Source organism: Streptomonospora arabica (assembly GCF_039531585.1).
GTDB classification, from domain to species: Bacteria; Actinomycetota; Actinomycetes; order Streptosporangiales; family Streptosporangiaceae; genus Streptomonospora; species Streptomonospora halophila.
In genome coordinates, this window is the sequence record NZ_BAAAQI010000001.1 from 684,892 (window position 1) to 736,343 (window position 51,452).

Below are 51,452 nucleotides of genomic sequence, written 5' to 3' on the forward strand. Positions count from 1 at the left end.
CAGTGTCCCGGGCCGCTCGGGAGCGGGGCCGACGGCGCGGGACACTGCACGTCGGTTTCAGCCTTCCCCCGGGAAGCGGGTTGTACGACACTCGCTGGACATTCCACCGGATTTCGCTGCATACGCCGCCGTGGCCGCCGTCTTCCGGCCGCCGCCGCGCCCCGGCCGAACGGGTGCGGCGGCGGCCGGCGCAGGGCCCGCGGCGAAGCCCGAGCCGCGTGCGCGGCGGGCTCAGGGCCGCGCCAGCAGCACCGCGAAGTCCCCCTCGGGATCGGTCCACCAGGCGTCGAGCGAGAACCCGGCGGCCGCGAGCTCGCCGGCGACCCCCTCGCGGCGGAACTTCGCGGAGATCTCGGTGCGCATCTCCTCGCCGGCGGCGAACTCCGCGGTGAGGTCGAGCGCCGCGACCGGCACCCGCTGAGCGGCGCGGGAACGCAGCCGCATCTCGACCCACTCGGCCTCGGCGTCCCAGACGGCGACGTGGTCGAAGGCCCGGGGGTCGAACTCCGCGCCGAGCTCGCGGTCGAGCACAGCCAGCACGTTGCGGTTGAACTCGGCGGTGACCCCGCGCGCGTCGTCGTAGGCGGCGACCAGGCGCCGGGGGTCCTTGACCAGGTCCACGCCCAGCAGGAGGCTGTCGCCCTCGGTGCAGCCGCTGTGCAGGTCGCTCAGGAAGGAGACCCGTTCGGCGGGCGGCTGGTTGCCCAGCGTCGAGCCGAGCACGGCCACCAGCCGCCGCCCCCCGCCGGGCAGCAGGTGCAGGTGGCGCTCGAAGTCGGCGACGACCGCGTGCACCTCCAGCCCGGGGTAGGCGTCGCCGATGGCCGCGGCCGCCTCGCTCAGGAAGCCGCCGCTGACGTCGACGGGCACGAACCGGCGCAGCGTCCCCGCGCCGCCGAGGGCGTCCAGCAGCAGCCGGGTCTTCTCCCCCGACCCCGCGCCCAGCTCCACGAGCGTGTCGGCCCCGGCGGCGGCCGCGATCTCCGGGGCGCGCTCGCGCAGGATCCGCCGCTCGGCGCGCGTCGGGTAGTACTCCTCCAGGCGGGTGATCTCTTCGAACAGCTCGCTCCCGCGCTCGTCGTAGAACCACTTGGGCGGCAGCGACTTGGGGCGGGACGCCAGTCCCTCCACCACGTCGCTGCGCAGCGCCTTGGCCAGGTCGTCGTCGGTCAGGTGGCGGTCGATGCGCAGCATGGGCACTCCGTCCTCAGGTGGCCGCGGAGAGCGGGCCGATGTGCAGGCCGTCCCGGTCGGCGGTGACCAGGCAGCCGTCGGGTACCGCCTGCCAGGCGGGGTCGTCGTCGAGCGGTTCGGACGCCAGCCACACACCGTGCGGCCCGCTGCGGGCGTAGAGCGTGTCGCCGTCGGCGGTGGCGGCCAGGCGGGAGCCGTCGGAGGCGAGCAGGTTGTAGCGGCCGGGCGAGCAGGCGCGGGCTTCGGCGGCGACCCGGGCCAGGGCCTCGCCCAGGCCGGCGCCCGAGCGCCACAGCCGCAGCGCGGCGGCGAACAGCGGCGCGGAGTCGACCGGCGTGCGGGCGTCGAGGGCGCCCGGCGGCGCGGGCGTCCCCAGGCGCGCGGCCAGTGTCTCGTCGTCCTTGGCCGCGCCGTTGTGCGAGAACAGCCAGGCGTCCGCGCGGAACGGCTGGGCGCAGGACTCGTCGGTGCCGAAGCCGGGGGTGGCGTCGCGCACCGCCGCGACCGCGCAGGTCGCGGTGATCGCGCGGGCGGCGTCGGCGAAGGAGGAGTCGGCCCAGATCGGCATGGCGCGGCGGTAGCGCAGCGGTTCGGACCGCCGCCCGTCGTACCAGCCCGCGCCGAAGCCGTCGGCGTTGACGGTGCCGTGGCGCTGCTCGCGCGGCGCGTAGGACTGGGTGTGCAGCGAGTAGGGGGCGGCGTAGAGCAGGTCGTGCAGGGTGCGGGGCGCACCGAGGTAGGCCACGTGGCGGCACATCAGCGCACCGCCTCCCGCACCGCGCCCGCCGCGGCCCGGCTCACCGCCGGCCCCCGGCCCCGTCGGCGCCTTCGGCGTCGCGTGCGCAGCGGAACCCGCTGAAGATCTGCCGGCGTATGGGGTGGTCCCAGTTGCGGAAGGTGGCCCGCACCGCTGTGGAGTGGGTGGCCCAGGAGCCGCCGCGCAGCACCTTGTAGTCGCCGCCGAAGAACACCTCGGAGTACTCCCGGTAGGGGAACGCCGCGAACCCCGGGTAGCCGTGGAAGTCCGAGGAGGTCCACTCCCAGACGTCGCCGAGCATCTGCAGCGCGCCGCTGGGGGCTGCGCCAGCCGGGTAGGTCCCGGCGGCCGCGGGCCGCAGCAGGCGCTGGCCCAGGTTGGCGTGCGCTTCGCCGGGCTCGGCGGAGCCCCAGGGGAAGCGCAGGCTCTGCTTGGTCGCGGGGTCGTAGCGGGCCGCCTTCTCCCACTCGGCCTCGGTGGGCAGCCGCTTTCCGGCCCAGCGGGCGTAGGCCTCGGCCTCGTGGAAGGACACGTGCTGGACGGGTTCGTCCATGGGCAGCGGCTCGACCCGGCCCAGGCGCCGCCGCAGCACGCCGCCGGCGCCGTCGTCGGCCCAGAAGGCGGGACCGCGCTTGCCCGATGCGGTGCGCCAGTCCCAGCCGCGCGGGCTCCACCAGCGGGGGTCGTCGTAACCGCCGTCGGCGACGAACTCCAGGTACCGGGCGTTGGTGACGGCCCGGGTGTCGATCCAGAACGCGGGCACCTCGACGGTGTGGGCGGGGCGCTCGTTGTCGTAGGCCCACGGGTCGGCGGTGGTGCCCATGGTGAAGGGGCCCGCCTCGACCAGCACCTCGTCGGGGCCGGCGAACGCGCCCGGCGGCGGCGGTGCGGGCGGGTCGGCCAGCACCGGGTCGCCGCGGCGCAGCTGGTGGGTGGCGAGCATCGTCTCGTCGTGCTGGTGCTCGTGCTGGATGACCATGTGGTAGACGAACCCGCCGTCGAGCAGCGGGGTCCCGGCGTCGAAGGCGGCCCTGTCCAGGGAGTCCAGCACCCGGTCGCGGACGCGGGCGTTGTAGTCCTCGGCCTCGCGCGGCGAGAGCAGCGGCAGGCCGACGCGTTCGGCGCGCGGGTTCTCGAAGGCGTCGTAGAGGACGTCGATGTCGGGGCGCAGCGCCTCGCCGCCCGCGGCGGTGCGCAGCAGCCACTGCTCCTCGTAGTTGCCGACGTGGGCGAGGTCCCACACCAGCGGGGACATCAGGGGCGAGTGCTGGGCGAGGAGCTCGGTCTCGTCGAGGGACTCCAGGGTCAGGCCGACGCTGCGCGCCCGGCCGGTGTCGAGTTCGGCGGCGATGCGCGCGCGCAGGTTCTCGGCGGCGGCGCGCTCGCCCGTGGCGTGTTCGGTCATGGCGTGTCTCTCTCCTCGCTCGCGCGTGCGGACGCGCCCGGGTGCGCGGGGCGCGGTGCGGGATGCGGCGCAGGGCCGGATGGGGCGGCGGGCTAGGCCGCCACGTCCAGGCGTTGCAGGTCGGCGGGGCAGCGCCCGCGCTCGACGAAGTGCTCGCGGTAGTCGTCGACGACGCCGGCCAGCTCGGCGGAGTCCATGCGGCCCAGCGCCCCGGCGGCGGCGCCGAAGCAGGTGCGCGCGCATTCGGCCAGGGCGGGGTCGGTCAGTGCGGCGCGTGCGGCGCGGGCCCACAGCGGGCGGTCCGGGTCGGCGCCGCGGCAGAGCCGGTCGACGGCTTCGGCGGCGGTCTGCGCCGCGGCCGGGTCGTCCAGCAGGGCCGCCGCGACCGCGATGGGTACCGGCCACCAGCGCTCGGGCAGCGCGTCGATCATCCGCAGCTCCAGCCATCCCCGCGGCCGCACCGGCGGGAACAGGGTGCTGAGGTGGTAGACGAGGTCGTCGCGGGTGGGCGGGCGCGGCCTGCCTTCGGCGATCCACTCGCCGAAGGCGATCCCGGGGTCGACCACCCAGGGCAGCGCGTCGTCGCGAATGGTCATCAGCCGGGCGCGCAGCGCGTAGCCGGTCCAGGCGGTGACGGGGTCGCCGCAGGCGACCGGCCGGGTGCGGGTGGGATCGATGGCGTCCCAGATGGCCCAGCGCGTGGAGCGCCAACCGGTGCTGCGCCCCCGGTGGATGGGCGAGTTGGCGAAGGCGGCGACGAAGAGCGGGCCCAGCCGGTTGGCCAGGCGCCAGCGGTTGGCGGCGTCGGCGGTGTCGGCGCCGATGTCCAGGCATACCTGGAGCGAGGCGGTGCTGCACATCATCAGCGGTCCGGTGGAGCAACCGGCGGAGTGGAAGTAGTCCGCCATCGCGGCGTAGCGCGGGAGCGTGAGCTGGCGGACCGGTGGGCGCCGCGGGTCGAGGCCGTTCCCGTCGAGGACCAGGCCGGCGGCGTGCAGGCGGTCGCGGATGAGGTCGAGGTCTCGCGCCAGGGCGGCGTGGGCGGCCCCGGGGCCGGAAAGGGGCGGCGAGCTGAGCTCGAGCTGCCCTCCGGGTTCGAAGGTGACGGTGCTGTTTCCGGGAAGCGGTCCGATCTCGGCGACGAGGGCCGAGAGGCGGCCGAGTGGGACGGGCTCGCGGGGGCGCAGCGGGTCGCGCACCAGCCATTCCGTCTCGGCGCCCACGCGGCCGGGAGGTCCGGTCTTGAAGCAGATGCCGTTGATGTAGTCCTGCACGTCGTTCTCGGTGAGGTAAGCCACGACTCATCCTCCGTGTAGCGGACGTAGCACTATCTCTGCCCCGGGTGCACCCGTTTGCAACATCGCCGGCCCGAGGCGCGGCCGAAGTCCGCGCAAACCGCAGTCGACGCCGGCGCGAACGGCCGGTGAGCCGGGGCGGGCGGGTGCGGGCCGCAGGTCAGCCCAGGGGGGCCTGGTAGCTCTCGGAGGCCAGCGCCAGTCCCGAGCGCCACAGGAACGCCTGCTTGGGCGAGTCGTGGCCGCCGGCCTCGACGACCATGCGCACCGCGCCCAGCGCGCTCAGCCGGGGGCGGGCCTGCTCCAGCAGCGCCGAGCCCGAGCCCCACCAGTCGGCGGGGTCGGCGACCCAGAAGTCGTCGATGTAGGCGAGGTGCCCGCCGGGAGCGTAGACGTCGGGGGCCGGGCCCAGCACCGCCAGCAGGCACCCGCTGACCGCGGGCCCGCGCCCGGCCACCAGGGCGAGCCCGCTGCTGTGGTCGGCGACGATCCTGCTCACACGGGCGCGGTGGCGTTCGCGCGCGTCGGGTGCGGGGTCCCAGAAGCCGGGGGCGTGGTCGCGGTAGTCGGTGCGCCGCCGGTGCGCGAGCTCGACGATCGCCTCGATGTGCGAGGGGCCGGCCGCCGCCACCTCCGGCCGCTGGTCGGGTCTCATCCGCCGTCCTCCCGTCCACCGCCGCCCGTGACCGGTGCGCCGCGCCGTCGGCCCCGCTCCCGAGCGGCCCGGGACACTGCACGTCGGTTTCAGCCTTCCCCCGGGAAGCGGGTTGTACGACACTCGCTGGACATTCCACCGGATTTCGCTGCATACGCCGCCGTGGCCGCCGTCTTCCGGCCGCCGCCGCCCGCCGCACCCCGGCGCGCGGCGGCGCGGAGTGGTACGACGGTGCATGAGGCCCGAGCGGGTCCGGCACGGTCCGGCCCGGCCGCTGAAGGGGGAACCCATGACCGAAGCCGACGTCCGCCCCGCCTACCCGCCGGAGCTGCGCACGCTGCTGGACGGCCGCTGGCGCCGCGTCCGCGAGCTCGCGCGCGAGCACCTGCGCGGGGAGCGGTTCCGCCCCGTCGCGGGCCTGGGTGCGGAGGAGCACCGCGAGCGCGTGTTCGAGCAGCTCAAGGAGATCGCCGCCACCGACATGTCCGCCTACGGGTTCGCCACCGAGTACGGCGGCGAGGACGACGTGGGCGCCTCGGTGGTCGCCTTCGAGTCGCTGGTGTGCGACCTGTCGCTGATGGTCAAGGTGGGCGTGCAGTGGGGCCTGTTCGGCGGCGCGATCCAGGCGCTGGGCACCGACCGCCACCACGCCGCCTACCTGCCGCGGGTGATCTCGCTGGAGCTGCCCGGGTGCTTCGCGATGACCGAGACCGGCCACGGCTCCGACGTGCAGCGGCTGCGCACCCGGGCGGCGTACGACCCGGCGACCGAGGAGTTCGTCGTCACCACCCCCGACGACGCCGCCCGCAAGGACTACATCGGCAACGCCGCCCGCGACGGGCGCATGGCGGTCGTCTTCGCCCAGCTGGCCACCCCGGGCGGCGAGCACGGCGTGCACGCGCTGCTGGTGCCGATCCGCGACGCCGACGGCAGCCCGATGCCGGGCGTGCGCATCGCCGACTGCGGACCCAAGGCCGGCCTCAACGGGGTGGACAACGGCCGGCTGTGGTTCGACTCGGTGCGGGTGCCCCGCGAGGCGCTGCTCAACCGCTACGGCGACGTCGCGCCCGACGGCACCTACTCCAGCCCCATCGACAGCGACAACCGCCGGTTCTTCACCATGCTCGGCACCCTGGTGCGCGGCCGCATCAGCGTCGCCGGCGGCGCGGGCGGCGCCACCAAGGCGGCGCTGGCCATCGCCGTCAAGTACGCCGGAGTCCGCCGCCAGTTCGACCGGCCCGGCACCGGCGAGGAGGTCGTGCTGCTGGACTACCGCGCCCACCAGCGCCGGCTGCTGCCGGCCCTGGCCCGGACCTACGCGCTGCACTTCGCCCAGGAGGAGCTGGTCACGGCGCTGCACGAGCGCCACAGCGGCGAAGGCGAGCGCACCCGCGACGAGCGCGGCCAGCGCGAGCTGGAGGCGCGCGCCGCCGGGATCAAGGCGCTGGCCACCTGGCACGCCACCCGCACGATCCAGACCTGCCGGGAGGCCTGCGGCGGCGCCGGCTACCTGCAGGAGAACCGGCTTCCCCAGCTCAAGGCCGACACCGACGTCTTCACCACCTTCGAGGGCGACAACACCGTCCTGCTGCAGCTGGTGGCCAAGGGCCTGCTGACCGACTACCGCCAGGAGTTCGGAGACCTGGACCCACTGGGCATGGCGCGCTTCGCCGCCGGGCAGTTCCTCGGCGCGGTGATCGAGCGCACCGCCGCGCGCTCGCTGATCGAACGGCTGGTCAGCGCAGCGCCGGGCCGCGGCGACACCTCCGACCTCTACGACCGCGGCTGGCAGCTCGGCCTGTTCGAGGACCGGGAGAAGCACGTCCTCGACGGGCTCGCGCGGCGGCTGCGCCGGGCGGGCTCCTCAGGCGCCGACGCCTTCGAGGTGTTCAACGAGGCCCAGGACCACGTGCTGGCGGCTGCGCGGGCGCACATGGAGCGCGTCGTGCTGGAGGCGTTCGTCGCCGCGATCGACCGCTGCGGCGACGCCGAGGCGCGGGACCTCCTCGACCGGGTGTGCGATCTGTTCGTGCTGTCGGCGGTGGAGGAGGACCGCGCCTGGTTCCTGGAGCACGAGCGGTTGACCGCGACCCGCGCCAAGTCGGTGACCCAGGAGGTGAACCGGTTGTGCGCGCGGCTGCGCCCGCACGCCGAGGCGCTGGTCGACGCGTTCGGCATGCCCGACGAGTGGCTGGCGGCGCCCATCGCGCTGGGTGCCGAGGAGCGCCGCCGGCAGGGGCGGGGCGCGGCCCCGGGCCGCTGAACCGCGGCGCCCGCGCCGCTCCCGCGGAGCCGGCCGCGCAGCCGGGACGCCGGTGCGCCGCGTTCGGAAGGCGGCACAGCGCCAGTAGGTTGGCGGCAATGAACACGCCATCGAGCAGCGACGACCGGCCCAGCGGGCCGGAACCCACTGACCGCGAGGCCGAGCCGGCTTCCGAGGCCGGCGAGGACGCCCGGGAGCACGGCGGGGCCGCCGCGGCGGCTCCGCCCGAGGAGGGCGACCGGTTCGACCCCTTCATCGCCGACGACACCGACGAGGCCGAGGACGAGGAGCTCGCCGGGCCCGACGACTATGCAGCGACCGCGCGGCCGGCTCCCGGGGGCGGCCTTCTGGGAGCCGAGACGTTCTCCCTCGCGGCGGTGCTCGCCGTCGGGGGCGCGCTGGTGGGGCCCCGGCTGGTGCAGATGCTGTCCAGCGTGACCGCCCAGGACCAGGTCTCGGCCGTCTCCGGAACCATCCTCGGAGACGCCGTGGTGGCGCTGATCGGCGTGGCGCTCGGCCTCGTCGGCGCGGGGCTGGCCAACGAGGGCAGCCGCCCGTGGGTGCGCTGGGCCGCGGGCGCGGCCGTGCTCATCGGGCTGCTGTTCGCCGTCGGCTCGGTGGTGGCCTATCTGCTGGTCCCGGCACCGGCGCCCGTGGGCCCCCCGATGTAGCCGGATGCCCCCGGCCGCCGGCCCCTCCCTCCGGCGCAGAACGCCGCACACGCCGCGGTCCTGTCCGCACAGCGACGGGGCCGCGGCCGCCTGGGGACGACCGGTTCCGGGGACGTGTGCCCCCGTGGCCACACACCGCGGGGCGGTGTGTGGCCACCTCACCACCGGCGTCGGCACCGCCGTAGCGCTCCCGCGCGCTACCGGGCACCGGGAAGGGACTTCCCGCCATCCGGGGCAGACGGATTCCGGCAGCCGGGGTGTTCCGGCCGCCGACCGTATGCGGCGCCCGGCGGCCCGCTGGGCAAAGCGCACGCTTGGGGCCTACGAGAGCCGTCGGGCAGCCCTCACTCGGCGGGCTTGACCACCGGGCGGTGCACCACCTCGTCGATGACCGTGAGGGTCTGGGTGGCGGTGACGCCCGGCAGGGCCTGCAGCCGGGTGAGGATCAGGTCGCGCAGCTGGTTGGTGTCGGCCACCCGCACCAGCAGCACGATGTCGGCCGAGCCCACGACGTACCAGCAGTACTCGATCTCGGGGTAGGAGGAGAGCACCTCGCGGTTGGCCCGCCAGTCGGGCTGGCTGCCCGAGATGAGCACCAGGGCGGTGACGCCCAGCCCCATCCGGGCGTGGTCGGCCACCACGGAGTAGCCCCGGATGACGCCGTCGTCGGTGAGCCGCTTGATGCGGTTGTAGGCGGTCGCGCGGGACACGTTGGCCATGGCCGCGATCTCGGTGATGCCGGTCCGCGCGTCGTCGGCGAGCGCCCCGATGATGATCTCATCGGTGGCGTCGGGCAGCCGCGCGTCGCGCCGCCGGCTCCGATCGGCCTCCTCGCCCGCCGGTGCGGGCCGGAGGGGCTTTCGGCGTTCGGATTCCGCGGTCTGCCGCGCGCGCCCGTGGTCCTGCTGCTGGCCGTCGGCCATTCCCTGACTCCTGGGGGTTCGCCTTGAGCGACGGCCGGGCGGGCGACCATCGGCATTTGGTCATTCCGGTCAATTATCGAGAGCGCGGGCGGCCTTTGGCCACCCGCGCCGCGGAATCGGCACCCCATGGGCAGAGGCGGCCGATCTAACATGTTGCCAGGACGCGCGGCGTACGCGTGCGGTGACCGCAAGGAGGCGCCATGCCCATCTCCCCCGACGTCCGCGAACGTGCGCGGGGCTTCCTGCCGGCCCGAGTCGAGATCCGCTACATCTTCCCCGCCTCGTGGAACGAGTCCAGCTTCTTCGTGTTCGCCGTGACCGACGCGGCCGTCACCGTGCTCGTGAACCGGCTGCTGAGCCGCACCCGCCCCAAGAGCATCTGGGGCGTCTTCCCGCGTAACGTGCGCATCGGCCCGGTCGAGACCCACCTGATCCCCACCTTCCACTTCGGCGGCCACACCTTCGAGGTCGACGACGAGTACGTCTCGGTGATCAACGCCTGCGACGCCGAGCTCCAGGGCGCGGCGTCGCTGCCGCCCGACCCGCTCCCGGACCTCTGAGGGCCCCGGCCCGCACCGCGGAGGCCCGCCGGCACCCGCGCACCGTGTATCGGCAGCGACCTCCCATGACCACGTGAATTAGACGATTGCGGATCAGATTGCCAATCTCGTCCTCTGCTGTATGCACTTTTCGCCCATCTCTAGCGCAGGTGTCGATATCCGGCGCACAATCGAGATCGTCACCGCCGGGCGGCCCGACCGCCTACCGCACGCAGCAGAGGGAGGCTCCGCAATGCCGACCGGTGAGCAGCCGGAACCACAGGAGGAACCGGACCCCCCGCTGTCCGCCGAGCTGTCGCGCCGCCTGTACCGCACGATGCTCACCGCGCGGCTGCTGGACGCCGAGGCCGTGGCGCTGCAGCGCCAGGGCGTGTTCCCCGCCTACGTCTCCCTGCGCGGCCAGGAGGCCGCCCAGGTCGGCAGCGCCGCCGCCATGGACCGCGAGCGCGACTTCGCGTTCCCCACCTACCGCGAGATGGCCGTCGCGCTGACGCTGGGCGTGGATATGGTCGGCTACATGGCCAGCCACCGGGCCCTGTGGCACGGCGGGCTCTACGACCCCATCGCGTCGCGGTTCGCACCGGTCAACGCCGTGGTCGGCGGGCCGGTGCCGCACGCGGTGGGCTGGGCCCTTGGCGAGAAGCTCGCCGGGCGCACCGGCTGCGCCGTGTCCTATTTCGGCGACGGCGCCAGCTCCGAGGGCGACGTGCACGAGGCGATGAACCTGGCCGGTGTGCTCAGCGCGCCGGTGGTGTTCGTCTGCCAGAACAACGGCTGGGCGCTGTCGGTGCCCAACGAGGGCCAGGTGGCGGGCGGGTCGGTGGCCGCGCGCGCCGCCGGATACGGGATGCCCGGCACCGCCGTCGACGGCGATGACGCCGCGGCCGTCTACACCGCCGTCGGCGAGGCGCTGGCGCGCGCCCGCTCGGGGGGCGGGCCGAGCCTGGTCGAGGCGCTGACCTACCGCGCCGCGCCGCACTCCACCTCCGACGACACCTCGCGCTACCGCGACCCCGCCGAGGAGCGCGCCTGGGCCGAGCGGGACCCGCTGCCGCGGGCGCGCGCCGCGCTGGAGGCGGCCGGGCACGCCGACGCCGCGTTCTTCGAGCGCGCCGAGGCCGAGTGCCGCGCCGAGGCCGAGCGAATCCGCGACGGTGTCAGCGCCGCGCCCGAGCCGCCCGGTTCGGACCTGTTCACCCATGTCTTCCGCGAACCCACCGAGGAACTCGCCCGCCAGCGGCGGGTCTGGCAGGAGGAGGTCGGATGAGCCCGACTGCGACCGGCACGGCCGGCGGCGCCGCAGAGGCGCCCGCACCGCCGGCCACCATGCGCGAGGCGCTGAACCGCGCGCTGGACGAGGCCCTGGCCGAGGACCCGGCAACCCTGGTCTTCGGCGAGGACGTGGGCCGGCTGGGCGGCGTCTTCCGGGTCACCGACGGCCTGCAGCGGCGCCACGGCGAGCACCGCGTCTTCGACACTCCGCTGTCGGAGGCGGCCATCGCCGGGATGGCGGTGGGCCTGGCGATGAACGGCTGGCGCCCGGTTCCCGAGCTGCAGTTCGACGGGTTCGCGTATCCGGCCCTGGACCAGATCGTCAACCAGATCGCCCGGATGAACTACCGCTCGCGCGGCGCGGCCCCGATGCCCGTCACGGTGCGGGTGCCCAGCTTCGGCGGCATCCAGGCGCCCGAGCACCACGGCGAGAGTCTGGAGGCCGTCTTCGCCCACGTGCCGGGACTGAAGGTCGCCGCCCCCTCCGACGCCGCCGACGCCTACCGCCTGCTGCTGCAGTCGGTGCGCTCCGACGACCCGGTGGTCTTCATGGAGCCCAAGGCGCGCTACTGGGACCGCGTCGACTCCCCCGACGGCGCCGCGCCGGCCGGCGACCTGCCCGTGGGAGCGAGCCGCGTGGTGCGCCGCGGCCGCCACGCCACCCTGGTGGCCTGGGGCGCGATGGTCCACCGCTGCCTTCAGGCGGCCGAGTTCGCGGCCGAGGACGGCGTGCAGCTGGAGGTGCTGGACCTGCGCTGGCTCAAGCCGCTCGACTCCGCCGGCCTGGCCGAGTCGGTGCGGCGCACCCGGCGCGCCGTCGTCGTGCACGAGGCGCCGCTGACCGCCGGGCTCGGCGGCGAGGTCAGCGCGCTGATAACGGAGGGGGCGTTCTCGCGGCTCGCCGCTCCGGTGCAGCGGGTGGCGGGGTTCGACGTGCCCTACCCCGCGGGCCCGCTGGAGCCGCAGTACCTGCCCACCGTCGACCGCATCCTGTCCGCTGTGCAGCGGACGCTCGGCGCCTAGGAGGCCCACCGCAGATGACGCAGCCGAACGAGACGACGTTCCACCTGCCCGACCTGGGCGAGGGCCTGGTCGAGGCGACGGTGCTGGAGTGGCTGGTGCGCCCGGGCGAGCGGGTCGAGCGCAACGGGCCGCTGGTGGAGGTCGAGACCGACAAGTCCGCGGCCGAGATCCCGTCGCCGCACACCGGCGTGGTCGCCCGGTTGCACGCCGAGGAGGGGGACGCGGTCGCGGTGGGCGCGCCCCTGGTCACCTTCGAGGTCGCGGCGCAGGAAGCGGCGGGGATCGTGGGCACCGTCCCCGGTGGGGAGGCGCCGCGCCGCCGCGTCCGGCTCCGCCTGCCCGAAGAGGACCGGGATGGGCAGGACGAGCAGGACGAGGCCGACGACCGGGGCGAGCGCGACCGGTGAGCCCGCTGCTGCCGACCGAGAGAAGGGCCCCCGGCGCCGGGCGTGCGCGACGCGCCGGGGCGCCGCCCCGGATGCGAGGGGACCGCCGATGACCCGCTACACGCTCCCGGCCCCGGTGCCGCTGAGCCACACCGCGCCCGACCCCGCGGCCGCGGGGGTGCCGGTGCTGCTCGTCCACGGGTTCGGCTCGGACTACGAGCTGAACTGGGAGCGCACCGGCTGGACCCGGGCGCTCGCGGACCTGCCGGTCTTCGGCTGCGACCTGCGGGGACACGGCGCCAGCGGCAAGCCGCACGACTCCCGGGAGTACACGCCCGCGGCCTTCGTCGGCGACCTCGCCGCGGTGCTCGACGCGCTGGCGATCGAGCGCGCCGACGTGGTGGGCTACTCGCTGGGCGCGCGTCTGGCCTGGGAGCTGGCACTGGCCCACCCGCACCGTGTGCGCCGCGCGGTGCTGGCCGGGTTCGGTCCCCGCGACGCGTTCGCCGGCACCGACCTGGAAAATCTGGAGGGCGACGACTCGCCGTTCGGGCGGGTCTTCCGCTCCGCCGCCGCGCTCCCCGGAGGCGACCCCGCGGCGCTGGCGGCGTGCGCGCGGGGGCAGGCGGCCCACCCCTTCCGCGCCGAGCCCGCACCGGAGGGGACGCCGATGCTGCTGATGGCCGGCGAGCGCGACGAGCTGGCCGACGGCGTGGAGGACCTCGCCCGCGGGGTGGGCGGCGCGGTGCTGCGGGCCCCGGGGCGCGACCACCGCACGGCCGTCGCCGCCCGGTCGCTGAAGCGGGCCGCGGCCGAGTTCCTCACCGCGGAGGCGGACGCGCTGTCCCAGAGCTGACGCGGCGCCGCGCACACCGACGCGCCGTCACCCTCCGCTACCGAACGGCGCCTTCGGACGTGGGCGAGAATTGCCGTTGCGCACCGGCCGCCGGGCCTGGCGAGACGGGTGGGGACCAACGGCGGAACTGCGAATCGGTAACGTCCGTTTCGCTCCGCTCTCGCCTTCATAACAACCGTTCTCTGGTGATTGGTCGCTTTTCACGGAACGTATATCGTCCGGCAGCAGTACCCGGCGAGCCCACCCACAAGCGTGGGCCGCTTCAGGGCTGAAGGGGAGTGAAGAGTGAACATGCGAGCCGCCAAGCTCGCCGCCGCCACCGCGGCCGGCGTGCTGACCCTGGCCTTGACGGCCTGTGACAACCCGAACAGCGGGGGCTCCGAGGGCGACGGCGGAGGAGGAGGCGGCGACGAGATCCGCGTCGGCCTCGCCTACGACGTCGGCGGCCGGGGCGACAAGTCGTTCAACGACTCCGCCTACCGCGGGCTCCAGCGCGTCGAGGAGGAGCTGGGTATCAGCTCCGAGAACGTCCAGGACTTCGAGCCCAGCGAGGGCGAGTCGGACGTGGACAAGGAAGAGCGCCTCAAGAACATGGCCGACCAGGGCTTCGACGTGGTCATCGGGGTGGGCTTCGCCTACACCCAGCCGATGATCAACGTGGCCAGCGAGGAGGCCTACTCCGACGTCCACTTCGCCATCGTGGACTCCGAGATCACCGACCAGGAGAACGTCACCAGCCTCGTCTTCACCGAGGAGGAGGCGTCGTACCTGGCCGGCGCGGCGGCCGCGCTGAAGTCCGAGGAGGACCACATCGGCTTCGTCGGCGGCGTCGAGACCCCGCTGATCCACAAGTTCGAGGCCGGCTACGTGGCCGGGGCGAAGAAGATCAACCCCGACATCGAGATCGAGACGGCCTACCTCACCCAGCCGCCGGACATGAGCGGCTTCTCCGACCCCGCGACGGGGCGCAGCACCGCGCAGGGCCAGCTCGACAAGGGCGCCGATGTGATCTACCACGCCGCGGGCGCCTCGGGCAACGGTGTCCTGGAGGCCGTGGCCGACGCGGAGAAGCTGTTCATCGGCGTCGACAGCGACCAGTACAAGAGCGCGCCCGAGGACCAGAAGCAGTACGTGCTCACCTCGGCGATGAAGCGCGTGGACACCGCGGTCTTCGACTTCGTGAAGTCGGTGCAGGACGGCGAGGTGCAGACGGGCATCCAGCGCTTCGACCTGGCCAGCGGCGGTGTGGGCTACTCGAAGTCCAACGAGGAGGCGATCTCCGACATCGAGGACCGCCTGGACGAGCTGAAGCAGCAGATCATCGACGGCGAGATCGAGGTTCCGACCAAGCCCTAGCCGTCGGGCCACGCGGCCGGACCCGCGCCAGCGGGCCCGGCCGCGACATGATCGCCCCGGCACCGGGGCCGGGGAACGCGCCCCGGCCCCGGTGCCGCGGTCAGTCAGTACTCCCCCAGCTCCGCCGCCGGCGGCCGGCGCCGTTCCGGCGCCCGCTTCTGGCGGCCCAAGTCATCGCAAGAGGAGTCGGATGAGCAGCGAGCCGTCCGGCGGCGGGGAGGGGCCTCCCGCCGTCGAGCTGCGTGGGATAACCAAGAGGTTCCCGGGCGTCGTGGCCAACCACGACATCGACATCGCCGTCGAGGCCGGCACCGTCCACGCCATCGTGGGCGAGAACGGCGCCGGCAAGTCCACCCTGATGAAGACCCTCTACGGCATGCACCGGCCGGACGAGGGGACCATCTCCGTCAAGGGCCGGACCGTCCGACTCACCTCCCCCTCCGACGCCATCAAGCACGGGATCGGCATGGTGCACCAGCACTTCATGCTCGCCGACAACCTCACCGTGCTGGAGAACGTCGTGCTGGGCGCCGAGCGCCGCAACGGCATCGGCCGAACCGCGCGGGCGCGCATCGCCTCGCTGTCGGAGCAGTACGGGCTGGGCATCGAGCCCGACCGGCTGATGGAGGAGCTGGGGGTGGGCCGGCGCCAGCGGGTGGAGATCCTCAAGGTGCTCTACCGCGGCGCCGACATCGTCATCCTCGACGAGCCCACCGCGGTGCTGGTGCCCCAGGAGGTCGACGAGCTGTTCGACAACCTGCGCGAGCTCAAGCGCGAGGGCCTCACGGTCATCTTCATCTCCCACAAGCTCGACGAGGTGCTCTCGGTCGCCGACACCATCACCGTCATCCGCCGCGGCACCACGGTGGCCACGGTCGACCCGGAGGGCACCAGCGCGCGCGAGCTGGCCACGCTGATGGTCGGCGGCGAGCTGCCGGTGCCCGAGCTGCGCGAGTCCACGGTGACCGAGCAGCCGATGCTGGAGGTCGGCGGGCTGCGGGTGTCCGAGCCCGGCGGCCGGCACGTCGTCGACGACGTCTCGCTGACCATCCACCGGGGCGAGATCGTGGGCATCGCCGGGGTCGAGGGCAACGGCCAGTCGGAGCTGATCGAGGCCGTCATGGGCATGCGCCAGGTCGACGAGGGCACCGTGCGGCTGGACGGCGGCGACATCACCGGCTGGGGGACGCTGCGGATCCGCGAGGCCGGGGTCGGCTACATCCCCGAGGACCGCCACCGCCACGGCGTGCTGCTGGAGTCGCCGCTGTGGGAGAACCGCATCCTGGGCCACCAGGGCGAGCCGCCCAACGCCAGCGGCATCTGGATCGACAAGGCCGGCGCGCGCGCCGACACCGAGCGCATCGTGTCCGACTACGACGTGCGCACGCCCGGCATCGACGTGATCGCCGAGGCCCTCAGCGGCGGCAACCAGCAGAAGCTCATCGTGGGCCGGGAGATGAGCGGCCGCCCCAAGGTGCTGGTGGCCGCACACCCCACCCGCGGCGTGGACGTGGGCGCCCAGGCGGCGATCTGGGAGCACCTGCGCCGGGCGCGCGGCGAAGGGCTCGCCGTGCTGCTGGTCTCGGCCGACCTGGACGAGCTGATCGGGATGTCGGACACGCTGCACGTCATCCTGCGCGGCCGGCTGGTCGCCCAGGCCGACCCCATGACGGTGACTCCCGAGGAGCTCGGCGCCGCCATGACCGGCGCCGGCCTGCAGAACGGCGCCGCCGGCGGCGGCGAAGGCGAGGGCGGCCAATGAGAATCCCCATCCCCACACCGGCGGCGGCCGTGGCGGCCGCCGTGGTCGGCGCCGCCGTCACCGCGGGCGCCGACATGGGGCTGCTCGCGCCCGCGGCGGCGGCGCTGGGCACCGCGGCGGCGTTCGGCGTGGTGCTGGTCTCCACCGCCCCCACCACCGACGACGCCGACACGCGCGTCCACCGGCTGCTGGTGACCCCCATCGCGCTGGTGCTGTCGGTGGTCGCCGCGCTGCTGGTGGGCGGGATCGTCGACTGGTGGCTGATCGAGCCGGTGGCCTACGTCCTGGGCGCGGCGGTCGGCGCGGCGGCGGCGTTCTGGCTCTACCGCCGGCTGGCCACCACCCTGGCGCTCTCCTTCGGCGCGGTCGTGGCGGCCGGTGTGCTCGCCCTGGCGGTGACCTCGCTGGTGCTGTGGCTCAGCGGCGTCGCGCCCTTCCACGCCTTCGGCCGGATGCTGGAGTTCGGGCTCCAGCCCGACAGCCTGGTCATCATGGTCAACTCCGGCACCACCTTCTACCTTTCGGCGGTGGCGGTGGCGATCGGCTTCAAGATGAAGCTGTTCAACATCGGCGTGGACGGCCAGTACCGGCTGGCGGCGCTGATGGCCGCGGCCGTGGGCGGGGCATGGGTGCTGCCGCCGGTCGTCCACCAGGTGGTCGTGATCTCCGTCGCGGTCGCCGTCGGCGGCGTCTGGGCGGGCATCGCGGGCTATCTGAAGGTGGCGCGCGGGGTCTCCGAGGTGATCTCCACGATCATGCTGAACTCGGTGGCCACCGGTATCACCGCCTACCTGCTCAACACCGACCGGCTCGCGGTCCAGATCAGCACGAACAACATCGGCACCCCCGAGATCGCCGAGTCGGGGTGGGTGCCGGGCATCCCCGCCGGGTTCATGGGCGCCGACCGCGAGATCTTCGGCCTGGTGGTGCTGGCGATCGCGGTGGGCGTGGGCTACTGGACGATGCTCAACCGCACCAGGTTCGGCTTCGACCTGCGCGCCACGGGCCAGTCGCCCACGGCGGCGCGGGCCAGCGGCATCGACATCAAGCGGATGGTGCTGCTGTCGATGGTCATCTCCGGGATGGTCGCGGGCCTGGTGGGCATGCCGCAGCTGCTCGGGCAGTCCCACTACTACGCGCTGGACTTTCCCACCGGCCTCGGGTTCACCGGCATCGCGATCGCGCTGCTGGGGCGCAACCACCCGGTCGGCATCGGTTTCGCCGCCCTGTTCTGGGCGTTTCTGGACCAGTCCAGCCAGATCCTGGACTTCGAAGGCATTCCCAAGGAGATCGCCGTGGTCACCCAGGCCACCATCGTGCTGACCGTGGTCGTGGTGTACGAGGTCGTACACCGCTGGGGTCTGCGCTACCAGCAGCAGCAGGTGGGCCGCGAACTGGCCCGCGGCGACCGTGAGGGGGCGGCGGCGTCATGAGCCAGGACCTGTCGGTCTCCGAGGCACCGGCCGCTCCGGCTCCCGCGCGGTCGGGTGCCCGTGCCCGGTGGCGGTTCGTCAGCATCGCCGTCGCGGCGTTCGTCGCGCTGGCGGGGGTGCGGGCCATCACCGGCCAACCGATGCTGACCAGCGCGGGCACCATCCAGGCGACGCTGGCGTTCGCCGTGCCGATCGGGCTGGCCGGGCTCGGCGGCGTGTGGGCCGAACGCGCCGGAATCATCAACATCGGCCTCGAAGGCATGATGGTACTGGGCACCTGGTTCGGCGCCTACTTCGCCTGGAGCTTCGACAACCCCTGGGTCGGGCTCGTCGCCGGCGTGCTGGGCGGCATGGCGGGCGGCCTCATCCACGCGGTGGCGACGGTGACCTTCGGCGTCGACCACATCGTCTCCGGCGTGGCGATCAACATCCTGGCGGTGGGCGCGATGCGCTACCTGTCGCTGCTGTTCTTCGTCGGCGCGCCGGGCGGCGGCGCCGCCCAGTCGCCGCAGCTTCCGGAGTTCCCGCAGGTGGGTCTGCCGTTTGTGGCCGACCTGCTGGCGCCGGCGCGCGACTCGGGGATCTTCCTGGTCTCCGACACCGCCTCGCTGGTCACCGGGCTGACGACCGGCATGTCGGTGGTGACGCTGCTGGCTATCCTGCTGGTGCCGCTGACGTTCGCGGTGCTGTGGCACACGCCGTTCGGGCTGCGGCTGCGCTCGTGCGGGGAGAACCCCGACGCGGCGGAGTCGCTGGGGGTGCCGGTCTACGCCTACAAGTTCACCGCGGTGGTGCTCTCCGGCGGGTTCGCCGGGATGGGCGGGGTCTTCCTGGCGATGGTGGCCTCCTCGGTCTACCAGGAGGGCCAGACCGGCGGGCGCGGCTACATCGGTCTGGCCGCGATGATCTTCGGCAACTGGCGGCCCGGCGGGCTGGCGATGGGCGCCGGACTGTTCGGGTTCACCGACGCGCTGCAGGTGCGCGGCGGCGGGGGCGCGGTGCACGCGCTGCTGCTGCTGATCGCGGGGGCGCTGCTTGTGGCGGCCGCGGTGGTACTGGCCGCGGCGCTGCGGCGCATGCGCTCGACGCCGTCCTTCGCCGGCATGGCGGCGCTGTGCGGCGTGTTCGCCGTCGGCACCGCGCTCGCCGCGGCCGGCGGTACCGCGGCTGCCACCGGCGGGCCCGCGTGGTGGTGGGCCGTCGCCGCACTGGGCGCGGCCGCGGGTGCGGTCGCAGCGGTGCGGGCGGTGCGCTCGTGGCCGGACGCGGGCGGGCGCCTTCCGGTGCCGGCCCTGGTCGCGGCTCCCGCGGGGGTGGTCGTGCTGGTGGTGTACTTCGCGACCGACTCGCTGCCGGGGCAGCTGGTGACCTACAGCCCGCACATCGCGACCCTGCTGGTGCTGGCGCTGGCCTCGCAGCGGCTGCGCCCGCCGGCGAGCGTGGGGCGCCAATGGCGCAAGGGAAGGGCGTGAGCCCGGTGGACGCGTCTCCGCCGCACGAGGGCACCGGCATCGACTGGTCCGGGCTGCGGGCCGAGGCCGCCCGGGCCCGCGACCGCGCGTACGCGCCCTACTCGGGGTTCCCCGTGGGCGCGGCCGCGCTGGTCGACGACGGCCGCACGGTGGCGGGCTGCAACGTGGAGAACGCCTCCTACGGGCTGGGGCTGTGCGCCGAGTGCGGCCTGGTCTCAGCGCTGTACGCCACGGGCGGCGGCAGGCTGCGCGCGTTCGCGTGCGTGGACCGCGCCGGGGACCCGCTGATGCCCTGCGGCCGGTGCCGCCAACTGCTCTACGAGCACGGCGGGGCCTCGCTCCTGGTCGACACCCCGGAGGGCGTCCTGCCGCTCGGCGACCTGCTGCCCCAGGCGTTCGGGCCCCAGGATCTGGGGCGCTGATGCGCGCCGGACAACCGGAGGCGGAGCGCTGACTCCGGGGCGCAGATATCGAGGCGCTGATACCGGGACTCCGGGACCGCAGCGCCGATTGCGGGGCGGTGGCGGGGCGGCCCCGTTACTGTGGGGGACCCCCCGATTCCATCATCGCCCGGGCGGGCCCGGCGCCGCCACCGGCGGCTTTGGGCTGTGGAAAAGCGTGGCGGAGCCACGCACCGGACCAGCTACTACAGGCCACGGGAGGCCCTGATGGAGGCCATCGACGTCATCACCGCCAAGCGCGACGGCGGCGAGCTCACCGGCGAGCAGATCAGGTGGGTCGTCGACGCCTACACCCGCGGGGCGGTGGCCGAGGAGCAGATGGCCGCGCTGAACATGGCCGTCGTGTGGCGCGGCATGACCCGCGCCGAAACCAGCGCGTGGACGCAGGCGATGCTGGACTCCGGCGAGCGGCTGGACTTCGGCGGCCTGGACCGGCCCACCACCGACAAGCACTCCACCGGGGGCGTCGGCGACAAGATCACCCTGCCGCTGACGCCGACCGTGGCCGCGTGCGGCGCGGCGGTGCCGCAGCTGTCGGGCCGCGGGCTCGGCCACACCGGCGGCACCCTGGACAAGCTGGAGTCCGTTCCGGGCTGGCGGGCCGACCTCTCGCCCGAGGCGATGCGCGTCCAGCTCGCCGAGGTCGGGTGCGCCGTGTGCGCCGCCGGACCCGGGCTGGCGCCGGCCGACCGCAAGCTCTACGCGCTGCGCGACGTCACCGGCACCGTGGAGTCGGTCCCGCTCATCGCCGCCTCGATCATGTCCAAGAAGCTCGCCGAAGGCACGGCCTCGCTGGTGCTCGACGTCAAGGTCGGCTCGGGCGCGTTCATGAAGGACGCCGCGTCGGCGCGGGAGCTGGCCGAGACGATGGTGGCGATCGGCACCGACCACGGTGTGCGCACCAGCGCACTGCTCACCGGGATGGACACCCCGCTGGGCCGCCGCGTGGGCAACGCGCTGGAGGTGGCCGAGGCCGTCGAGGTGCTCTCCGGCGGCGGGCCGTCCGACGTCGTCGAGCTGACGGTGGAGCTGGCCCGGGAGATGCTGCGGGCCGCCGGTCTGGACGGCGCGCGCGATCCCGCCGAGGCGCTGCGCGACGGTTCGGCCATGGACGCCTGGCGGCGGATGATCGCCGCCCAGGGCGGCGACCCCGACGCGCCGCTGCCGGCGGCCGCCGAGCGGCGCGACATCCTCGCTCCCGCGACCGGCACCCTGACCCGCTTGGACGCCTACGCGGTGGGCGTGGCGGCCCGGCGGCTGGGCGCGGGCCGGGCCCGCAAGGAGGACCCGGTATCGGCGGGCGCCGGGGTGGAGCTGCACGCCAAACCGGGCGAGGAGATCCGGGCCGGCCGCCCGCTGTTCACCCTGCACACCGACGACCCCGCCCGCTTCGACGGCGCGGCCGAGGCGCTCTCCGACTCTTTCGCGGTCGACGGCCCGGCCCGGAACCTGCCACTGGTCCTCGACCGGATCGGGTGAGGCGGCAAGGCCGCTCGAAAGGGGGGCCGCGCTTGCCGCCCCCGACACCGCCGCGACGGCGCGTCCGGGAATCCGCCGACGGCCGTCAGGCGGATCGGCCGGGCCGGGAGGAGTGGTCCCCCGAACCGCGGCGGGGGCCGCCACGACGGCCTCTTCCTTTTCCGACGTCCGGCCGCCGGATCGGAGGGAGCTCCTACTTCGGCTCCTCGGGGAAAAGGGCCCGGACCGCGTGGGAGAGCTCCGCGAGGTGGGATGCCGCCTCGGCGCGGGCCGCCGCGGCGTCGCCGTCGACCGGGAGGACGACCTCCAGGTAGGCCTTCAGCTTGGGCTCGGTGCCCGACGGGCGCAGCGTGAGGCGGCCGCGCGCGGGGCCGCCGAGGCGGTAGCGCAGGGCGTCGGTGGCGGGCAGGCCGTGCAGGCCCGGGGCGAAGTCCTCCACGGCCTCCACCTCCAGCGGCCCGAACGCGCGCGGCGGCCGGGTGCGCAGGGCGCGCATGGTCTCGGGGATCAGCGCGAGGTCGGTGACCCGCACCGACACCTGGTCCGTCGAGTGCAGGCCGTACCGGCGCGCCTGGTCGTCGAGGAGGTCGAGCAGGGTGCGCCCCTCGCGCTTGGCGCCGGCCGCGAGAGCGGCCATGACCAGCGCCGCGCCGATTCCGTCCTTGTCGGCCACCGGGCGGCCGCGGTCTCCGGCCAGGCAGTAGCCCAGCGCCTCCTCGTAGGCGAAGACGCACCGCTCCCCCGGCCCGGCGGCCCGCACCAGCCACTTGAAGCCGGTCAGGGTCTCGGCGCAGCGCACCCCGTGCGCCGCGGCGATCTTGGGCAGCAGTCCGGCCGAGACGACGGTGGTCGCCACCATCCGGTCCTCGCCCGAGGTGCGGCTCAGCACGTACTCGGCCAGCAGCCCGCCGACCTGGTCCCCGGTCAGCAGGCCGTGACCGGGCACGGCCACCGCCAGCCGGTCGGCGTCGGGGTCGTTGGCCAGGACGATGTCGGAGCCCGCCGCGCTTCCACCGATCAGCGCGAGGTCCATGGCTCCGGGCTCTTCGGGGTTGGGGAACCGCACCGTCGGGAAGTCGGGGTCGGGCTGCTGCTGCTCGGGCACGGGCCGGGGCGCAGGGAAGCCCGCCCAGGAGAACGCGGTCGCCAGCGTCTGGCCGCCCACACCGTGCATGGGGGTGTAGGTGGAGGTCACGTCCCGGTCGTCGCCCAGCGGCAGCGTGCACAGCGCGGACACGTAGCGCTCCACCGCCTCCTCACCGAGGACCCGCCAGTCCTCCGACAGCGGCAGCCGGTCGACCGGACCCGCCGCATCGATGGCCGCCGAGATCTCGGCGTCGGCCGGAGGGACGATCTGGCTCCCGGCATCGGCGCCCGCGCCGCCGGTATAGACCTTGTAGCCGTTGTCCTCGGGCGGGTTGTGGCTGGCGGTGACCATGATCCCGGCGTCGGCTCCCAGGTCGCGGACGTTGAAGGCCAGCACCGGCGTGGGGAGCGCGCGGGGCAGCAGCAGGGCGGTGCAGCCGGCGCCGGCCAGCACGGCGGCGGAGTCGCGGGCGAAGTCCGCCGAGCGGTGGCGGGCGTCGTAGCCGACGACCACGGTGGCTCCCGGGCCCGCCCACTGCGCCACGCCCGCGGCGGCGCGCATGACCGTCACCCGGTTCATCCGGTTGGGGCCGGCGCCGAGCCTGCCGCGCAGGCCGGCCGTGCCGAACTCCAGGCGGGAGCCGAACCTGTCGGCCAGGCCGTCCTCGTCGCCGGCTTCGAGCAGCCCGGCCAGCTCCGCGCGGGTCGCGGGGTCGGGGTCCTGCTCCAGCCAGGCCCGTGCCGCCGAGCGGTGGGGACCGTCGGAGTCGCCCATGGCCGGCGCCTCCCTCCGTGTCGTGCGTTTGGTGGTCGGGACAGAAGCGGCGCCGCCTCTCCGCCGGAGCCGCGGGCCGCGGCTCCGCGGCACGGCATGGCGTCCGGGACCCGTGCGGGCCCCGCACGGGCGGCGCCTCCCGACTCTAGCCCGCCGGCCCTACTGCCCCTGTGCGGGCTCCAGCCGCTCCACCAGCGAGGCGAGCAGAGCGCCGACGTCGGTCGCGGCGTCGCGCCCGGTGGCCAGCACCTCCTCGTGGTCCAGCGGCTGGCCGGACAGCCCGGCCGCGACGTTGGTGACCAGCGACAGGCCGAGCACGTCGGCCCCGGCCTCGCGGGCAGCGATCGCCTCCAGCGCGGTGGACATGCCGACCAGGTCGGCGCCCATCGCCCGCAGCATGCGGATCTCGGCGGGTGTCTCGAAGTGCGGGCCGGGCATGGCGGCGTAGACGCCTTCGGCGAGCGCGGGGTCGATCTCCTTGGCGAGGCCGCGCAGCTTCGCCGAGTAGGTCTCGGTGAGGTCGACGAAGGTCGCGCCCTGCAGCGGCGAGCGCCCGGTGAGGTTGATGTGGTCGGCGATGAGGACCGGCGACCCGACCCCGAACGCGGGGTTGAGCGACCCGGCCGCGTTGGTGAGGACGACGGTCGACGCGCCGGCGGCGACCGCCGTGCGCACACCGTGGGCGACCGCCTGGGCTCCGTGGCCCTCGTAGAGGTGGGTACGGCCGAGGAACACCAGCAGGTCGCGGTCGCCGCTGCGGAGGCTGCGGACGCTGCCGCTGTGGCCCTCGACCGCGGGCGGCACGAAGCCGGACAGCTCACTGGTGGGCACCTCGGCGCCGCCGGAACCGAACGCGTCGGCGGCGGGCGCCCACCCCGATCCCATGACCAGGGCGACGTCGTAGAAGTCGACGCCGGTAAGGGACCGCAGCTGTTCGGCTGCCTTCTCTGCTGCTGCGTACGGATCGGTCGTCACGGGGACTTACCTCCAGGGTGGTGGCTCTCGCGGTCGGGCCCGCGCAGTGATCTTGGCGCGCTGCGCCCCGCGCTGGCAACGGCGAACCGCCATGGGGCGGCGAACCGTTCGGCTCGCCTACACCGAACCGGCGCCGGGGGCCGACTCACGCGAGGGCCATGCGCAACACGGCGCGCGGGGCCGACACCCCGTCGAGCAGGCGGTCTCCGGTCGGCGCGAACCCCCCTGCGCGGTAGGCGCGCACGGCCGCCCGGTTGGACTCGCTGACGACCACGAACACCTCGGCCGCGTCGGGATGCACGCTGCGCACGAGCGCCTCGACGGCGGCGCAGGCGCGGCGGCCGATCCCCTGGCCCTGGCGTTCCGGTGCGAGGTAGAAGGCGCGCAGCATGACGGCGCGCGCCGTGTCGGCGGCGATGCCGGTGAGCTCGGCGCGGGCGCCGCCGCGGTCGATGATGCCGAAACCGGCCGGCTCGCCACCGGCCAGCACGGCGAACGGGGTGCGGTCGGGGTCGGCGTCGGCCCGCGGCAGGGTCTCGACCGCCTCGGTGACCAGGGCGCGCTGGCCGGGCGCCACCCGGATGCGCAGCACGGCCGCGCGCAGGCGCTCCACCTCGGGGCCGGAGCGGTCCAGCCGCACCAGCGCGACGGAGGTCCGCGCCCCCGCACGGCCCGCGGCATCCGCGGTCCTCTCGACCACCTCGATCACCTCCTGCGCGGCCCCGCACACGTCGCGCGGCCGAGTGCGGCGCTCTCCGGATACGACCGGCGCGGACTGCGGCGGGCGGCGACGGCGCCTTCCACTATGCCAGAGGCCCCCTCGGCGGAGAGGGAACGCGGGGGCGGGCGCGCGGCAATCGGTTGTGGCGTGCCCGGCCGGTTGCCCGCCCGGCGGGGGCGGCGAGGGCGGCGGAGGGCCAGGCCCGCGATCACCGGCTCGGATAGTCGCCGGTCAGGCCCGCGACGAGGCAGCAAGGACGGCGGACGGTTAAGACCGCGCCCACCGGTTCGCGTAGTGGCCAGTTGCGCACCCGACGAGGGCAGCGAAGGCCGCGGATGGCCCGGCCCGCGATCATCGGTCCGGATGGTCGCCGGTCAGGCAGGAGACGAGGCAGCGAGGCCGGTTGCGCGCCGGTCGTGGCGGTGGCATCTGGAGTGAGGCCGCCCTTCGCTCCCGCCCGGGCGCGCACGGCGGGGGGCAAAACGGGCATTCGGGACCCAAGATCCCCACGAGTGGCGACAAACCAGCCTTCCACCTCACACCAGCCCCTCAGCCTGCCGCACTCCCCCTCCAATGGGGCAATTCATCCCCCTATGCCCGAATTTAACTCTAGAGACGTCCTCCGCACCGGCACTGCTCGGTGACGAGATCCGCCACATACACTCCTCAGCAGCCCCGAAACGCCGGTTCGCGCGGTCTCGTCACCGCGCAGGGCCGACCCAGAGCATTTGATTCCGACGAACCAGACGATTCGCACCACATTCTTTCGCGTAGCGGAAGAACGCCAGTACAGTGATGCCGTCCTGCGGATCGCGCCGGACTCGTGCCCCAGCGGCGATACGCCCCGCCCCCGCCTCACACCACCCGAACCGACGAACGCGGGCCCGGCCACTCACTGCCTTCGCTGCCGACGTCGGGTGCGCAACCGGAGGGCTACCCGCGCCGATGGGCGCGGGCCCAACCACCCGCCGCCCTCGCCGCCCACGTCGGGCGCGCAACCGGCGGGAACCCCTACCGATGAACACGGGCCCGACCGCCCGCCGCCTTCGCCGCCCACGTCGGGCGCGCAACCGGCAAGCACCCCTACCGATGGTCACAGGTTCAACCAACCACCGCTCTTACTGCCCCCGCCGGGCCCGCCACCGGCGAGCTACCCTCGCCGATGATCGCGAGCCCATCCACCCACCGCTTTCTCTGCCCCGTCGGGCGCGCGTGGTGGGGACACAAAGGGCATTTGGGACCCAAGATCCCCACGAGTGGCGACAAACCAGCCTTCCACCTCACAACAGCCCCTCAGCCTGCCGCACCCCCTTCTCCGGTGGGGGGATTCATGCGTCTATGTCCGAATTGCACCCCACAGAAACCCTTCGCACCGGACCGCGGGGCGACGAGACCCGCCAAATACACCCCTCAGCAGTCCCAAAACGCTGGTTCGCGCGGTCTCGTCACCGCGCAAAGCCAACCCAGAGCATTTGATTCCGACAAACCAGACGATTCGCACCACATCCTTTCGTATAGCGGAAGAACGCCAGTACAGTGATGCCGTCCTGCGGATCGCGCCGGACTCGTGCCCCAGCGGCGATACGCCCCGCCCCCGCCTCACACCACCCGAACCGACGAACGCGGGCCCGGCCACTCGCTGCCTTCGCTGCCGATGTCGGGTGCGCAACCGGCGGGAACCCCTACCGATGAACACGGGCCCAACCACCCGCCGCCCTCGCCGCCCACGTCGGGCGCGCAACCGGAGGGCTACCCGCGCCGATGGGCGCGGGCCCAACCACGCGCCGCCTTCGCTGCCCACGTCGGGCGCGCCACCGGCGAGTACCTGAACCGATGAGCGCATGCTCAGCCGCCAGTGGCCGTTGCTGCCTCGTCGCATGCCGACCGGCAAGCACCCCTACCGACGAACGCGGGCCCAACCACCCACCGCCCTCGCCGCCCACGTCGCATGCCCCACCGGCGAGCACCCCGACCGATGAACGCGGGCCCGACCACCCACCGTCCTCGCCGCCCACGTCGCATGCCCCACCGGCGAGCACCCCGACCGATGAACGCGGGCTCAACCACCCACCGTCCTTGCCGCCCACGTCGCGGGCTCAACCGGCGAACGCCCCTACCGACGAACGCGCGCCCAACCACCCACCGCCCTCGCCGCCCACGTCGGACGCGCAACCGGCAAGCACCCCTACCGATGGGCGCGGGCTCAGCCGCCCGCTGTCCTCGCTGCCTCGTCGCATGCCCCACCGGCGAGCACCGGACCGATGAACGCGGGCCGACCGTCCGCCGTCCTCGCTGCCTCGTCGCATGCCCCACCGGCAAGCACCCCTACCGATGAACACGGGCCCAACCACCCACCGCCTACGCCGCCCACGTCGCATGCCCAACCGGCGAGCACCCGAACCGGTGGGCGCCCGGCCCGGTGTTCTCGGGCACTGGCACCCACCGCACGCGCAGCCGACAGGCGGCCGGACCGATCCGGGCGGGCGTGTCTACATCCCGACCGGGTGCCAGACGGTCTTGGTCTCAAGGAACGGAGTCATCCGCGATATCCCCGGGTCGGCGAGCCAGTCCTCGCGGCCGCCGGGGCGGATGACGCGCTTGAGCGTCTGGGCGGCGCTGCGTTCGAGGTCGGCGGCGGACTCGGGGGCGGCTCCGGTGAGGTCGAGGCCGTTCACGTCGGCGTGGGAGGCCAGGTGCGGCGCCAGATCGCCGGTCCTTCCGGTGAGGATGTTGACGACTCCGCCGGGCAGGTCGGAGGTGGCCAGCGCCTCGGCGAGGGTGACAGCGGGCAGCGGAGCGCGCTCGCTGGCGACGACCACGGCGGTGTTGCCGGTGGCGATTACCGGCGCCACCACCGATACCAGGCCCAGCAGCGGCCCCGCGGGCGGTGCGAGGACCGCCACCACTCCGGCGGGTTCGGGCTGGGAGAGGTTGAAGTAGGGCCCGGAGACGGGATTGGCGGCGCCGAGGACCTGGGAGACCTTGTCGGACCAGCCGGCGTAGTACACCCACCGGTCGACGGCGGCCGAGACGAGTTCGTCGGCCCGGGCGGGCCCGATGCCGTCGGCCTCGTCGATCTCCGCGGCGAACTGGGCGCGGCGGCCCTCCATCATCTCGGCGACCCGGTAGAGGATCTGGCCGCGGTTGTAGGCGGTGCGCCCGGACCAGCCGGGGAACGCGGAGCGCGCGGCGACCACGGCGTCGCGGGCGTCCTTGCGGGACGCGAGGGCGGCGTTGGCGAGGTGGGCGCCGCCTGATGCGGTCACGGGATAGCACCTGCCTGACTCGGAACGGGGGAAGGCCCCGCCCACGTAGAGCTTGTAGGTCTTGCGCACCGCGACCCGCCCCGCGGCCGGGGCGTCGGGCGGAACAGCGCCACCCGCACCGGTGCCGGCACCGGCCCGAGCCGGGCCGTCCGGCCCACCTATGTGCTCGGGCTCACCCGTGCGCTCGGAGTCACCGGAACCGAACGCCTTCACGGACTCGCCCCGCTCCACGGACTCGCCCCGCTCCACAGGCTCGCCCCGCTCCGCGAGGTCGGCAGGCTCAGCAGGCTCGGCGAGTTCGGCGCGCTCGGCGTGCACCTCGGGTCGCCCGGACCGCGGCGCCGCCGCGGAGGGCGCGCTGACGCGCGGCCCCTCAGCGGCGTCCACTGCGCGGCCGTCCGCACCGGGCGCGGCGCGCGGGGGCTCGGGGTGCTCAGGCGGCGTGGACAAGGTATGCCTCCAGTCCGTGGCGGCCGCCCTCGCGGCCGTAGCCGGATTCCTTGTATCCGCCGAAAGGGCTGGCCGGGTCGAACTTGTTGAACGTGTTGGACCAGATGACGCCCGCGCGCAGCCGCTCGGCGGTCCACAGCATGCGCGAGCCCTTCTCGGTCCACACCCCCGCCGAGAGTCCGTAGGGGGTGTTGTTGGCCTTGGCCACGGCCTCCTCGGGGGTGCGGAAGGTCAGCACCGACAGCACCGGCCCGAAGATCTCCTCGCGGGCGATGCGGTGGGCCTGGGTGACGCCGGTGAACACGGTGGGCGCGAACCAGTAGCCCTTCTCGGGCAGCGGGCACCGGGGCGACCAGCTCTCGGCGCCTTCCTCGGCGCCGGCGCGGGCGAGCTCGCGGATGCGTTCGAGCTGCTCGGCGGAGTTGATCGCGCCGATGTCGGTGTTCTTGTCCAGGGGGTCGCCCAGCCGCAGCCGCTCGATGCGGGCGCGCAGGCGCGACAGCAGCTCCTCGGCCGCCGACTCCTGCACCAGCAGCCGCGAGCCGGCGCAGCACACGTGCCCCTGGTTGAAGAAGATGCCGGAGACGATGCCCTCGACCGCCTGGTCCAGGGCCGCGTCGTCGTAGACGATGTTGGCGCCCTTGCCGCCGAGCTCCAGGGTGAGGCGCTTGCCGGTGCCGGCGACGGCGCCCGCGATCTCGCGGCCGACCGCGGTGGAGCCGGTGAAGGCCACCTTGTCGGCGCCGGGGTGGTTCACCAGGGCCCTGCCGGTCCCGCCGGCGCCCGTGACGATGTTGACGACGCCGGGCGGAAGCTCGGCCTCCTGGCAGATCTCGGCGAAGGCGAGCGCGGTCAGCGGCGTGGTCTCGGCGGGCTTGAGCACGACGGTGTTGCCCGTGGCCAGCGCGGGCGCGATCTTCCAGGCGAGCATCAGCAGCGGGAAGTTCCACGGGATGACCTGGGCGGCCACGCCGACCGGGCGCGGCGCGGGCCCCATGCCCGCGTAGCCGAGCTTGTCGGCCCACCCGGCGTGGTAGAAGAAGTGCGCGGCGACCAGCGGGAGGTCGACGTCGCGGGTCTCCTTGATCGGCTTGCCGTTGTCGAGGGTCTCCAGGACGGCCAGCTCGCGGGACCGCTCCTGGAGGATCCGCGCGATGCGGAACAGGTACTTGCCGCGCTCGGCGGCGGGCATGGCGCCCCAGGCGCCCTCGAAGGCGCGGCGGGCGGCGGCGACGGCGCGGTCGACGTCGGCCTCGCCGGCGACGGCGACGTCCGCCAGGTGCTCCTCGTCGGCGGGGTTGAGCGTGGCCATGCTCTGCCCGGACTCGGCGGGCGCGAACGCGCCGTCGACGAACAGCTCGTAGCCCGAGCGCAGCCGCACCGCGGCCCGGGATTCGGGCGCCGGCGCGTACTCGAAGATCCGGTCGGCCTTGTCTTCCACTGCTCGGCCTCTCAGTCCAGGGTGTAGTAGTCGGGGCCGGAATAGGTGCCCGTGGACAGCCGGGTGCGCTGCATCAGCAGGTCGTTGAGCAGACTGGAGGCGCCGAGCCGGAAGTGGTCGGCGTCGAGCCAGCCGTCGCCGGCGACCTCGTTCACCAGGACCAGGTACTTCAGCGCGTCCTTGGTCGTGCGGATGCCGCCGGCGGGCTTGACGCCGACGCGGCGCCCGGTGGCGGCGAAGTGGTCGCGTACCGCCTCCAGCATGATCAGGGTGACGGGCAGCGTGGCGGAGGGCGCGACCTTGCCGGTGGAGGTCTTGATGAAGTCGGCGCCGGCGTGGATGGCCAGCCAGGACGCGCGGCGGACGTTGTCGTAGGTGGCGAGCTCGCCGGTCTCGAGGATCACCTTCAGGTGGGCGCCCCCGCAGGCCTCCTTGATCGCGGTGATCTCGTCGTGGACGGCGCGGTAGTCGCCGGCGAGGAACGCGCCGCGGTCGATCACCATGTCGATCTCGGCGGCGCCGTCGGCGACGGCGCGGCGGGTGTCGGCGAGCTTGGCCTCCAGCGGCGCGCGCCCCGACGGGAAGGCGGTGGCCACCGACGCGACCTTGACCCCGGAGCCGGCCAGCGCCTCGGCGGCCGTGGCGACGAGGTCGGAGTAGACGCACACCGCGGCCGCCGGCGGCACGGTGGGGTCGGCGGGGTCGGGGCGCATCGCCTTGGCCGAGAGCGCGCGGACCTTGCCGGCGGTGTCGGCGCCCTCCAGCGTGGTCAAGTCGATCATGCCGATGGCGAGGTCGATCGCCCGCGCCTTGGCGGCGGTCTTGATGGAGCGCGTGGAGAGGTCGGCGGCGCGCGCACGGGCGCCGACCTCGTCGACTCCGGGCAGCCCGTGCAGCAGCGCCCGCAGCGACGTGTTCGACGCCGCCTGGTCGGGTGGAAGGACGGTCTCGGGCACGGGCACCTCACGCGGGTCGCGGGTCGGGGACGCCCGGTCGGCTGCTTGTGGCACCGGCGGGCAACGCCCCCATAGTGCCACGTCACCATCGCGCGGGGGCGACGGGCAAGCCCGCTTGTGGACGGCGGCGCCGGGACGCCGCCTTCGGCGGTGGGGCATGATGGAGTGCGGCACCCGTCCTGCGGTGGAGGAGTCCCCGCAGGGTTCATCGTCAGGCGAGCGGCCGCGCGGCGCGGCGGCACGGAGGGAGGCGGCGGGAGTGGCCGAGTTCCGCATCAGCTCCGACACCGGCGACCTGGACCTGCGGCGGCTCGCAGCCGATCTCGTGGAGTCGCAGGGCTGGGCCCGCGACCAGGTGAGCATCTGGCAGAACCGCGGCGGCGGCGACGTGGTGGTGACCGTCGACCCGGCGCTGCTGGAGAGGCGGGCCCCCGATCCGCTCGCGGCCTCCGTGCACACCCGCAGCGACGTGCATCGGGCGTGCGAGACGCTGCGGCGCAGCGACCCCTCGCTGCGCGGCGTCGACTTCGCCGAGCTGCGCGAGGAGGCGGCCCGGTTCTTCGCGGCCGGCTGGACGCTGGGCGACCTCCTGCACGCCCTGGGCCACCGCTACGACGGCGCGCAGTGGCCGCAGGGCGAGGGCTACGAGGGCGTCGAGTGGCTGCAGCACCGGCTGCGCAACTGGAAGTCGGAGACGGGTGACATCCGCCCGTCGGTCTCCCAGGAGGGCGCCCAGATGCGCATCGTCGGCCGGATCGGGCTGCCCGACGACCTGGGGGCGCCCGCCGAAGGCCCCGGCGCGCCCCGGCGCGCGGCCTCGCCCGAGACGGCGCGCGCGGCCGCCGACGACGCCCGCCGCCTGATGCGCGCCCAGTCGCGCACGACCAGCGACTCCCTGGAGCACCGCGACCGCACCGCCGCCCACATCACCCGCCGCAGGCACTGACGCGCGCGGCGGCGGTCCGCCTCCGCACTGCGTGGGGCGCACACCGGCGCGCCGGGCCGCCGACACCCCCACCGGCCCCGACCGCCCTCGCCCCGAACCCGCCCGACCCCCGCGACCGTGCGACCGCACGCCCGTGCGACGCGTGGCGCGGGGTAGCGCGGGCGCCCGTGCGGCCCGCTGATACTTTCGCTGTCCATGGGGTCAGGTACTCGCCCGAGCGGCCGGCGCAAGCGCACCTTCATCGAGGAGGCCCGGCGCGCGCAGATCGTCTCCGCGGCCATCGACACCGTCGCCGAGGAGGGCTACGCCAACGCCTCGCTGGCCCGCATCGCACAGCACGCCGGTATCAGCAAGGGTGTCATCTCCTACCACTTCTCCGGCAAGGACGAGCTGATGGAGCAGGTCGTCGAGCAGGTTTACTCGACGATCGCGGACTTCGTGCTGCCGCGCGTGGCCGAGGCGCCCGACGAGCGCGCCGCCGTGCGGACCCACATCCTGGCCGTGGCCGACTACATGCGCGGAAACCGCGAGCAGCTGATGGCCCTGTCCGGCATCTTCGACGGCATGCCGGCCCCCGCGGGCTCCCCGGGCTACCGCATGAAGGTGAGCGAGCCGGTCTACCGGGCGATCGAGGAGCGCCTGCGCGCGGGGCAGGACCGGGGCGTGCTCCGCGACTTCGACGTGCGCGTCGTGGCGGTGTCCCTCCAGGCCTCGATCGACGGCATGTTCGCGTACTGGGTGGCCCATCCGGACCACGACCTGCACGCCCACGCCGCCGAACTCGCCGATCTCATCGACCGCTCCGTGCGGCCCGACTCCCCCGCCTGAGGCCCGCCGGTCCGCAGCGGGCTGCACCCGTCCGCGGGCGCGCCGGCGCTGCGCCGCCGCGGCACGCCGCCCCTGACCCGACTCGGGGTCGACTCAGGGGGCGCTCGGGGACAACCCCCATTTCCTTTCTGTCCGTCTAACCAGAAAACTGGCCGAGTGGACAAAAAACAGTCCGACCGAACAGAATTTCAACCAGCGAACGAACCTCCGCCGCAGCACGGACTGCCTCCGGATCAAACACCCATGGCATCGGACCGGCCCCTCGTCGCCCCGCCGCACGGCGGCGCCGCCTCCCCTACCCGACCGCGGCTGCACTACCTCGACCACCTGCGCGCCGCGCTGACGGTGCTGGTGGTGCTGCACCACGCCGCCCTGGCCTACAGCAACATCCCGGCCTGGTACTACATCGACCCCGGCGACGACTCCAGCAGCGTGCTGCTCGACGCCTTCCTCGCGCTCAACCAGACCTTCTTCATGGGGTTCTTCTTCCTGATCTCCGGGTTCTTCACGCCCGGCTCCCACGACCGCAAGGGCGCCCGCGGCTTCCTGCACGGCAGGCTGGTGCGGCTGGGCCTGCCGCTGCTGATCTACCTGGTGCTCCTGCGCCCCGTGGTCTACCTCGGGATCTACCTGAGCGAGACCGACCCGGCGCCCTACTGGCGCTTCTACCTGGCGACGTGGGAGCCCGGCCCCATGTGGTTCGTCGAGACACTGCTGGTCTTCGCCTTGGTATACGCGCTGGTCAGGCGGATCCGGCCGACGCGCCGGACCGCGGCCCCGACCGCGGAGGCGATCCGCCCGGCCGGGCCGGCTCCCATGCCCGGTCCGGCGGCCGTCGCCGGCTTCGTGGCCGTCCTGGTGGCGGCCACCTACCTGTGGCGCATCGTGGTGCCCGGCGACGCCGCCTGGCCGGTCGTCGGGCTGCCCACCCCCGGCTTCATGCCGCAGTACGTCCTGCTGTTCGCCGCGGGTGTGCTGGCCTTCCGCAAGGGCTGGCTCAACGCCGTCCCGCGCTGGGCGGGCCGGGGCGGAGCGGGCGCCGCCCTGCTCATGGCGCCGGTCTACCTGCTCCTGGTGAGCACGGTGTACGAGGAGGCACTCCTGCCCGGCAGCTGGCAGTCGCTGGCGGTGGCCGCCGCGGAGAACATCCTCGCCGTGGGCGCCGTGCTGGCGCTGCTGGCCCTGTTCCAGCGGCTGTTCAACCGGCGCTCGGCCGTCGGGACGTTCCTCTCCGACCAGGCCTATGCGGTCTACTTCCTGCACCCTGTCGTGCTGATCGGTCTGAACTACGCCCTGTCCTGGTGGGAAGCGCCATCGGTCGCCGAGTTCGCCGTCGTGGCCGCGCTCGGACTACCGCTGTGCTGGGGCGCGGCCTACCTGCTGCGCTCGCTCCCGCGCGCCGATCGCGTGTTCTAGCCGCTCTCGTCCGGATACGCCGCGGCGGACGGGAACGGGGCGGGCGCGCCGGTCGACGCGGCGACCGGCGCGCCCGCCCCCTCAGAAGAACTCCACCAGCCGCTCGATGGGGGCGACCTCGCGGAAGCGCTCGTGCTCCTCAGGCGGTTCGGCGTGCTCCAGGACCCAGGTGGCCGGGTGGGGCACCAGGACCGCGCCCATGCCCGCCTCCAGGGCGGGCAGCACGTCCGAGCGCACCGAGTTGCCGATCATCCAGGTGTGCTCGGGGTCGAGGCTGTGGGTGCGCCCGAACTCGCGGTAGGCGTCGGGGTCCTTCTCCGGCACGATCCCCAGGCCGGCGAACAGCGCGGCCACACCCGAGACGTCGATCTTGCGCTGCTGCTCCTCGGGGTGGCCCTTGGTCAGCAGGTAAAGGGTGTGCCGCTCCCGCAGCGCGTGCAGGGTCTCCAGCACGCCTTCCAGCAGGACGGTCTCGCCTTCGACGACGCGCCTGCACAGCCGGTGCAGGTAGGCGCGGTCGGCGTCGCCCACACCGGCGCGGGGCCGCAGCCGGGCCAGGCAGTCGCCCAGGCTGCGCTCGAAGACGCGGGCGCCGTAGCCGTAGGCGGCGCTGTTCTCGCGCTCGATCTCGGTCAGCGCCGCGCGCACCTCGGCGCGCGGCAGTTCCGGGCGGCCGACGTAGTCGATGAACTCCTCGATCGCCCGCTCGAAGAGGACGTTGCACTCCCAGAGCGTGTCGTCGGCGTCGAAGATCAGGTTCATCGGACGCGGCATGCGGCCTCCCTCCCCGCGTGGACGTCTTCGCCACAGGGGAGGCTACCGGCACCCGCGCCGACCCGCAGCGGGGAATCCGCGTACCCCGATTTCGGCTGATCATCCCCGCGCGTGAATGCGCGGCCCTTTGCCGGGGCATATCCCGACAGCGCACACGGGCAGCCGGGTCCACCACGGGGAGGCACCATGCAGGAACCGTCCCTCTCGCACCTGCTGCCGGTCGAGGCGATCGCCACCGGCACCGAGGCCGAGGACTGGCGGGCCGCGATCCGGGCGGCCGGCGAGCTCCTGGTCACCACAGGCGCAACCACCGCCGCCTACATCGACGAGATGCAGACGGCGGTGGACCAGTACGGGCCCTACATCGTGATCGCCCCCGGACTCGCCCTGGCCCACTCCCGGCCCTCCCCCGCCGTGCTGCGCACCGGGCTCTCCTGGGTCGGGCTGAAGACGCCGGTGGAGTTCGGGCACAGCACGAACGACCCGGTCCGTCTGGTGATCGGGCTCGCCGCGGTCGACCACGACGGCCACTCCTCGGCGCTGTCGCGGCTGGCGCGGCTGCTGGCCGACCCCGACCGGCTGGAGCGGCTGAGCGGCGCGACCGACGCCGAGCTGATCCACGGCACCATCAGCGAGTACGAATCGAGCGAAGAGACATGAAGATCCTGGCTGTCTGCGGCATGGGAATCGGCACGAGCATCCTGCTCAAGAGCAACGCGGAGAAGGCCGCGAAGGACCTGGGGCTGGACGCCGACGTCGAGGTGGCCGACATCGGCACGGCTCGCGGCGCCGCCAGTACCGCCGACGTGGTGCTGACCTCCGGTGAGCTCGCGGCCGAGCTGGGGGACATGGGCGTGCCCGTGGTCGTCGTGGACAACTTCGTCGACGGCGACGAGGTCCGCAACAAGCTCGGCACCGCGCTCGGGCTCTAGCCGCACCGGGCCGCGCCCTCGCCCCGCCCGCCACGGCACGCCGCCGCCCACCCCCGCGGCCACGCGGCGGGGCTCCGCGAGCCCCGGCCGCCGCACTCGCCGAATGATTCCCCGATCCCAGGAGCGCCCCAATGGAGTGGATCGTCGCCGTCGCGCAGTTCGTCGTCAACGAGGTCCTCAGCGTCCCGGCCTACATGGTCGGCCTGATCACCGCGGTCGGCCTGATCGCCCTGCGCAGGTCGGTCGGCCAGATCGTGGGCGGAGGGCTCAAAGCGGTCCTGGGCTTCCTGCTGATCGGCGCGGGGGCCGGGATCGTCGTCGCCGCGCTGGACCCGCTGGGCCAGATGATCCAGGGGGCCGCCGGCGCCCAGGGGGTGGTCCCGACCAACGAGGCGATCGTGGCCATCGCCCAGGACCGGTTCGGCGCCCAGGTCGCCTGGATCATGATCGCGGGGTTCGCGCTGAGCCTGGTGCTGGCGCGCTTCACCCCGCTGCGCTACGTGTTCCTGACCGGCCACCACATCCTGTTCATGGCCACGCTCCTGACCATGGTGCTGGCGACCACGGACCTGCCCACCTGGCTGGCCGTGCTGCTGGGCGCGGTCCTGCTGGCGGCGGTGATGGTGTCGCTGCCCGCTCTCGCCCAGCCCTGGACGCGCCGGGTCGGCGGCGACGGCAAGATCGCCATCGGGCACTTCGGCACGCTGGGCTATGTGGCCTCGGGCGCCACCGGCCAGCTGGTCGGGCGCACCAGCCGCAGCACCGAGGACCTGAAGCTGCCCGAAGGGCTGCGGTTCCTGCGGGACTCGATGGTGGCCACCGCGCTGTCGATGGTGCTCATCTACTTCGTGGTGGCGCTGGTGTACTGGGCGCGCCAGGGCACCGCCGCCGCGCTGGAGATGTTCCCGCCCGCCGAGGGCATCGACCCCACCATCGGGCACTTCCTCATGCAGGCGGTCATGCAGGGCCTGCAGTTCGGCATCGGCGTCGCGGTGATCCTCTACGGCGTGCGCACCATCCTGGGCGAGCTGGTGCCGGCCTTCCAGGGCATCGCCGACCGCGTGGTGCCGGGCGCGGTGCCGGCGCTGGACGCGCCCATCGTCTTCCCGTTCGCGCAGAACGCCGTGCTGGTCGGGTTCCTCTCCAGCTTCGTCGGCGGTCTGGTGACGCTGGCGGTGATGGCGTCGGTGATCAACCCGGCCTTCGGCCTGGCGCTGATCCTGCCCGGCCTCGTGCCGCACTTCTTCACCGGCGGCGCCGCGGGCGTCTACGGCAACGCGACCGGTGGACGGCGCGGCGCTGTGGCGGGCGCGTTCGTCAACGGTGTGCTGATCACGCTGCTGCCGGCGTTCCTGCTGGGCGTACTGGGCGACTTCGGCGACGCCAACACCACCTTCGGCGACGCCGACTTCGGCTGGTTCGGCATCGTGATCGGCTACGCCTTCCGCGCCGGCGACGCGGGCGGCGTGGTAGTGGCGCTGCTGGTCGCGGCGGTCCTGCTCGCGGGCGCGGTCTGGGTGCAGAAGCGCGCCGTCGACCGGGGCTGGGACCCCGGTGCCCGGCACGAGGCGGCGCTGGCCGAGCGCGCACAGGCCGAGGAGGCAGAGAAGGCCAAGGCCGCCGAGGCGGCCGACGCGTCCCGCGAGGACGGCGGGTCCGGAAGCGGGCCCGGGTCCTCGGGCGAGGGTTCGGCACCGCCGGACCAGCGGGGCTGACCGCCGCTGCGGGGCCGAAGGCGGGGCACCGCTGAGACGCCGACGAACGGCCCGGCCGGTCGGGCCGGCGGCGTCAGGCCCCGCCTACCGCGTCATTTCGCTGCGCGTGGAGCCAGCGCGCGCTGGAGGAGGATGAACGCGAACAGCAGCGCTCCGGCGACGATGCGGGTCCACCAGGAGCTGAGCGTGCCCTCGAAGACCAGGATCGTCTGGATGGTGCCCAGGGTCAGCACGCCGATCACGCTGCCCAGCACATAGCCGAACCCGCCGGTGAGCAGAGTCCCCCCGATCACCACCGCGGCGATCGCGTCCAGCTCCATGCCCAGGCCGTGCAGGCTGTTGCCGGAGGCGATGTAGAGGGTGTACAGCACCCCGCCCAGCGCCGCGCAGAACCCGCTGATCGTGTAGACCCCGACCTTCACCCGGCCCACCGCCAGGCCCATGAGCATCGCCGAGGACTCGCTCCCGCCCACCGCGTAGACGCTGCGGCCGAACCGGGAGCGGTGCAGCACGTAGGCCGCCGCCCCCGCGGCCGCCAGCGCGACGACCGCGCCGACGCTGAGGGAGGTCCCGCCCGGGAGCGGCACCCGCGTCTGGGCGAGCGTGGAGAAGAGCGGGTCGGTGATCGGGATCGACTCGGTGCTGATGAGGTAGCACAGGCCGCGCGCGAAGAACATGCCGCCGAGCGTGGCGATGAAGGGCTGCACCCCGTAGAAGTGGATGATGCAGCCCTGGGCGAGGCCGATGGCGGCCCCGGCCAGCAGCGCGACCGGTATCACCAGCAGCGGGGGCCACCCCTCGCGCAGCAGCCAGGCGCAGAGCATCGCCGACAGCGCCAGCACCGACCCGGTCGACAGGTCGATGCCGCCCGCCAGAATCACGAACGTCACCCCCACCGCCAGCACCACCAGGAAGGAGTTGTTCACCAGGAGGTTGAGCGCGACCTGCGGTTCCAGGAACCCGGTGTAGCGCACGGACCCGGCGGCGAACAGCAGCACGAGCACGGTGGCGGCCATGGCCAAGGGGATGAACCGGCGCCGGCCCTCCAGCAGCTCGCGGGTGCGGTGGACCGCCCGGGACAGCTCGGGGAGGGTGGAAGGCGTTGTCATCGCTGCACCTCCGGTGCGCCCGGGCTTCCGGCGTTCGTCGCCGCGGTCGTCACGTCGTCCTCCTCGGTCGGCGCCGGGCCGGGACCGGTCCGCGCCCGGATCGGCGGTCCCCCGCGCCGGAACGGCGCCGCGACCTGCGCGCGGAACCGCGGCGACTGCAGCAGGCACACCAGGAACACCACGATCGCCTTGAACACCAGCGCGCTCTCCGGCGGCACGCCCATGGTGTAGACGGTGGTGGACAGCGTCTGCACGATGAGCGCGCCCAGCACCGTCCCCGCGATCGAGAAGCGCCCTCCGGTGAGCAGGGTCCCCCCGATGACGACGGCGAGGATGGCGTCCAGCTCGATCCACAGCCCGGCGTTGTTGCCGTCGGCGCTGCCGGTGTTGGCGCTGATGATGACCCCGGCGAGTCCGGCACACAGCCCGCAGAAGGTGTAGGCCGCCACGGAAAGTCCGGTCGCGCGGATCCCGGCCAGGCGCCCGGCCTCGGCGTTGCCGCCGACCGCCTCGATGAGCAGGCCGAGGGCGGTGCGGCGCACCAGCAGCCACATCAGCAGGACCGTGGTCGCCGCCACGATCACGGTGAACGGCACGGCGGCCAGGCTGCCCGCCGCGATCTCGCGGTAGGGCTCGCTGCGCACCGTGGTGATCTGGCCGCCGGTGATCAGCTGGGCGAGCCCGCGGCCGGCGACCATGAGGATGAGCGTGGCCACGATCGGCTGGATCCGCAGCACCGAGACGAGGAACCCGTTCCACAGCCCCAGCAGCGCCGACGCACCCAAGGCGACGGCGACCGCCGCGGCCGCCGTCGCCGCCGATCCCTGACCGCCGCCGGCGGCGGCGATCGTCTCGCAGGCGAGGGCACCGGACACGGCCACCACGGCGCCCACCGACAGGTCGATGCCGCGCAGTGCGATCACCAGCGTCATGCCCAGGGAGATCAGCAGCAGCGGCGTCCCGAAGTGCAGGATGTCGACGAGGCTGCCGTACAGCCGCCCGCCCTTGACGCTGATCTCGAAGAACCCGGGGGTGGCGGCCAGGTTGGCGACCAGCAGCCCCGCGAGCACCAGCAGCGGCCACACCAGCCGCCGGGTCTGCGCCGACCTCACTGCGCACCCCCTTCCGCGATCTCGGCGAGCACGCGGTCCACGGCCAGCCCGCCGTCGTCGTTGTCCAGCGCGTTGACCACCCGCCGGTCCCGCAGCACCACCACCCGGTGGCTCAGCCGCAGCACCTCCTCCAGCTCGGAGGAGACGAACAGCACCGCGGTGCCCTCCTGCGCCTGGGCCGCCACCAGGCGCTGCACCTCGGCCTTCGCCCCGACGTCGATCCCGCGGGTGGGCTCGTCGAGAATGAGCAGCCGGGGCCGCATGATCAGCCACCGGCCCAGCAGCACCTTCTGCTGATTGCCGCCGCTGAGGGCGCCCACCGGGGTGTCGGGTGCCGCGGGCCGGATGCGCAGTGCCGAGATGTAGCGCTCGACCAGTTCGGCCCGCGTCCTCGCGGGCAGCGGCAGCATCCAGCCGCGGGCGGCCTGCATGGCCAGCAGCAGGTTGTCGGCGACGGACAGCTCGGCCACCAGCCCTTCGGCCTTGCGGTCCTCCGAGCAGTAGGCCAGGCCTTCGGCGATGGCCGACCGGGGCGTGCGCAGCGGCACCGGACGGCCGTCCACCTCCACGTTCCCGGTGTCGGGGCGGTCGGCGCCGAACAGCAGCCGCACGGCCTCGGTCCGCCCGGAGCCCAGCAGCCCGGCCAGACCGACGATCTCGCCGGGCGCCACGTCCAGGTCGTAGGGGGCGATGCCGCCCGAGCGGCCCAGGCCGCGCGCCCGCAGCAGCGGCGTGGTCCCGGGGGGCGGACCGCCGCTGTGGGCGCGCTCCTCCAACAGGTCCAGCTCACCGGCCTGTTCGCCGAGCATGTGGCCGATCAGCTCGCGCCGGCCCAGCTCGGCGGTGGCGAACTCCCCCACCAGCCGTCCGTTGCGCAGCACCGTCATGCGCCGGCACAGCTCGTAGACCTGGTCGAGGAAGTGGGTGACGAACAGGACCGCCACACCGCGCGAGCGCAGCCGCTCGACCAGGTCGAACAGAATGCGGACCTCGTCGCGGTCCAGGCTGGAGGTCGGCTCGTCGAGCACGAGCACCCGGGCTTGGAGGTCGACCGCCCTGAGGATGGAGACGAGCTGCTGGACCGCGATGGGGTACTCACCCAGGGCCCGGGTGACGTCGAGGTCCAGCTCCATTCCGGCGGCCAGGTCGGCGGCCCGCCGGTTCATGCGCCGCGCCGAGATCCCGAACCGCCCGCGCGGCTCGCGGCCCAGCAGGATGTTCTCCGCGACCGACAGGTTCGGGCACAGGTTCACCTCCTGGTAGACGGTGGCGATCCCGTGGCGTTCGGCGTCCAGCGGGCCGGCGATGCCCGCGGGCCCGCCCCCGATGCGGACGCTGCCCGCATCGGGGCGGTGAACGCCGGTCAGCACCTTGATCAGGGTGGACTTCCCGGCCCCGTTCTCCCCCAGCAGCGCGTGCACCTCGCCGGGGAGGAGCCGCAGGCCGGCGCCGTCCAGGGCCCGGACGCCGGGGAAGTCCTTCACGATCCCGCTCATCTGCACGGCGGGCTCGGCCGTGGTGTCCACGGCCCCTCCTTCGCGTCGGCGGCGGACGGATCAGTACTTGCGGTTCGGCAGCTCTTCCTCGGCCTGGTCCTGGGTGAAGACGCCTTCCTCCACCTCGACGCGCGGCTCGACCTCCTCGCCGGCGTGCACCTTCTCGACGAGGTTCATCAGCTGGGGGCCGATCAGCGGGTTGCACTCCACGACGACGTTGATCCTGCCGTCGGCCATCGCCTGGAAGGCGTCCTTGATGCCGTCCACGGAGATGATCTTGATGTCCTCGCCGGGTTCGAGCCCCGCCGCCTCGATGGACTCGATGGCACCCAGCGCCATGTCGTCGTTGTGGGCGTAGAGGACGTCGATGTCGTCGTGGGAGCTGAGGAAGGCCTGCATGACCTCCTGGCCTCCCGAGCGGGTGAAGTCGCCGTCCTGGGAGGCGACGATCTCGAACCTGTCGTCCTCGCCGATGATCTCGGCGAAGCCCTCCTTGCGGTCGATGGCGGGTGCCGAGCCGGTGGTGCCCTGCAGTTCGACGATGTCGACGTCCTCGTCGGAGTCCGCGTACTCCTCGACCAGCCACCGGCCGGCCTTGCGGCCCTCCTCCACGAAGTCGGAGCCGAGGAAGGTCTCGTAGACCTCCTTCTGGTCGGTGTCGACCGCACGGTCGGTCAGCACGACGGGGATGCCCGCGGTCTTCGCCTCCGCGAGGACGGTGTCCCAGCCCGACTCGACCACGGGCGAGAAGGCGATCACGTCGACGCCCTGCTGGATGAAGCTGCGGATCGCCTGGATCTGGTTCTCCTGCTGCTGCTGGGCGTCGGAGAACTTCAGCTCGATGCCCGCCTCCTCGGCTGCCTTCTTGATGGACTCGGTGTTGGCGGTACGCCAGCCGCTTTCGGCTCCCACCTGCGAGAAGCCCAGGACGATGGTGTCGTCGCCGCCCTGGCCACCGCCTCCGCCGCCTCCGCACGCGGTCGCTGCCGCGGCGAGTGCGATGGCGGCCGCGGCCGTCGAGAGTGCCTTGTTCATCGGGGGACTCCTTCTGCGCCGTCGCCAGCCGGAGCTGATTGTTAGCGCTAACAAATGGGGGGATGCGAGTGCCCGGATACACCGGGGCCTCAGGAGTGGGGGTGCGATAGGTCGGTACTACCGGTCTATGACGTGGATCACAACTGTTAGCGCTAACAGGTGGGAAGTCAAGACCGGTTTACCGCTCTGAGACATTGCTGACCGGTACCGGACGCGGGGCGCGATCCCCTGCGCCGCGGGCGGTCCGCGGCGCAGGGGCGGGGGCGGAGCGCCGACTGCACGATCCGCCCGACCGGCCGGCGAGGATTCACCGGCCGGGAGCCGAGTAGCCGCCGCGCGGGGTGCACACCGCCTCACGAGCCCTGCGCGGGGTGACGAGCCCGCGCAGGGCGGGGTCCGTCAGCAGGACGACCGGGGCGATCCGGTTCTCGGCGACCGGGTACCACTCGGGCAGCGCCCGCCGGATGGCGGACCAGGCCTCGTCGTGGGCGCCGTCGGCCGCCAGCGCGCGGGCCGATTCCAGCGCCCGTTCGAAGGCCGGCGACTCCGGCGTGCGCCGAGCACTGATCCAGGCGTCCGTGTCGAGTCCCGCCGCTTCGGACTCGTCGGGCAGCATGCCGGGCGGCAGGTCGCCGCCCAGGCTGCGCACCGCCGCGGAGAGTGGAGCCGCGGACGCGGAGCCCGCCCGCCCGGCCGCGGCCAGGAAGAGCGGGACGGCCTCGGCGCCCAGTTGCTCCGCGCCGACCGCCTCGACCACGTGCGCATGGCACAGCGTGTTGCGCAGTGCGTGGTGCGCGAAGCGGAACTCCCCCAGGAACGCAGAAAGGACGGCCTTCAGATAGGCGGCGGCGCCCGAGCCCTTGGTCTCGGCGCTCTCGAAGGCCTTCAGCGCCTCGTCGACGTCGCCGCGCAGCGCCGCCCGCCGGCCCTCGGCCAGCAGTTCGTCGGCGCCGTCGGGACGCACCGGGAGGCCGTCGCTGCCCTTCAGCTTCTCGAACGCCGCGCGTTCGGCGGCGACGAGATCGGCGAAGGAGCGGTGGCGCTCCCCCAGCCCCGGGTACCAGCTGGCCCAGATGTAGGCCGCCCATTCGCCGTCCGGCCCGACGTCGCCCGCGTCCAGCAGCCAGTACTGGGCGTCGCCCTCGCCGGAGACGCGCAGCACGGGCCCCTGGAGCCCGGAGGGTTCCGGCTCGTCGTCGGCGCCGGAGAAGAGGCCGAAGTCGTCGTCGTCCGCCCAGTCGACGGCGTCGGTGGACAGCAGTTCGTACATGAACGCGCTGACGTCCCTCCACCCGTCCGATGCGGCGAGGAAGGACCGGTAGCTGGGCGGAAGGCGGGTGCCCAGCCGCTCCTCCAGGTCGGCGATCCGCTCCTCTGGTGCGCCTTCGTACCCGAGCCATCCGGCGGCCCGCTGCTCATCGGTGACGCCGCCCAGCTCGTCCTCCTCCTCGACCCGCAGCATGTCGGCGCTGTACTCGGCCAGATAGGCCCGCCAGCGCTGGGCGGTGATCAGCGGCTGCTCGCCCGCCGGGCCGGTCCCGACTCCGACGGCGGTGCCCTCGTAGGTCCGCGGGGCCGCGCCCGGCTCCTGGCGGTAGCCGGAGAAGGACTCGTATGCGGGGGACGCGGCATGCAGGCGCACCCGGTTGAGCTGGGTGGCGGGATCGCCGCGGTTGCCCCGGATCTCCAGCAGCAGGTACCGGAAGGCGGCGCCGACCGCGGAGCCGGTGACGTCGAATCCGCGCTCCTGGTGCCGGTCGGGGAAGAACTCATCGGAGCGGGTGTCCAGGACGGTCCACGTGCGGGCGTCCAACGACCCCTTGAGCGCCCAGGCGCGCGGGTCGCGTCCGGGGCAGTCGTCGGCCGATCCCAGCACGTAGTGGTGCACGGCGACCGGCTCGGCCATGGTGAACAGCACCCAGGCGCCGCGGCTCTTGAAGGCCAGCCATTTTGCGGCCGTGTCGTCCAGCAGGTTCTCGCCGACCTCCCCGGCGGCCGAGTGCTCGCCGCTGACGGCGACGCCGCGGATCCGGCCGGTGAGGTCGCCGCCCACCTCGGCCGCGCTGCGCAGGACCACGGCGCCGCCGCCCCCGTCCGCGTCGGTCCAGCCCACCCGCGCCGCCGGGGCGCCGCCGTCCTCGACGAGCAGGCGCAGCTCGCCTTCCTCGCCGCCGGCCTGCCGGAAGAGGTGGGGGGTCCGGGCGGGGGGCTGCTCGGACCGGCGGCCGCGCAGCGCGAAGGCGGTGCCGTCGCCTTCGGTGCGCAGGCCGGAGAAGCCGGTCGCGCCGGGGTCGAAGCCGATGTCGGTCTCGGCCCCGTCCCGGTCGCGCCAGTGGAGCCGGGACAGCGGCGCGTTTGCCCCCGTATCGAGCAGCACCGCGATCCGGCGGTGCCCCTCCCACATCCGGGATCCGAGCCGCCTCCGCTCGGTGGTGAACGCGAGAACCTCGGCGTCGTCGTCCATGCCGTCGGTGTCCGGGAGTCGGGTCCCGGCCGCTGCCAACGCGCAGTCCGCCGGGCGGCGAAGACGCTACCGCCGGGGTACGCCGTTTCTCCGTCCCGGCGCGGTGCGGCCGAACCCCCCGATTCCGGCGCCGGGGCGCGGATCCGGCCGCGCCCCGCCTGGGCTGCGGCGCCGTCGGAGCGTAGCGTCGGGGTATGAGCGATGATCCAGTCCTCGTCGAGCGCGACGGCGCCGTGGCCACCATCACCATGAACCGGCCCGACCGCCGCAACGCGCTGTCCCTCGACCACATGCGCCGGCTGACCGAGGCGTTCGAGGAGGTCGGCGCCTCCGACGCGACCGGTGTGATCCTGGCGGGCAGCGGCCCCGTCTTCAGCGCGGGCCACGACTTCGCCGACGTGGCCGAGGCCGACCTCGACGGCGCTCGGGACCTGCTCAACACCTGCCTGCGGCTGATGCAGACGGTGCAGTCGGTGCCGCAGGTGGTCCTGGCGCGGGTGCACGGCCTGGCCACCGCCGCCGGATGCCAGCTGGTCGCCGACTGCGACCTCGCCGTGGCCGGCCAGAACGCCGGATTCGCCGCTCCGGGCGGCAAGGGCGGCTGGTTCTGCCACACGCCGATGGTGGCGATCTCGCGCAGCATCGGCCGCAAGCGCGCGATGGAGATGGCGCTGACCGGTGATGCGATCGACGCCGCCACCGCCGCCGAATGGGGCCTGGTCAACCAGGCGGTACCCGACTCCGAGCTCGACACCGCGGCCCGCGGGCTGCTGGAGCGCGCCACCCGCGGCGCGCCGCGCAGCACCGCACTGGGCAAGCAGACCCTCTACGCCCAGTTCGACCGGCCCGAGCGCGACGCCTACACCCAGGCCGTGGAGGTCATGGCCGCGAGCAGCCAGACGCCCGAAGCCCGCGAGGGCATCGCCGCGTTCTTGGAGAAGCGCCCGCCGCGCTGGCCCGAGTGAGGACGCAGAACCGGGTGCGCCCTGCCGGGACCCGGGCTCAGGGCGGCGGCCGGCCCGTACCGCCCTCCACCGGCGGCGCGGCGGCGGTGACCAGCTCGGCGACCGCGTCACCCGCCGAGCCCAGGGCGCGCTCCAGCGGACCGCGCCCCAGCAGCATGCGCCACAGGGTGGCCGCGAGGAGGGCCCCGATCACGAAGGCCTCCAGCCGGAACGGCGCGTCGTCCTGGAAGGAGTACCCCAGCGCCGCGATCACCAGGATGTGGCCGGTGTAGATGGTCAGCGCCATGGACCCGGCCGCGGCCAGCGGGTACAGCGGCGCGGCGGCGACGTCCGCGGCGACCATGCAGGCGACCAGCGCCAGCAGGGCCGTGCCCACGGCGCCGGCGATCTCGAAGCCGGTGCCGCTGTGCGGCGTGGCGACCACGAGGTACCACAGCGAGTCGGTGGGCACCTGGCCGTGGAGGTCGCCGAGCTCGGCGGCGACGTCGCTGCGCATCGGCGCACGCAGCAGGGGGTCGGTGGCCGACAGGTCGACGGCGCCGCCCAGCCTGGCCTGCACCAGGCGGTCGATGCCGCCCAGCGGATACAGCAGCAACCAGGAGCCGCCGTAGCCGAGCAGCGCAAGCCCGGCCCCGCCCGCGGCCAGGGCGGCGCGGACGCGCGGCGCCGCGAGGTCCAGCCGGCCCGCGGCCATACCCGCGACGACGAAGGCCATGAAGGTGGCGGCCGGGTAGTAGCCGGTCAGCAGGAAGTCGGTGATGCCCCCGATCGAGCTGACGCGCAGCGGAGGCTCGGCCATCCGGTCGCGGACCAGGTAGGACAGCACCGGCCCCAGCACCGCGACCGCCCCCGCGATGCACCCCAGCGCCGGGGCGCGCAGGCGCAGCAGCGGCAATGCGAGCAGGAAGAACCCGCCGTAGTAGGTGAGGATGACCGCGATCGGCGCGCCGGTGAGGTCGAGCAGCACCCCGAGCAGGGCGAGCACCAGGGCGCGCACCAGGATGCGGGCGCGCGCCCGCTGCAGGGCCGTGCCGTCGACGGGGCGGGTGCGCCCGGTCATCAGCGCCAGCGAGACCCCGGCGAGGAAGGCGAACAGCGCGGAGGAGCGGCCCCGGGTGAGCTGGTGGAGCGCCTCGGCGGCGGACTCGCCGAAGGCGTCGCCGCCGAAGACGCCGATGGAGCCGACGCCGAGGTGGACGGTGAACATGCCGAACACCGCGAGCGCGCGGGCGACGTCGATGCCGACGATCCGCCCGCCCCGGGCGTCGCGGGCGCCTTCGGCCCCGCGTTGGGGAATCTGCTGCGACACGCGCCCAGACTAGGCCGTCTTCGGTGGGTTCGTCCCCGCACGTCCGCCCGACCGGCCGTTCCCGGGCCGCGCGCGGCCCGGAGCCGGGCCCGGGTCGCGCGCCCCCGCTGCTCAGGCGCCGCCGCGGCCGTCGCCGGCCAGCCGGGTGAAGTGGTCCAGGGCCTGCGGGTTGGCGAGCGAGTCGCGGCTGGCGACCTTTTCGGCGCTCTCGCCCATCAGGATGCGCTTGACCGGGACCTCCAGCAGCTTGCCGGAGAGGGTGCGCGGCACCTCGCCGACGGCGCGCACCGCGTCGGGGACGTGGCGGGGCGAGCAGTCCTCGCGGATGCGCCGCGCCAGGCGCGCGGTGAGGTCGTCGTCGAGGGCGGCGCCTTCGCGCACGACCACGAACAGCTCGATGCGCGAACCGCCGTCCTTTTGGGGCACGTCGACCACGAGCGCGTCGGTGACCTCCTCCAGCGCCAGCACCGCGCGGTAGATCTCGCTGGTGCCCATGCGGATCCCGCCGCGGTTGATGGTGGAGTCGGAGCGGCCGTAGATGACCGCCGTTCCGCGCTCGGTGATCTCGATCCAGTCGCCGTGGCGCCAGACGCCCGGGTACACCGAGAAGTAGCTCTCGCGCAGCCGCTCGCCACCGGGGTCGTTCCAGAATCGGACCGGCATGGACGGCGCCGGCTGTGTCACGACCAGCTCGCCGACCTCGCCGATCAGCTCGTTGCCGTCGGGGTCCCAGGCGGCGACGGCCATGCCCAGCGACCGGGCCTGGATCTCACCCTCGTAGACCGGCAGAACGGGGACGCCCCCGACCAGGCAGCTGCAGATGTCGGTGCCGCCGCTGGTGGAGAACAGCCATAGGTCGCGGCCGAGCTCGCGGTAGCACCAGTCGAACCCTTCCGGGCTCAGCGGGGAGCCGGTCGAGCCGACGGCGTGCAGCCGGGACAGGTCGCGCCCTTCGGCGGGGCGGACGCCCTCCTTCATGCAGGAGGTCAGGAAGCCCGCGCTGGTGCCGAACACCGTGACCTCCGCGCGGTCGGCCAGGTCCCACAGCGCACCCAGGTCGGGGTGTCCGGGGCTGCCGTCGTAGAGGACGATGGAGGCGTCGGTCAGCAGGACGCTGACCAGGAAGTTCCACATCATCCAGCCGGTGGTGGTGTACCAGAACACGCGGTCGCCGGCCTGGGCGTCCAGGTGCAGGTTGAGGTTCTTCAGCTGCTCCAGCAGGATGCCGCCGTGGCCGTGCACGATGGCCTTGGGCAGGCCGGTGGTGCCTGAGGAGTACAGCACCCACAGCGGGTGGTCGAAGGGGACCTCCGCGAAGGCGAGCCCGGCGCCGGCGCCGGCCGACTCCAGCTCCTCCCAGGACAGCGCCCCCTCGACGGGGACGTCGCGCAGGTAGTTCAGCACCACGGTGTGCTCGACGGTGGGCAGCCGCTCGCGCAGTTCGGCGAGCACGCCGGTGCGGTCGAAGTCCTTGCCGCCGTAGCGGTAGCCGTCGACGGCCAGCAGCACCTTCGGCTCGATCTGGGCGAAGCGGTCGACGACGCTGCGCACCCCGAAGTCGGGCGAGCAGGAGGACCACACGGCGCCGATGGAGGCACAGGCGTAGAAGGCGGCGACGGTCTCGGCGATGTTGGGCAGGTAGCCCACGACGCGGTCGCCGGGCCGAACGCCCAGGTGGCGCAGTCCCTGGGCGATGGCGGCGGTGCGGGCGCGCAGCTCGCCCCAGGTCCACTCCCCCAGCATGCGCAGCTCGGAGGCGTGCCGGATGGCCACGGCGTCGTCGTCGCGGCGGGCGAAGATGTGGCGCGCGTAGTTCAGCCGCGCGCCGGGGAACCAGTCGGCGCCGGGCATGGAGGTGTCGGCGAGGACCTGCTCGTAGGGGCTCTCGGCGCTGACGCCGTAGTACTCCCAGACGGCCGACCAGAAGCCGTCGAGGTCGGTGACCGACCACCGCCACAGCGCGTCGTAGTCGGCCGCCTCGACGCCGCGGTGCTCGCGCACCCACCGGGTGAAGGGGGTGAGGTTCGCGCGCTCGATCCGGTTCTCGTCCGGCTTCCACAGCATGGGCGGCGCTGTCGGCATGTCCGGCTTCCTCCTTCGTGCGGTACGCCGGAGCGCGGGTCCGGCCGGCGGGTGTGACGCCCATCATCTAACAACAGACGCCGCAGGTGACACGCGGGCGGGGTGGTGGGGGCGCCCCACACCGTCCGCCCAGGCGGGGTGTGAGCGAGGCGGCCGCGGTGTCGGCGAACGCGCGGGGGCACAGCCGCGCGGCCCCTCCGGGCAGGGCGCCCAGCAGCGGCAGGCCGGAGGTCTCCGGCAGGTCGGCCAGGTTGCAGCGGGCGGCGAGGCCGGGCCGGGCGGGCCAGCTGCCGATTACCGTGCCGACGCACGCCAGGCCGCGGGCGGCGAGCGCCTCGGCGGCCGCGGCGGTGTCGTTGAGGGTGCCCAGCCCCGCGCGGGTCACCAGCAGCACCGGTGCGGCCAGCTCGGCGGCGAGGTCGGCGAGGGTGTCGCCGTTCTCGTGCAGCCGCACCAGCGGCCCGCCCGCGCCCTCGACGAGCACCAGGGGGTTCTCGCGGGCGAGCGCCCGTGCGGCGCGTGCCGCCTCGGCGGCGCGCACGCCCGCGCGGCCGGCGCGGCGGGCGGCGGTGGCGGGGGCCAGCGGGTCGGGGTAGCGGGCCAGCTCGCACACCGCGGTACCGGGGGCCAGGCGCGCCACCTCGTCGGCGTCGCCCGCCTCGCCGGGTACCGCGCCGGTCTGGGCGGGCTTGAGTGCCGCGGCCCGGCCCGGGTGCAGCGCGGCGACGGCCGCCGTGACGGCGGTCTTGCCCACCCCCGTTCCGGTGCCGGCGACGACGAGGATCACCGCCGCCGCACCGCGGTGCAGGCCCGGGCGGCGGCGAGCACGCCCTCGGCGATGCGTGCGGTGTCCTCGGGGCCGCAGACGTAGGGCGGCATGGTGTAGATCATGTCGCGGAAGGGCCGCAGCCACACCCCGGCGCCGAGCGCCGCGGCCGTGGCGGCGCGGACGTCGACGGGGCGGTCGAGCTGGACGACGCCGATGGCGCCGAGCACGCGCACGTCGGCGACGCCGGGCAGGCTTCGCGCGGGCGCGAGTCCGGCCTCCAGCTCGCGGGCGATGCGCGCGACGCGAGCGCGCCAGTCGCCGCCGCGGAGCAGCCCGATCGAGGCCGCGGCGACCGCGCAGGCCAGCGGGTTGGCCATGAAGGTGGGTCCGTGCGCCAGGACCGGCACCTCGCCGCGGCCGATGCCCTGGGCCACCTCCGTTGTGCACAGGGTGGCCGCCAGGGTGAGGTATCCGCCGGTCAGCGCCTTGCCCAGGCACATCACGTCGGGAGCGACACCGGCGTGATCGGCGGCGAACAGCTCGCCGGTGCGGCCGAACCCGGTGGCGATCTCGTCGAAGACCAGCAGCACGCCGTGGCGCTCGGTGATGCGGCGCAGCTCGGCGAGGTAGCCGGGGCTGTGGAAGCGCATGCCGCCGGCCCCTTGGACGACCGGCTCGACGATGACGGCGGCCAGTTCCTCGGCGTGTTCGGCGACCAGCGCTTCGAGGCGGGCGGTGTAGGCGGGGTCGGGCTCGGCGGCGAACCCGGGCGGCGGCTGCTCGCCGAAGACCTGGCGGGGCAGCACGTCGCCCCACAGCGCGTGCATGCCGCCGTCGGGGTCGCACACCGACATGGCGTGGAAGGTGTCGCCGTGGTAGCCGCCGCGCCAGGTGAGTACGCGCCGCTTGGCGGGCCGGCCCGCCGAGCGCCAGTACTGCAGGCACATCTTCAGCGCCACCTCCACCGACACGGATCCTGAGTCGGCCAGGAAGACGTGCCGGAGCGGCTCGGGGGTCGTCTCGACCAGGGCGGCGGCGAGCCGCGCCGCGGGTTCGTGGGTGAGCCCGCCGAACATGACGTGGCTGAAGGAGCCGGCCTGGGCGCGCAGCGCCTCGTCGAGGACGGGGTGGGCGTAGCCGTGGATCGCCGACCACCACGACGACATGCCGTCCACCACGTCGTGCTCGGCGCCGCGGTCCGGGTCGGCCAGGCGCAGCCGCGCCCCCGACGCGCCCAGGACGACGCGGGGCGCGTCGCCGGGGCCGATCGCGGAGTAGGGGTGCCACAGGTGCTCGCGGTCGACCCGCCCGATCCAGTCGAGTCCGGCGAAGGCCGCGGCGGTCGCGGACGGGGGCGGGGGCGGGGGCGCGGCGGGCGCTGGGACGGCGTCGGTCATACCGGGCCATGCTGCCGATCGGGACCGGCCGCGGGAATGGCGGTCCGCCCAGATTCCGGCGGCGGTTCCTTGTGGGTTTCCGCAGGTGCCGCGGCCGGACGCGCGTGTGACATTGGGCGCGCCCCTCCCTGCACGGGCCCGGCAGCCGGCCGGGCCGCGCAGGGAGGGGCGCGCCCCGGCGGGGCCGCTTCGCGCGGCCCCGCCCCCGCG

General features: G+C 74.1%; 42 protein-coding genes. 20 read left to right on the top strand and 22 right to left on the bottom strand.

The annotated features are described in order from the left end of the window. Nucleotides 1-231: 231 nt before the first annotated feature. From egtD to ABD284_RS02960, 5 genes are all read right to left on the bottom strand, one after another. The gene (egtD, locus tag ABD284_RS02940; protein ID WP_344140662.1) at nucleotides 232-1,194 is read right to left on the bottom strand and encodes an L-histidine N(alpha)-methyltransferase; all 963 of its coding nucleotides are present in this window, start codon (nucleotides 1,192-1,194) and stop codon (nucleotides 232-234) included. 13 nt (nucleotides 1,195-1,207) lie between these two features. Next, nucleotides 1,208-1,951 (bottom strand): ergothioneine biosynthesis protein EgtC, encoded by a 744-nt coding sequence (gene egtC, locus ABD284_RS02945; RefSeq protein WP_344140665.1) that lies wholly within the window; start codon nucleotides 1,949-1,951, stop codon nucleotides 1,208-1,210. Nucleotides 1,952-1,991: 40 nt separating this feature from the next. Continuing rightward, nucleotides 1,992-3,356, bottom strand: a complete 1,365-nt coding sequence (gene egtB, locus ABD284_RS02950; protein WP_344140667.1) for an ergothioneine biosynthesis protein EgtB — start codon at nucleotides 3,354-3,356, stop codon at nucleotides 1,992-1,994. Between the two features lie 92 nt (nucleotides 3,357-3,448). After that, entirely contained in the window at nucleotides 3,449-4,654 is a 1,206-nt protein-coding gene (gene egtA, locus ABD284_RS02955) for an ergothioneine biosynthesis glutamate--cysteine ligase EgtA (protein ID WP_344140669.1), read from the bottom strand. 157 nt (nucleotides 4,655-4,811) lie between these two features. After that, nucleotides 4,812-5,306, bottom strand: a complete 495-nt coding sequence (locus tag ABD284_RS02960; protein ID WP_344140672.1) for a hypothetical protein — start codon at nucleotides 5,304-5,306, stop codon at nucleotides 4,812-4,814. A gap of 289 nt (nucleotides 5,307-5,595) precedes the next feature. On the opposite strand from ABD284_RS02960, the gene ABD284_RS02965 reads away from it, so the two are divergent. Both ABD284_RS02965 and ABD284_RS02970 read left to right on the top strand, forming a co-directional pair. Beyond that, nucleotides 5,596-7,569 carry an acyl-CoA dehydrogenase family protein gene (locus tag ABD284_RS02965; protein ID WP_344140674.1) on the top strand — a complete coding sequence of 658 codons (1,974 nt, stop codon included), beginning with the start codon at nucleotides 5,596-5,598 and terminating at the stop codon, nucleotides 7,567-7,569. Between the two features lie 98 nt (nucleotides 7,570-7,667). Then, entirely contained in the window at nucleotides 7,668-8,240 is a 573-nt protein-coding gene (locus tag ABD284_RS02970) for a hypothetical protein (RefSeq protein ID WP_344140676.1), read from the top strand. Nucleotides 8,241-8,584: 344 nt separating this feature from the next. On the opposite strand, the gene ABD284_RS02975 is transcribed toward ABD284_RS02970, so the two are convergent. After that, complete coding sequence (locus tag ABD284_RS02975; protein ID WP_344140678.1) at nucleotides 8,585-9,163, bottom strand: Lrp/AsnC family transcriptional regulator; 579 nt, start codon at nucleotides 9,161-9,163, stop codon at nucleotides 8,585-8,587. A gap of 200 nt (nucleotides 9,164-9,363) precedes the next feature. Here ABD284_RS02975 and ABD284_RS02980 point away from each other — a divergent pair, with 200 nt between their 5' ends. From ABD284_RS02980 to ABD284_RS03030, 11 genes are all read left to right on the top strand, one after another. Next, nucleotides 9,364-9,723 carry a hypothetical protein gene (locus tag ABD284_RS02980; RefSeq protein WP_344140680.1) on the top strand — a complete coding sequence of 120 codons (360 nt, stop codon included), beginning with the start codon at nucleotides 9,364-9,366 and terminating at the stop codon, nucleotides 9,721-9,723. A 232-nt stretch (nucleotides 9,724-9,955) separates the two neighbouring features. Beyond that, entirely contained in the window at nucleotides 9,956-10,990 is a 1,035-nt protein-coding gene (locus tag ABD284_RS02985) for a thiamine pyrophosphate-dependent dehydrogenase E1 component subunit alpha (RefSeq protein ID WP_344140682.1), read from the top strand. Between the two features lie 59 nt (nucleotides 10,991-11,049). Further along, a complete protein-coding gene (locus tag ABD284_RS02990) occupies nucleotides 11,050-12,018 on the top strand; it encodes an alpha-ketoacid dehydrogenase subunit beta (protein WP_386699328.1) in 969 nt (322 codons plus the stop codon). Nucleotides 12,019-12,032: 14 nt separating this feature from the next. Beyond that, on the top strand, nucleotides 12,033-12,425 hold the full coding sequence (locus ABD284_RS02995; RefSeq protein ID WP_344140686.1) for a biotin/lipoyl-containing protein: 393 nt from the start codon (nucleotides 12,033-12,035) through the stop codon (nucleotides 12,423-12,425). Between the two features lie 88 nt (nucleotides 12,426-12,513). Next, the gene (locus ABD284_RS03000) at nucleotides 12,514-13,260 is read left to right on the top strand and encodes an alpha/beta fold hydrolase (protein WP_344140689.1); all 747 of its coding nucleotides are present in this window, start codon (nucleotides 12,514-12,516) and stop codon (nucleotides 13,258-13,260) included. A gap of 291 nt (nucleotides 13,261-13,551) precedes the next feature. After that, on the top strand, nucleotides 13,552-14,616 hold the full coding sequence (locus ABD284_RS03005; protein WP_344140779.1) for a BMP family lipoprotein: 1,065 nt from the start codon (nucleotides 13,552-13,554) through the stop codon (nucleotides 14,614-14,616). Nucleotides 14,617-14,806: 190 nt separating this feature from the next. Continuing rightward, on the top strand, nucleotides 14,807-16,378 hold the full coding sequence (locus tag ABD284_RS03010; protein WP_344140691.1) for an ABC transporter ATP-binding protein: 1,572 nt from the start codon (nucleotides 14,807-14,809) through the stop codon (nucleotides 16,376-16,378). Continuing rightward, nucleotides 16,375-17,811 carry an ABC transporter permease gene (locus tag ABD284_RS03015; protein ID WP_344140693.1) on the top strand — a complete coding sequence of 479 codons (1,437 nt, stop codon included), beginning with the start codon at nucleotides 16,375-16,377 and terminating at the stop codon, nucleotides 17,809-17,811. Before ABD284_RS03010 ends, ABD284_RS03015 begins: the two co-directional genes overlap by 4 nt. Continuing rightward, nucleotides 17,808-19,283 (top strand): ABC transporter permease, encoded by a 1,476-nt coding sequence (locus ABD284_RS03020; RefSeq protein WP_344140695.1) that lies wholly within the window; start codon nucleotides 17,808-17,810, stop codon nucleotides 19,281-19,283. The genes ABD284_RS03015 and ABD284_RS03020 overlap by 4 nt, the downstream gene beginning before the upstream one ends. Next, nucleotides 19,280-19,705, top strand: a complete 426-nt coding sequence (locus ABD284_RS03025; RefSeq protein ID WP_344140698.1) for a cytidine deaminase — start codon at nucleotides 19,280-19,282, stop codon at nucleotides 19,703-19,705. Before ABD284_RS03020 ends, ABD284_RS03025 begins: the two co-directional genes overlap by 4 nt. A 246-nt stretch (nucleotides 19,706-19,951) precedes the next feature. After that, on the top strand, nucleotides 19,952-21,223 hold the full coding sequence (locus tag ABD284_RS03030; RefSeq protein ID WP_344140701.1) for a thymidine phosphorylase: 1,272 nt from the start codon (nucleotides 19,952-19,954) through the stop codon (nucleotides 21,221-21,223). Nucleotides 21,224-21,416: 193 nt separating this feature from the next. Here ABD284_RS03030 and ABD284_RS03035 read toward each other — a convergent pair whose 3' ends face one another. From ABD284_RS03035 to deoC, 6 genes are all read right to left on the bottom strand, one after another. Beyond that, nucleotides 21,417-23,084, bottom strand: coding sequence for a phospho-sugar mutase (locus ABD284_RS03035; protein WP_344140703.1), 1,668 nt, complete (start codon nucleotides 23,082-23,084; stop codon nucleotides 21,417-21,419). Between the two features lie 159 nt (nucleotides 23,085-23,243). Further along, nucleotides 23,244-24,059, bottom strand: coding sequence for a purine-nucleoside phosphorylase (locus ABD284_RS03040; RefSeq protein ID WP_344140705.1), 816 nt, complete (start codon nucleotides 24,057-24,059; stop codon nucleotides 23,244-23,246). A gap of 145 nt (nucleotides 24,060-24,204) precedes the next feature. Further along, nucleotides 24,205-24,759, bottom strand: a complete 555-nt coding sequence (locus ABD284_RS03045; RefSeq protein WP_344140708.1) for a GNAT family N-acetyltransferase — start codon at nucleotides 24,757-24,759, stop codon at nucleotides 24,205-24,207. A gap of 2,510 nt (nucleotides 24,760-27,269) precedes the next feature. Beyond that, nucleotides 27,270-28,115, bottom strand: a complete 846-nt coding sequence (locus ABD284_RS03050; protein ID WP_344140780.1) for an aldehyde dehydrogenase family protein — start codon at nucleotides 28,113-28,115, stop codon at nucleotides 27,270-27,272. A 364-nt stretch (nucleotides 28,116-28,479) separates the two neighbouring features. Next, on the bottom strand, nucleotides 28,480-29,937 hold the full coding sequence (locus tag ABD284_RS03055) for an aldehyde dehydrogenase family protein (RefSeq protein WP_344140710.1): 1,458 nt from the start codon (nucleotides 29,935-29,937) through the stop codon (nucleotides 28,480-28,482). An 11-nt stretch (nucleotides 29,938-29,948) separates the two neighbouring features. Further along, nucleotides 29,949-30,899: a deoxyribose-phosphate aldolase gene (deoC, locus tag ABD284_RS03060; RefSeq protein ID WP_344140712.1), complete on the bottom strand. Its 951-nt coding sequence runs from the start codon at nucleotides 30,897-30,899 to the stop codon at nucleotides 29,949-29,951. A 253-nt stretch (nucleotides 30,900-31,152) separates the two neighbouring features. Between deoC and ABD284_RS03065 the strand changes: the two genes are divergently transcribed. The 3 genes from ABD284_RS03065 to ABD284_RS03075 all read left to right on the top strand — a co-directional run bounded on the left by ABD284_RS03065 (nucleotide 31,153) and on the right by ABD284_RS03075 (nucleotide 34,083). Beyond that, nucleotides 31,153-31,839 carry a hypothetical protein gene (locus ABD284_RS03065; RefSeq protein ID WP_344140714.1) on the top strand — a complete coding sequence of 229 codons (687 nt, stop codon included), beginning with the start codon at nucleotides 31,153-31,155 and terminating at the stop codon, nucleotides 31,837-31,839. Between the two features lie 195 nt (nucleotides 31,840-32,034). After that, nucleotides 32,035-32,667: a TetR/AcrR family transcriptional regulator gene (locus tag ABD284_RS03070; protein ID WP_344140716.1), complete on the top strand. Its 633-nt coding sequence runs from the start codon at nucleotides 32,035-32,037 to the stop codon at nucleotides 32,665-32,667. 243 nt (nucleotides 32,668-32,910) lie between these two features. Then, nucleotides 32,911-34,083 (top strand): acyltransferase family protein, encoded by a 1,173-nt coding sequence (locus tag ABD284_RS03075; RefSeq protein WP_344140719.1) that lies wholly within the window; start codon nucleotides 32,911-32,913, stop codon nucleotides 34,081-34,083. Nucleotides 34,084-34,164: 81 nt separating this feature from the next. Here the strand turns inward: ABD284_RS03075 and ABD284_RS03080 are convergent, their stop codons facing one another. Beyond that, nucleotides 34,165-34,857: an HAD family hydrolase gene (locus ABD284_RS03080; RefSeq protein ID WP_344140721.1), complete on the bottom strand. Its 693-nt coding sequence runs from the start codon at nucleotides 34,855-34,857 to the stop codon at nucleotides 34,165-34,167. A 186-nt stretch (nucleotides 34,858-35,043) separates the two neighbouring features. On the opposite strand from ABD284_RS03080, the gene ABD284_RS03085 reads away from it, so the two are divergent. The 3 genes from ABD284_RS03085 to ulaA all read left to right on the top strand — a co-directional run bounded on the left by ABD284_RS03085 (nucleotide 35,044) and on the right by ulaA (nucleotide 37,504). Next, a complete protein-coding gene (locus ABD284_RS03085; RefSeq protein ID WP_344140723.1) occupies nucleotides 35,044-35,517 on the top strand; it encodes a PTS sugar transporter subunit IIA in 474 nt (157 codons plus the stop codon). After that, nucleotides 35,514-35,789: a PTS sugar transporter subunit IIB gene (locus ABD284_RS03090; protein WP_344140725.1), complete on the top strand. Its 276-nt coding sequence runs from the start codon at nucleotides 35,514-35,516 to the stop codon at nucleotides 35,787-35,789. The genes ABD284_RS03085 and ABD284_RS03090 overlap by 4 nt, the downstream gene beginning before the upstream one ends. A gap of 131 nt (nucleotides 35,790-35,920) precedes the next feature. Beyond that, a complete protein-coding gene (ulaA, locus tag ABD284_RS03095; RefSeq protein ID WP_344140727.1) occupies nucleotides 35,921-37,504 on the top strand; it encodes a PTS ascorbate transporter subunit IIC in 1,584 nt (527 codons plus the stop codon). A 92-nt stretch (nucleotides 37,505-37,596) separates the two neighbouring features. Here ulaA and yjfF read toward each other — a convergent pair whose 3' ends face one another. The 5 genes from yjfF to ABD284_RS03120 all read right to left on the bottom strand — a co-directional run bounded on the left by yjfF (nucleotide 37,597) and on the right by ABD284_RS03120 (nucleotide 44,720). Next, a complete protein-coding gene (yjfF, locus tag ABD284_RS03100; RefSeq protein ID WP_344140729.1) occupies nucleotides 37,597-38,613 on the bottom strand; it encodes a galactofuranose ABC transporter, permease protein YjfF in 1,017 nt (338 codons plus the stop codon). Next, nucleotides 38,610-39,725 (bottom strand): ABC transporter permease, encoded by a 1,116-nt coding sequence (locus ABD284_RS03105; RefSeq protein ID WP_344140731.1) that lies wholly within the window; start codon nucleotides 39,723-39,725, stop codon nucleotides 38,610-38,612. The genes yjfF and ABD284_RS03105 overlap by 4 nt, the downstream gene beginning before the upstream one ends. Beyond that, the gene (locus tag ABD284_RS03110; protein ID WP_344140732.1) at nucleotides 39,722-41,251 is read right to left on the bottom strand and encodes a sugar ABC transporter ATP-binding protein; all 1,530 of its coding nucleotides are present in this window, start codon (nucleotides 41,249-41,251) and stop codon (nucleotides 39,722-39,724) included. The genes ABD284_RS03105 and ABD284_RS03110 overlap by 4 nt, the downstream gene beginning before the upstream one ends. A gap of 30 nt (nucleotides 41,252-41,281) precedes the next feature. Next, on the bottom strand, nucleotides 41,282-42,256 hold the full coding sequence (locus tag ABD284_RS03115) for an ABC transporter substrate-binding protein (RefSeq protein ID WP_344140733.1): 975 nt from the start codon (nucleotides 42,254-42,256) through the stop codon (nucleotides 41,282-41,284). Between the two features lie 307 nt (nucleotides 42,257-42,563). Beyond that, complete coding sequence (locus ABD284_RS03120; protein WP_344140734.1) at nucleotides 42,564-44,720, bottom strand: SMI1/KNR4 family protein; 2,157 nt, start codon at nucleotides 44,718-44,720, stop codon at nucleotides 42,564-42,566. Nucleotides 44,721-44,914: 194 nt separating this feature from the next. Here ABD284_RS03120 and ABD284_RS03125 point away from each other — a divergent pair, with 194 nt between their 5' ends. Then, nucleotides 44,915-45,685, top strand: coding sequence for an enoyl-CoA hydratase-related protein (locus ABD284_RS03125; protein WP_344140735.1), 771 nt, complete (start codon nucleotides 44,915-44,917; stop codon nucleotides 45,683-45,685). 37 nt (nucleotides 45,686-45,722) lie between these two features. On the opposite strand, the gene ABD284_RS03130 is transcribed toward ABD284_RS03125, so the two are convergent. The 4 genes from ABD284_RS03130 to ABD284_RS03145 all read right to left on the bottom strand — a co-directional run bounded on the left by ABD284_RS03130 (nucleotide 45,723) and on the right by ABD284_RS03145 (nucleotide 51,242). Continuing rightward, nucleotides 45,723-46,994: a heparan-alpha-glucosaminide N-acetyltransferase domain-containing protein gene (locus tag ABD284_RS03130; RefSeq protein WP_344140736.1), complete on the bottom strand. Its 1,272-nt coding sequence runs from the start codon at nucleotides 46,992-46,994 to the stop codon at nucleotides 45,723-45,725. 111 nt (nucleotides 46,995-47,105) lie between these two features. Then, nucleotides 47,106-49,058: an acetoacetate--CoA ligase gene (locus ABD284_RS03135; RefSeq protein ID WP_344140781.1), complete on the bottom strand. Its 1,953-nt coding sequence runs from the start codon at nucleotides 49,056-49,058 to the stop codon at nucleotides 47,106-47,108. A gap of 85 nt (nucleotides 49,059-49,143) precedes the next feature. Further along, nucleotides 49,144-49,860 carry an AAA family ATPase gene (locus ABD284_RS03140; protein ID WP_344140782.1) on the bottom strand — a complete coding sequence of 239 codons (717 nt, stop codon included), beginning with the start codon at nucleotides 49,858-49,860 and terminating at the stop codon, nucleotides 49,144-49,146. After that, entirely contained in the window at nucleotides 49,860-51,242 is a 1,383-nt protein-coding gene (locus tag ABD284_RS03145) for an adenosylmethionine--8-amino-7-oxononanoate transaminase (protein WP_344140737.1), read from the bottom strand. Before ABD284_RS03145 ends, ABD284_RS03140 begins: the two co-directional genes overlap by 1 nt. Nucleotides 51,243-51,452 lie beyond the last annotated feature (210 nt).

Excerpts from the sequence above, each read along its gene's own strand:
- egtD (WP_344140662.1), bottom strand. The coding sequence starts at position 1,194 with ATGCTGCGCATCGACCGCCACCTGACCGACGACGACCTGGCCAAGGCG.
- egtC (WP_344140665.1), bottom strand. The coding sequence starts at position 1,951 with ATGTGCCGCCACGTGGCCTACCTCGGTGCGCCCCGCACCCTGCACGAC.
- egtB (WP_344140667.1), bottom strand. The coding sequence starts at position 3,356 with ATGACCGAACACGCCACGGGCGAGCGCGCCGCCGCCGAGAACCTGCGC.
- ABD284_RS02960 (WP_344140672.1), bottom strand. The coding sequence starts at position 5,306 with ATGAGACCCGACCAGCGGCCGGAGGTGGCGGCGGCCGGCCCCTCGCAC.
- ABD284_RS02965 (WP_344140674.1), top strand. The coding sequence starts at position 5,596 with ATGACCGAAGCCGACGTCCGCCCCGCCTACCCGCCGGAGCTGCGCACG.
- ABD284_RS02970 (WP_344140676.1), top strand. The coding sequence starts at position 7,668 with ATGAACACGCCATCGAGCAGCGACGACCGGCCCAGCGGGCCGGAACCC.
- ABD284_RS02975 (WP_344140678.1), bottom strand. The coding sequence starts at position 9,163 with ATGGCCGACGGCCAGCAGCAGGACCACGGGCGCGCGCGGCAGACCGCG.
- ABD284_RS02980 (WP_344140680.1), top strand. The coding sequence starts at position 9,364 with ATGCCCATCTCCCCCGACGTCCGCGAACGTGCGCGGGGCTTCCTGCCG.
- ABD284_RS02985 (WP_344140682.1), top strand. The coding sequence starts at position 9,956 with ATGCCGACCGGTGAGCAGCCGGAACCACAGGAGGAACCGGACCCCCCG.
- ABD284_RS02990 (WP_386699328.1), top strand. The coding sequence starts at position 11,050 with ATGCGCGAGGCGCTGAACCGCGCGCTGGACGAGGCCCTGGCCGAGGAC.
- ABD284_RS02995 (WP_344140686.1), top strand. The coding sequence starts at position 12,033 with ATGACGCAGCCGAACGAGACGACGTTCCACCTGCCCGACCTGGGCGAG.
- ABD284_RS03000 (WP_344140689.1), top strand. The coding sequence starts at position 12,514 with ATGACCCGCTACACGCTCCCGGCCCCGGTGCCGCTGAGCCACACCGCG.
- ABD284_RS03005 (WP_344140779.1), top strand. The coding sequence starts at position 13,552 with ATGCGAGCCGCCAAGCTCGCCGCCGCCACCGCGGCCGGCGTGCTGACC.
- ABD284_RS03010 (WP_344140691.1), top strand. The coding sequence starts at position 14,807 with ATGAGCAGCGAGCCGTCCGGCGGCGGGGAGGGGCCTCCCGCCGTCGAG.
- ABD284_RS03015 (WP_344140693.1), top strand. The coding sequence starts at position 16,375 with ATGAGAATCCCCATCCCCACACCGGCGGCGGCCGTGGCGGCCGCCGTG.
- ABD284_RS03020 (WP_344140695.1), top strand. The coding sequence starts at position 17,808 with ATGAGCCAGGACCTGTCGGTCTCCGAGGCACCGGCCGCTCCGGCTCCC.
- ABD284_RS03030 (WP_344140701.1), top strand. The coding sequence starts at position 19,952 with ATGGAGGCCATCGACGTCATCACCGCCAAGCGCGACGGCGGCGAGCTC.
- ABD284_RS03035 (WP_344140703.1), bottom strand. The coding sequence starts at position 23,084 with ATGGGCGACTCCGACGGTCCCCACCGCTCGGCGGCACGGGCCTGGCTG.
- ABD284_RS03070 (WP_344140716.1), top strand. The coding sequence starts at position 32,035 with ATGGGGTCAGGTACTCGCCCGAGCGGCCGGCGCAAGCGCACCTTCATC.
- ABD284_RS03075 (WP_344140719.1), top strand. The coding sequence starts at position 32,911 with ATGGCATCGGACCGGCCCCTCGTCGCCCCGCCGCACGGCGGCGCCGCC.
- ABD284_RS03080 (WP_344140721.1), bottom strand. The coding sequence starts at position 34,857 with ATGCCGCGTCCGATGAACCTGATCTTCGACGCCGACGACACGCTCTGG.
- ABD284_RS03085 (WP_344140723.1), top strand. The coding sequence starts at position 35,044 with ATGCAGGAACCGTCCCTCTCGCACCTGCTGCCGGTCGAGGCGATCGCC.
- ABD284_RS03090 (WP_344140725.1), top strand. The coding sequence starts at position 35,514 with ATGAAGATCCTGGCTGTCTGCGGCATGGGAATCGGCACGAGCATCCTG.
- ulaA (WP_344140727.1), top strand. The coding sequence starts at position 35,921 with ATGGAGTGGATCGTCGCCGTCGCGCAGTTCGTCGTCAACGAGGTCCTC.
- yjfF (WP_344140729.1), bottom strand. The coding sequence starts at position 38,613 with ATGACAACGCCTTCCACCCTCCCCGAGCTGTCCCGGGCGGTCCACCGC.
- ABD284_RS03115 (WP_344140733.1), bottom strand. The coding sequence starts at position 42,256 with ATGAACAAGGCACTCTCGACGGCCGCGGCCGCCATCGCACTCGCCGCG.
- ABD284_RS03120 (WP_344140734.1), bottom strand. The coding sequence starts at position 44,720 with ATGGACGACGACGCCGAGGTTCTCGCGTTCACCACCGAGCGGAGGCGG.
- ABD284_RS03125 (WP_344140735.1), top strand. The coding sequence starts at position 44,915 with ATGAGCGATGATCCAGTCCTCGTCGAGCGCGACGGCGCCGTGGCCACC.
- ABD284_RS03135 (WP_344140781.1), bottom strand. The coding sequence starts at position 49,058 with ATGCTGTGGAAGCCGGACGAGAACCGGATCGAGCGCGCGAACCTCACC.
- ABD284_RS03145 (WP_344140737.1), bottom strand. The coding sequence starts at position 51,242 with ATGACCGACGCCGTCCCAGCGCCCGCCGCGCCCCCGCCCCCGCCCCCG.